This is a genomic window from Klebsiella sp. CSG-1, from assembly GCF_056521145.1.
The window spans coordinates 459499-517169 of record NZ_JBWNLD010000002.1 but is presented as its reverse complement, the minus strand read 5'-3'; the positions used below and the strand labels follow the sequence as shown (position 1 = coordinate 517169).

Below are 57671 nucleotides of genomic sequence, written 5' to 3'. Positions count from 1 at the left end.
GCGAACTGGAAAATACGTTACATAACGCGGTTCTGCTCAGCAAAGAGGAGGAGATTACGCCCGCGCAGCTGCGGCTGAGCACGTTGTACGATACGCCGACGACAACCACCGATAATGAACTGGATAGTTTTATCTATCAGCAGCTTAACCAGCCAGGCGAGGCACTGTGGGAGCGCATCACCGGGGCGCTGATCCGCGGAGCGATGGCCCACTGCGATGACAACCAAAGCCAGGCGGCGGCGCTGCTGGGCATCAGTCGCCATACCTTACGTACACAGCTGGCCAACATTGGACTGATTAAAAGCCGTCGGCGGGTAGAGACCACGCAGCGCCCGCTGTCGGCCGCCGTTTCCGCCGACCGCGAGTTACGTATCGGCTATCAGCGTTTTGGCAATCTGGGCATTTTAAAGGCCCGACAGAGCCTGGAAAGCGCCTTCGCCCATCTCGGGGTCAGCGTGCTGTGGAGCGAATTCCCTGCCGGGCCACAGCTGCTGCACGCCCTCGCCTGTCACGAAATTGATTTTGGCACCACCGGCGAAGCGCCACCGGTCTTTGCCCAGTCCGGCAACAGCGAGCTGGTGTACGTAGCGTGGGAACCGCCCGCGCCGCAGAGCGTGGCGATGGTTGTCCCGCAACATAGCGCGATCCGCACGATTGCCGACTTGCGCGGGAAGCGTATTGCGTTGAACAAAGGGTCAAACGTGCACTGGCTGCTGTTGCAGATTCTCGAGGAGGCGGGGCTGGGCTTAAATGACGTCAGGATTGTCTACACCCCGCCCAAATACCCGCTGACCGCCAGCGACTATCTGGCGGTGGATGCCTGGATGATGTGGGATCCGCTGTTAAGCGACGCCGAACACACCGGGGAGTTGCGGGTGGTAGCCAACGGCGAAGGTCGGGTGCACAACCATCAGTTCTACCTGTCGCGCCGCGACTACGTAACGCGTCATGGCGATATCATGCAGCGCCTGCTGCACGAGCTGACGCAAACCGGGCAGTTTATCGATCGTCGACGGGATGAAGCCGCCGGGCTGCTGGCGGCGGAGCTGGGGATTAACGTCGCCTCGCTGTCCCTGGCGTTGGCCCGCCGCAGCCATCGCCCGCGGATGATGGACCTCAAAGTGATCCGCGCGCAGCAAACTATTGCCGACCGTTTTTATGCGCTGGGCCTGATCGGCAAGCCGGTTGCGGTCCGCGAAGCGGTCTGGTACGGCGAGGCCACCCACAGCGAACCGGGCCTGCTGCTGCACGCCGATTAAGCCTCTTTGCGGCGCATCTTCCCGAATCTCCCCGTGCCGATAGCCTCTCCGCCACGGCAATGATACCCTTAAGGTTCTGTGAATAAGGGCCTGTTTCGCCAGGCTCGCCAGGAGGTATCTGTGGCCGTTCATCTGTTAATTGTCGACGCACTCAATCTGATCCGCCGCATTCATGCGGTGCAGGGGTCCCCCTGCGTTGACACCTGCCTGCACGCGCTGGAGCAGCTCATCGTTCATAGCCAGCCAACCCATGCCGTGGCGGTTTTTGATGACGAAGATCGCGCCCACGGCTGGCGACACCAGCGCCTGCCGGAATACAAAGCCGGGCGCGCGCCCATGCCGGAAACCCTCGAAGCCGAAATGCCCGCCCTGCGCGCGGCCTTTGAGCAGCGCGGGATCCGCTGCTGGGCTTTAGCGGGCAATGAAGCGGACGACCTCGCCGCTACGCTGGCAATCAAAGTCGCCCATGCCGGACATCAGGCGACGATCGTCTCTACCGATAAAGGCTATTGCCAGCTGCTGTCGCCGACGATTCTGATCCGCGACTACTTTCAGAAACGCTGGCTGGACGCCCCTTTCATCGCCAAAGAGTTCGGCGTCACGCCGGAGCAACTGCCTGATTACTGGGGGCTGGCGGGGATCAGCAGTTCAAAAGTCCCGGGCGTGGCGGGGATTGGCCCAAAGAGCGCGGCGCAGCTGTTAACGGAGTATCAGGATCTGGAGGGCATCTATGCTCAGCTGGCGAAGGTGCCTGAAAAATGGCGTAAAAAACTGGAAGAGCATAAAGAGATGGCATTTACCTGCCGCGAGATAGCCCGCCTGCAGACCGATTTACAGCTCGACGGCAATTTACAGCAGCTGCGGCTGGCCCCTCAGGCATAAACAAACCGACAGGGCGACGCTGGCATCGCCCTGTGCAGTGACCGCCTGAGGCACTACCACGCAGTATGATACAGGGTCATGATCTCCTCCAGGCTGGCCTCACGGGGGTTCCCCCCGGTACAGACATCAGCAAAAGCCGCCTGTGCCAGCGCCGGAATATCCTCTTTACGTACCCCAACGTCACGCAGATTTGGGGGAATACCGACATCGCGGTTAAGACGGAAGACGGCATCAACGGCGGACTGGCGCGCCTGCTCCAGACTCACGCCATCCACGTTCTCCCCCATTGCGCGAGCGATATCGCGGAACTTCTCGCCGCTGAAGTCGGCGTTGTAGCGCATCACGTGGGGTAACAAAATAGCATTCGCCACGCCGTGCGGGGTGTTGTAAAACGCCCCTAAAGGATGCGCCATACCGTGCACCAGCCCCAGCCCGACGTTGGAAAACCCCATGCCGGCAATGTACTGTCCCAGCGCCATCGCTTCGCCTGCCTGACTATCGCCGGCTACCGAATCTCGCAACGCGCCGGCAATCACCTCAATGGCTTTAATATGTAGCGCATCGGTCAGCGCCCATGCCGCCCGGGTGATGTAGCCTTCAATCGCATGGGTCAACGCATCCACGCCGGTCGCGGCTTTTAACGCCGGCGGCATGCCGTCCATCATATCGGCATCGATAAAGGCCACCTGAGGGATATCATGCGGGTCGACGCAGACGAATTTACGCCGCTGCGCTTCATCGGTTATCACATAGTTAATGGTCACTTCCGCCGCGGTTCCTGCGGTGGTCGGAATGGCCATGATCGGTACCCCCGGATTGCGGGTCGGCGATAGCCCTTCCAGGCTACGCACGTCGGCAAACTCCGGGTTAGCGTGGATAATGCCGATCGCCTTGCAGGTATCCTGCGGCGAACCGCCGCCAATCGCGATCAGGTAGTCGGCGCCGCTGCGTTGAAACGCTCCGAGCCCCTCCTGCACCACGGCAATCGTCGGATTAGGGATCGCGCCGGAAAATATCTCCCAGGCCAGGCCCGCGTCATCCATCCTGCGCGTCACCTTGTCGACCACGCCGCATTGCGCCAGATTCTTATCCGTCACTATCAGCGCCTTGCGATATCCCCGACGGGTCACTTCATCGGTTAATGCCGCCACCGCTCCCCGACCGAACCATGCCGTCTCGTTTAAAATCATTCTGTTCGCCATCGTCGCCTCCCGCTCGCTTTGCGAATCACTCTTCGATACGTAACCCATAGGTTTTGAATTTTTCCAGTACGATGGCAATGGCCTCGTCGTCCAGCACCGGTACAGGATCGACGATCGCCAGGGTACTGAGATAGAGTTGAGCCAGAACCTCGACTTCATGCGCCAGCCACAGCGCTTTTTCCAGATTCTCTTCACAGGCAATCAGGCCATGGTGCTGCAGCAGCGTCGCTTTGCGATGCTTTAACGCCACGGCGACAAACTCTGACAGTTCGCGAGTCCCAAAGGTGGCGTACGGCGCACAGGGAATGGAGTTCCCTCCGGCAGCGGCGATCATGTAGTGGATCGCCGGGATCGGGCGATTGAGGATCGACACCGCCGTGCAGTGCACCGCGTGATTATGCACCACGGCCTGCGCATCGGGCCGGGTCTGGTAGGCGGCCAGATGAAAACGCCACTCGCTCGACGGCAGTTTCCCCTGCTCGTGCTGGCCGTTGGCATCGATCCACACAATGTGAGATTCAGTGAGTTTTTCATAAGGAATACCCGTCGGCGTAATCAGCATCCCCCCGTCATAACGCACGCTCACGTTCCCGGCGGTGCCCTGATTCAGCCCCAGTCGGGTCATTTCCAGGCAGGTATCAATAATCTGCCGCGCCAGTCTGTTCCGTTCCATTTATTTACCTCTCTCAGCGATTCAACACCGGGCCAACAGAAACGCTTTCGCGTTGCATTCCGGCCCTGTTGAGTCAGTTTTATATTTACTGGCTATCATCATATTGAATAATCAGAAAGGAATTTACATTCACGTATTCTGTGACCGCCATCAATTAATTTCCCTGGTTTAATCAGGCCGCAATATTTTTCAGCCGTGAAAAATGACCGTTATTATTTTTCTCGTTCTAAACGGGCAATTTAGATTGTCATTTAACAACTGACCGTTTTCACCACAATAAATTAAATCGGGCAACCATCCTGTGGCTTTTAAATTAATTTCACTCAAACGGTCATTGTTTTACAGAAATTAAAGTGATAGCAATCACATAAAACCACCGTTATTGGGTGAAGTGTGACCGTTATCATATTAAAAGACCTTTTTTATTTGAAAATGACCTCATGAGTTCATTCACACCCCCTAATTATTCAAGAGACGCTCTCGCGGCGGGATGAGAATAACGAGGACGTCGGCACAGGAACTCACCCGGTTGCCGGTCTGGTGAGTCATACCAACCGCACGCCTGAGATGCTGAACACGCTTCTTAACTGATGAGGATGCTATGGGAAATACAACAATACAAACGCAGAGTTTTCGCGCGGTGGATGTCGGTCAACGTCAGCGCTACATTATTCCATTCGCCTTGCTGTGCTCATTATTTTTTCTTTGGGCTGTCGCCAATAATCTCAATGATATTTTACTGCCCCAGTTTCAACAGGCCTTTACATTAACCAACTTCCAGGCTGGTCTGATTCAGTCGGCATTTTATTTTGGCTACTTTGTCATTCCGATCCCCGCCGGAATACTGATGAAGAAACTCAGCTATAAAGCCGGGATCATTACCGGGTTATTTTTGTATGCTTTCGGCGCTGCGCTATTCTGGCCCGCTGCTGAAATTATGAATTATACGTTATTTCTCATCGGGCTTTTTATTATTGCCGCCGGTCTCGGGTGTCTTGAAACGGCAGCAAACCCTTTCGTCACGGTATTAGGCCCGGAAAGCGGTGGTCACTTCCGTCTAAATCTGGCGCAAACCTTTACCTCTTTCGGCGCCATTATTGCAGTTGTATTTGGGCAAAGTCTTATTTTGTCTCATGTGCCACATCAATCGCCGGAGGTGCTCGATAAAATGGCGCCTGACCAGCTCAGCGCCTATAAACACAGCCTGGTCCTGTCGGTCCAGACCCCGTACATGATTATCGTCGCCGTGGTGCTGCTGGTCGCTCTGCTGATTATGCTGACAAAATTTCCGGCTCTGCAAAGCGACGACCACAGTGAAAGCGAACCCAGCTCCTTCGTGGCCTCATTCAGCCGCCTCGCCCGCATTCGCCACTGGCGCTGGGCGGTACTGGCGCAGTTCTGCTACGTCGGCGCGCAAACCGCCTGCTGGAGCTATCTGATCCGCTACGCCATTGAAGAGATTCCCGGCATGACCCCAGGTTTCGCCGCCAACTACCTGACCGGCACGATGGTGTGCTTCTTTATTGGCCGCTTTAGCGGGACCTGGCTTATCAGCCGCTTTGCCCCGCATAAAGTCCTTGCCGCCTACGCCCTGCTGTCGATGGCGCTGTGCCTGATCTCCGCCCTGAGCGGCGGGCATATCGGCCTGCTGGCCCTGACGCTGTGCAGCGCGTTCATGTCCATTCAGTACCCGACCATTTTCTCTTTGGGGATCAAGAGCCTGGGACAGGACACCAAATACGGATCGTCGTTTATCGTCATGACCATTATTGGCGGCGGGATCGTCACGCCGGTGATGGGCTTTGTCAGCGATGCCGCCGGCAACATCCCCACCGCAGAACTGGTTCCGGCACTGTGCTTTGCCATCATCTTTATTTTTGCCCGTTTCCGCTCACAAGCGGTAACGAACTGAACATTTTCCGAATAACGTGAGGAGTCTGTAATGAAAAGAATCAGCTTACCCAAAATTGGTATTCGCCCGGTGATTGACGGACGTCGTATGGGAGTACGCGAGTCGCTGGAAGAGCAGACCATGAATATGGCAAAAGCTACCGCCGCGCTGATTAGCGAGAAACTCCGTCATGCCAGCGGCGCGCAGATTGAATGCGTGATTGCCGACACCTGCATCGCCGGCATGGCGGAATCCGCCGCCTGCGAGGAGAAGTTCAGCAGCCAGAACGTCGGCGTGACGATCACCGTGACCCCTTGCTGGTGCTACGGCAGCGAAACCATCGACATGGATCCGCTGCGCCCGAAGGCCATCTGGGGATTTAACGGCACGGAGCGCCCCGGCGCCGTCTATCTGGCCGCCGCGCTGGCCGCCCACAGTCAGAAAGGGATCCCGGCGTTCTCGATCTACGGCCATGATGTCCAGGATGCCGACGACACCACCATCCCGGCCGACGTTGAGGAAAAGCTGCTGCGTTTTGCCCGCGCCGGGCTCGCCGTTGCCAGCATGAAAGGGAAAAGCTATCTCTCCGTGGGTGGGGTTTCGATGGGCATCGCTGGCTCCATCGTCGACCATAACTTCTTTGAATCCTGGCTGGGGATGAAGGTCCAGGCGGTTGATATGACCGAACTGCGCCGCCGCATCGACCAGAAAATCTATGATGAAGTCGAGCTGGAAATGGCGCTGGCCTGGGCGGATAAAAACTTCCGCTACGGCGAGGACCAGAACGCGCAGCACTATAAGCGCGATGAAGAACAGAGCCGCGCGGTGCTAAAAGAGAGCCTGCTGATGGCGATGTGTATTCGCGACATGATGCAGGGCAACAAGAAACTGGCAGAAAAAGGGCTGGTCGAGGAGTCGCTGGGCTACAACGCCATCGCCGCCGGCTTCCAGGGTCAGCGCCACTGGACCGATCAATATCCGAACGGCGACACCGCCGAGGCGCTGCTCAACAGCTCCTTCGACTGGAACGGCGTACGTGAGCCTTTTGTCGTCGCTACCGAGAACGACAGCCTCAACGGGGTAGCGATGCTGATGGGCCACCAGTTGACCGGTACCGCGCAGGTATTTGCCGATGTGCGCACCTACTGGTCGCCGGACGCGGTTGAGCGCGTGACCGGCCAGCCGCTCACCGGGCTGGCGGAACATGGCATTATTCACCTGATTAACTCGGGCTCCGCCGCGCTGGACGGTTCCTGCAAACAGCGGGATGAAGAGGGCAAACCAACGATGAAACCGCACTGGGAGATTTCGCAGAAAGAGGCGGATGCCTGCCTGGCGGCAACCGAATGGTGTCCGGCGATTCATGAATACTTCCGCGGCGGCGGCTACTCCTCACGCTTCCTGACCGAAGGCGGAGTGCCGTTTACCATGACCCGGGTCAACATCATCAAAGGTCTGGGACCGGTGCTGCAAATAGCCGAAGGCTGGAGCGTCGAGCTGCCAAAAGCGATGCACGACCAGCTGGATGCCCGCACCAACTCCACATGGCCCACCACCTGGTTTGCCCCGCGCCTCACCGGCAAAGGCCCGTTTGCCGACGTCTATTCGGTGATGGCCAACTGGGGGGCTAACCATGGCGTGCTGACTATCGGTCACGTCGGCGCTGACTTTATTACCCTGGCGGCCATGCTGCGGATCCCGGTCTGCATGCATAACGTGGAAGAGGGCAAAATCTACCGTCCGTCCAGCTGGTCCGCCCACGGCATGGACACGGAAGGCCAGGACTACCGCGCCTGTCAGAACTACGGTCCGCTGTATAAACGTTAATGGCTTTGCCCGGTGGCGCAAGCTTACCGGGCCTACGGGCACGTCAGCCGTAGACCGGATAAGCGCAGCGCCATCCGGCGACGTTTATGGAGTTAATATGAAAAATGAAGTCATCCTCGTCCTCGACTGCGGCGCCACCAACGTGCGGGTTATCGCCGTCGATCGTCAGGGTAAAATTGTCGCCCGAGCCTCAACCGCCAACGCCAGTGAGCGCGCCGCGGAGAACCCCGCGTGGCACCAGTGGTCGCTGGAGGCTATTTTGCAACGCTTCGCCGACTGCTGTCAGCGCCTCTCGGCCGAACTGGCCGCGTGCCGGATTCGCGGCATCACGGTGACCACCTTTGGCGTTGACGGCGCGCTGGTCGATGAGCACGGTACGCTGCTCTACCCGACGATCAGCTGGAAATGCCCGCGCACGCTCGCAGTGATGGAGAACATCGGACAGCTGATCGCCCCGCAGCGCCTGCAGGAGATCTCCGGCGTCGGGGCATTCAGCTTCAATACCCTGTATAAACTGGTGTGGCTGAAAGAGCATCACCCGCAGCTGCTGGCAAAGGCCCACGCCTGGCTGTTTATCTCCTCGTTGATCAATCACCGTTTAACCGGCGCCTTCACGACCGATATCACCATGGCGGGCACCAGCCAGATGCTGGATATTCATCGGCGGGATTTCAGCCCCGAGATTCTGGAGGCTACCGGGATACCGCGTCGACTGTTCCCGACGCTGGTCGAAGCGGGCGACAGGATAGGTTCGCTGCGCCACGATGCCGCTGCGCAACTGGGGCTTCCCGCCGGCCTGCCGGTGTTCTCCGCCGGCCACGATACGCAGTTTGCGCTGTTTGGCGCCGGTGCTCAGCAGGATGAACCGGTGCTCTCCTCCGGTACCTGGGAAATCCTGATGGTACGTAGCGGCGAGGTCAACACCGCCTTGCTCAGTCAGTATCCCGGCTCAACCTGCGAGCTGGACAGTCTGGCCGGGCTGAGCAATCCCGGGATGCAGTGGCTGGCCTCCGGGGTGCTGGAGTGGGTTCGTCAGCTGCTCTGGACGCCCCAAACGCCCTGGCAAACGCTGATTGATGAGGCGCGGCTGATTCCCGCCGGCGCAGAAGGCGTGAAGATGCAGTGCGACCTGCTGGCCTGCCAGCATGCGGGCTGGCAAGGCGTCACGCTCAATACGACCCGCGGCCATTTTTATCGCGCGGCGCTGGAGGGGTTAACCAGCCAGCTGAAAAATAACCTGCGCACTCTGGAAAATATCGGCCATTTTAAGGCCAGAGAACTGCTGCTGGTCGGCGGCGGCAGTCGCAATGTGCTGTGGAATCAAATCAAAGCCAACATGCTCGATATACCGATTAAGGTGCTGGATGACGCCGAAACCACCGTGTCAGGGGCTGCGATGTACGCCTGGTCTGGCGCCGGCGAGTTTGCCAGCGCCGGGCAGGCCCGATCGCAGGTCCACTATCAGTACCGCTACTTCTACCCGCAAACCGAACCCGAACTGTCAGAGGGAGTATGAAATGTTAAAAACAATCTCTCCGCTCATTTCCCCTCAACTCCTCAAGGTCCTCGCCGAGATGGGTCACGGGGATGAGATTATTTTTTCTGATGCGCACTTCCCGGCCCACAGCATCGGGCCACAGGTGCTGCGCGCCGATGGCCTGCAGGTGAGCGATCTCTTACGCGCGGTAATTCCGCTGTTTGAGCTCGACAGCTATGCGCCGCCGCTGGTCATGATGGCGGCGGTCGAAGGCGATACGCTCGACCCGCAGGTGGAAATGCGCTATCGCGACGCCCTCTCACCACAGAGTCCATGTCCGGATATCGTCCGTATCGACCGCTTTGCCTTCTATGAGCGGGCGCAAAAAGCCTTTGCGATCGTTATCACAGGCGAACGCGCTAAGTACGGGAATATTCTTTTAAAAAAAGGGGTAACGCCGTAATCTCATGCCGGAGCGTCCGCCTGATGCGGACGCTCATCGAATGACAGGGTGAGAACATGAAAGCGGCACGCCAGCAAGCGATAATAGACCTGCTGATCAACCATAGCAGCCTGACGACGGAAGCCTTATCGCTACAGCTCAACGTCAGTAAAGAGACGATTCGTCGCGATCTGAGCGAGCTGCAGTCGCGGGGAAAAGTGCTGCGTAACCACGGTCGGGTCAAAATCATTCATCGGGAAAGCCAGGACAGCGGCGACCCTTTCCATATTCGCCTCAAAAGCCACTATGCCCATAAAGCGGATATCGCCCGCGGCGCCCTGGCCTGGATTGACGAAGGGATGGTGATTGCCCTCGACGCCAGCTCCACCTGCTGGTATCTGGCCCGCCAGCTGCCGGATATCAACCTGCACGTCTTTACCAACAGCCAGCCGATTTGCCAGGAGCTGAGCAAACGCGAAAACATTCAGCTCACCTGCTCCGGCGGCACGCTCCAGCGCAAATATGGCTGCTACGTCAGCCCTTCGCTGATCTCACAACTCAAATCGCTGGAGATCGATCTGTTTATTTTTTCCTGCGAAGGTATCGATAGCCACGGCGCGCTGTGGGATTCAAATACGGTGAACGCCGATTTTAAATCGCTGCTGCTCAAACGCGCGGCGCAATCGCTACTGCTGATCGACAAAAGTAAGTTTAATCGTTCGGGGGAGGCCAGGATTGGTCATCTGGATGATGTGACACACATTCTTTCTGACGCGCAGATAGCGGCAAAATAACCGGCGGGACAAGAGAACCCGGATAACGCTGCCGTTATCCGGGACACGACGCGAGCTTAGCGTTCGTCGCGACGACCGCCAACGGCCGCCCACAGGCGACGGACGTGAACGGTCACCTCTTCACGATCGTGATACAACTGACGCGCCTGGATCTGGGCATTAATCCCGTGTTCATCCAGCTGTTCCTGGATATAGGCAAGGTTGCGCGACAGCTCCTCATAGCGCTTTTTCATCGGCAGCTTAAGGTTAAAGATGGTTTCCCGGCACCAGCCGTTCACCAGCCACTGCGCCATCAGCGCCGCTACTTTCGCCGGTTTCTCCACCATATCGCACACCATCCACGAGATGTTGTTGCGCGTTGGCCGATACTTGAAGCCATCTTCACGCAGCCAGGTCACCTGCCCGGTATCCATCAGACTCTGCGCCATCGGGCCGTTATCCACGGAGGAGACCCACATATTGCGTTTCACCAGCTGATAGGTCCAGCCGCCGGGGCAGGCCCCCAGATCCACCGCATACATCCCGTTGCCCAGACGCTCATCCCACTCATCTGCCGGGATAAAGACGTGAAACGCCTCTTCCAGCTTCAGCGTAGAACGGCTCGGCGCATCAGACGGGAACTTCAGACGCGGGATCCCCATATAGAACGGCGAGTTGTTGGTGGTGTACGAGTAACCGGTATAGCAGCAGCCGGGGGCAATAAAGAACACATGCACCACCGGACGCTTCGGCGTTTCATAGTTGGTGAGCACGCCCGCTTCACGCAGCGCCGCGCGCAGCGGAACCGTCAGTTTACGGCAGAACTTCATCAGCTCTTTGCTTTCATTGGTATCGGCCACTTCCACCCGCAGATCGCCGCCCTTCTCGACCACGCCCTGCAGCATCCCGACAATCGGCGTGATGCGATCTTCCGGCGGCAGGTCGCGCAGCAGTTCGCCGGCCACAAACATCTGACGGGCGAAAACCAGCGAGCTGAACGGCAGTTCACGCACCAGTTTGTCGCCATCTTCCATCTGATAGCATTCAAAAATGACATAGCCAGAGTCTTCTTTCACTCGGGCAAAACCAAACACCTCAAGGCGGGAGGCCTTATCAGTAATTTCTGCTGCGCACTCCTTCTCAAACCCGGGGCGACAATAGAGGACAACCTTATTCATGAACAACGCCCTTACGTTTCAGACGAATTGCACCAATTAACATTAAAACCCAACCGGCGAGGAAGCTCACGCCTCCTACCGGCGTCACGAACGCCCACAGGCGTAAATGCGACAGCGCCAGGCAGTAGAGACTGCCGCTGAACAAAACGGTACCGAGCGCCATAAAGACGCTACTCCAGTAGAACCAGATACTGATACGGCGCTGCATCGCCACCGCCAGACCAAAAATAGCCAGCGTATGGAAGGCCTGGTACTCAAGCCCGGTATGAATCCAGGCCATTTCCGCCGCGCCTAACGACCGGCTTAATACATGCGCGCCAAAGGCGCCCAGAGCAACAAAGACGAAACCGCTTATCGCGGCAAATATCAGCATAAATCGGCTGGTCATGTTTTTACCCTACAATCATTTATTGTTCGTAACGAAAACGAAATTTTTCTTGTTCGCTCGCCGCTTTCGCCAGTATCCATTGCCGGAAGGCGGCTATTTTACCCAGTTCAGCCTGACTGTCATGACAAACGAGATAAAACGCATTCTTACTGACCAGAACATCATTAAACGGGCAGACCAACCGGCCGGCCTCGATCTCGGACTGGGACATCACATTATTGGCCAGGGCGACCCCTTGCCCGTGAATAGCCGCCTGCAGCACCATCGCGCTGTGGCTGAAAATAGGCCCCTGCTGCACATTAATATGGCTTAGACCAAGCTGACGGGTATAAGTTTGCCAGTCGCGGCGGGAAGCATCGTGCAACAGCGTATGTTGCGCCAGATCCGCAGGTGTTTTCAATGCCTTGTCACCGGTCAGCAGCGCCGGAGAACAGACGGGCAGCAGATATTCGGCGTACAATTTTTCGACGCGCAGACCTGGCCAGTTGCCGCGGCCATAGAAAATCGCCACGTCGACGTCATCCGCCAGTTTGTCCTCCTGACGGTCCACGGCCTGGATTCTGACATCAATCCCCGGATAAGCTGAGTTAAAGCTTGAGAGTCGCGGCACCAGCCACTGGATCGCAAAACTGGGCAGTAAACTTACCGTTAAGGCCCCTTTCGCGCTTCGGGCCTGTAGTTTACGCGTCGCCTCGGTCAGCTGCGAAAAAATCTCTTTAATATCCTGAAAATAGCTCTGGCCTTCTTCCGTCAGCAGCAGCGATCGATTGCGGCGGCGAAACAGCTTCAACCCTAGAAAATCCTCTAGTGACTTGATTTGGTGACTTACTGCGGCCTGCGTCACAAAAAGCTCATCTGCTGCGCGAGTGAAGCTTAAGTGACGTGCGGCTGCATCAAAAACACGTAATGCATTCAGGGGCGGTAATCGCTTTGACATGGTTATTCTGGCTTAGATGTTAAGGCGTTTTAACAAACAGGAAACAACAGTTAACCTATTAGTTTTTTTTATCTGAGCCATTATAATTTGTCCGTTGAGGTTCTACCAGCAAATACCTATAGTGGCGGCACTTCCTGAGCCGGAACGAAGAGCTTTTTTTGGAATGCGTGTTCCAACAAGCTTTTGGCTTACGGTTGTGATGTTGTGTTGTTGTGTTTGCAATTGGTCTGTGTTTGCAGACCATGGTAGTAAAGCTACCCTTTTCACTTCCTGTACATTTACCCTGTCTGTCCATAGTGATTTAATGTAGCACCGCAACATGCGGTGCTTTTTTTTGCCTGTCTGCCGCCGCGCTGACCTGAATCTCCTCCTCTCTTCCTTTCGCCAGCCTTGCCCTGATGACTAAATTGCGCGACGATCGTCGTATTGCAACGAGGAATTCCATGAACGCATTCAATCCTGCTCACTTTCGCGCCCAGTTTCCTGCGCTGGCCGATGCCGGCGTTTACCTTGATAGCGCCGCGACGGCGCTGAAGCCACTCGCCGTCATCGACGCCAGCGACCAGTTTTACCGCCTCAGCGCAGGCAACGTTCATCGTAGCCAGTTTGCCGCCGCCCAGCGCCTGACTGAACGCTATGAAAATGCCCGCGAACGCGTGGCGGCGCTGCTCAATGCCCCGTCCGCGAAAGATATCGTCTGGACGCGCGGCACCACCGAAGCCATCAATATGGTGGCGCAGAGCTATCTTCGCCCGCGCCTGCGGCCCGGCGATGAAATCATCGTCAGTGAAGCGGAGCACCATGCCAACCTGGTTCCCTGGCTGATGGTCGCAGAGCAAACCGGCGCCCGGATCGTGAAGCTGCCCGTCGCTGCCGATCGCCTGCCCGACGTCGCCCTTCTGCCTTCTCTTATTACGCCGCGCAGTCGGCTGCTGGCCATCGGCCAGATGTCCAACGTGACCGGCGGCTGCCCGGACCTGGCGACGGCAATCCGCCATGCGCATGACGCCGGTATGGTGGTGATGGTTGACGGTGCTCAGGGGGCGGTTCATTTTCCCGCCGACGTTCAGCGGCTGGACATCGATTTTTATGCGTTTTCCGGCCATAAGCTGTACGGACCAACGGGTATTGGCGCGCTGTACGGCAAAAGCGCGCTGCTGGATGCCATGTCGCCCTGGCTCGGCGGCGGCAAAATGATTACCGAGGTCACCTTCGCCGGGTTTGCCACTCAGCCGGTTCCCTATCGCCTGGAAGCCGGGACGCCAAATATTGCTGGCGTCATTGGCCTGAGCGCCGCGCTGGAGTGGCTGGAGGAGACCGATATCGCCCAGGCCGAAAGCTGGAGCCGTAGCCTGGCGACGCTGGCGGAAGATGAGCTGGCGAAGCGGCCTGGCTTTCGTTCCTTCCGCTGTCAGGAGTCCAGCCTGCTGGCGTTTGACTTCGCCGGAGTACATCACAGCGACATGGTAACCCTGTTGGCGGAGTCGGGTATTGCGCTGCGTGCCGGACAGCACTGCGCCCAACCGCTGCTGGCGGCACTGGGCGTTAGCGGTACCTTGCGCGCCTCGTTTGCCCCCTATAATACTCAGGATGATGTTTACGCGCTGGTGCATGCCGTTGACCGCGCCCTGGAAATACTGGTGGATTAATGACGACTTCTCATCCTTTTGGTACCAGCATCACCGAAGAGACCTTACGCCAGACGTTTATTCCGCTCAGCCAGTGGGAAGATAAATACCGCCAGCTGATTTTATTGGGTAAGCGACTGCCTGCGCTGTCGGATGACCTGAAAGAACGGGCCAAAGAGATTGCCGGATGTGAAAACCGCGTCTGGCTGGGCTATACCGTTGATGATGACGGTAAGCTGCACTTCTTCGGCGATAGCGAAGGTCGGATTGTGCGCGGTATGCTGGCGGTGCTGCTCACGGCGGTAGAAGGAAAAAGCGCCGCCGATCTGCTGGCTCAGGATCCGCTGACGCTGTTTGATGAGCTGGGGCTGCGCGGTCAGCTGAGCGCCTCGCGCAGTCAGGGACTGAGCGCGCTGAGCGAAGCGGTGCTCGCCGCCGCTCGCGAGGCTTAATTACTCTTTTAACCTCCCCCGGCGGCGCTGCGCTGACCGGGGCTACAGTCAGCGCCGTATCATAGCCCGGGCAAGGAGTTCGCCGCCCGGGTACACCTTCCCCCGGCGGCGCTGCGCTTACCGGGGATACAGTCAGCGCCGTATCGTAGCCGGGCAAGGAGTTCGCCGCCCGGGAGAATTACCCGGCAGAAGCCGCTTCACGCTCCGCCTTCGCCAGCATTTTCTTCAGCGCATGGGACACGGCGACAAAACCGAAGGTCGCGGTGACCATCGTCGCTGCGCCAAATCCGGAGGCGCAATCCATCCGTTTCGGGCCCTCGGCGGTGCTCTTCATGGCGCAAACGCTGCCGTCGGCCTGCGGATAGACCAGCGCTTCGGTGGAAAAAACGCAATCCACGCCAAGCTTACCTTTGCTGTTCTTCACCACCCCGAACTGACTCTTCAACCGCTCGCGCAGCTTTGCCGCCAGCGGATCCTGGATGGTTTTCGCCAGATCGGCTACCTGAATCTGCGTCGGGTCGATTTGCCCGCCCGCACCGCCGGTGGTTACCAGCGGCACCTTATAACGGCGACAATACGCGATTAACGCCGCCTTGGGACGTACGCTGTCAATCGCATCGATCACATAGCTGAAGCCGACGCCGAGATACTCAGCAACGTTTTCCGGCGTGACAAAATCGTCCACGACCGTTACCCGACACTCGGGGTTAATCAGGCGAATACGCTCGGCCATCACTTCGGCTTTCGCCAGCCCGACGTTGCCCCCCAGGGCATGAACCTGTCGGTTAGTGTTAGTGACGCAGACATCATCCATATCAATCAGGGTAATCGCGCCAATTCCGGTTCTTGCCAGCGCTTCCGCCGCCCAGGAGCCCACGCCGCCGATACCGACGACGCAAACATGCGCATCGGCAAAACATTGCAGCGCTTTTTCACCATATAAACGCGCCGTGCCGCCAAAGCGTTGACGCCAGGCATCGCTGATTACAACAGACATAAAACCTCAGAATGCATCGGGGCCTGCCAGCGCAAGCCCCATAGTGCGAATAAAAGATCAATGCGACCGCCAGGCGACCCCGGAGACGGCGCGTTGCGCCGCTCCGGGCGACAAACTACCAGACGGTAGCGCGTTAACCGCTAAAGACGTTGCCGGCGCCCGGCGCATTTTTCAACACCCAGACGCGACCATAGTGGTTATACCAACCGGCACGATGACCGGCGTCTGCTCCGATCCCCTGGTAGATATCAAAGTGCTGGCCTTTAATCGCCCCACCCACATCCAGCGCGACCATCAGACGCAGCTCGTACTGCCCGTTAAACTTGCCGCTATTATCCAGCAGAGGCACTTCCGCCAGCAAGGTCGTTCCCGGCGGAATAATACTGCGGTCGGAAGCCACCGAGGCACGACCAATCAGTGGCACCGCGCTGGCGCCTTTTACCGGGGCAAAAGACTGTGGTTTAAAGAAGACGAACGACGGGTTCTGTTCAAGCAGCTCGCGAACTTCGGCTTCACTGTGTTTCTCACCCCATTCACGGATCGCCTGCATCGACATATCTTCTTTCTTCACTTCACCGCGATCGATCAGGACTTTACCAATGCTGCGATATGACCAGCCATTTTTCCCGGCATAGCTAAAGAAGTTCAGCGGAGAGCCGTCGCCAAAATCAATATAGCCGCTGCCCTGCACGTCCATAATAAAGTTGTCCATCAGCGAGTTGCTGTAGGCCAGAATATAGTCGTCGCTCAGGGCGCCGGCATAAATGCTGGCGCGGGACGGCAGCTTACCGCGCTTCGGCGGCATGCGATAAATCGGGTACTGGAATTCGCCCTGGCGAGTATGGCGCGCCTGCACCACCGGAGTGTAGTAACCGGTGAACTGAACGTTGCCATAGCTATCGGCGCCCTGCATCTGCCAGGCATCAATGCCGAACTGGCTCAGAGTGCGGGTATCGCCACCGGCGCGCAGCCACTCCTGCAGCGCGTTATAGACGTTGCTCTGGCTATTATAAAGGCGCGGTGAGGCGCTGCGAATCTGACGGACCTGCTCGGAGAAGTCCCCGGCGTTAATTGGCGAACCAACCGCATCAGGCTGGTTAACCAAAGAGAACGGTTGGGTCAACTTCCCTTCATTATACTGCTGACCGCGATCGGTCGGTTTTGAGGAACAGGCGGCGAGCATCGCCAGCATTGCTCCTGTCGCTATATACTTTGCCCAACATCCTTTCATGGTATCTCTTCTTTATGCTGCTTAGTCGCGGTTCGTGATGAGGGAAGATAACAAACCCCCAGGGCTATTGAAATGCGCGAAAGCACCACAAATACAATCTTGCTCAAAAAACAAGCCGAAAATGGTTCTTTATACACCGTTTATTACAAATTTGATGATTTTACTGAAAAAGGGTTGCATCAAAACGCGAGCGGAGTATAGTGCGCTTCCACGGACGCGGGGTGGAGCAGCCTGGTAGCTCGTCGGGCTCATAACCCGAAGGTCGTCGGTTCAAATCCGGCCCCCGCAACCAATTAAAATCAGATAGCAGTAAGCTTTACTCGATGGAAGAGTAAAGACGGACGCGGGGTGGAGCAGCCTGGTAGCTCGTCGGGCTCATAACCCGAAGGTCGTCGGTTCAAATCCGGCCCCCGCAACCAATTTAAAATCTGATGCATAATTTACTCGATGAAGAGTAAAGACGGACGCGGGGTGGAGCAGCCTGGTAGCTCGTCGGGCTCATAACCCGAAGGTCGTCGGTTCAAATCCGGCCCCCGCAACCAACACAATGAACACCCTGACGGGTGTTTTTTTGTTTCTGCGCACCGCGTACGGTCGCGCCAGCGCAATGCCCCGCCCTCTCTGACAGACTGACCCGGCGCCAATCAGGCGCGATTTCTCCCTGTCCGCATCAATACGCGCCTTTTCTTGCCCGCATGATGCCAGACGCGCCATCGCCTCCCCTTGCGGAGCAGACATGGCGCGCGATGCCCCATCGCCCGCTACAACTTATCGCGTAGCCTGACTCATAGCAGAGCCAACAGGAAAACCAGCTCGCCCAGTTCAATCGCCGCCCCGAGCGTGTCACCGGTTTGCCCACCCAACGTACGTTTCAGCAGCTGTCCGAGGATAAAAATGGCCACCATGGTGATCCCCAACGCCGCCACGCCGTGCATGCCAGGCAGCAGCATGGCGGCGATAATTACCGCTAACCCTAGCGTCACGCAGGTTTGTCGGCCGCTCACTTTGCCGATAAATACGTTACCCAGTCCTTCTTCGCGGGCGTAGCGATGGCGGTACATCAGCAGCACGGCGACGCCACGCCCGGCGGCACAGGCGGCCGCCAGCGCGGCCAGCACCGACGTTCCACGCAGCGCCAGCTCGCTGACAACCAGCACTTTTGCCAGTAAAACAAAAATAAGCGCCAGCCCGCCATGGGTCCCCAGTCGGCTGTCACGCATAATCTCCAGCATCCGTTCCCGACGACGGGCGGAAAAGACGCCGTCGCAGGTATCGGCGAGGCCATCGAGGTGAAAACCACCGGTCAGCAGCGCCAGCGCTAAAATGCAAAACAGCGCCGCAAGCGGAAGACCGCACCAGGACTGAACGGCAAGAAATACCAGCCCGCTCAAACCTCCCAGCAGCGCCCCGACCAGCGGAAAAGTGACGATCCCCCGGACATACCGATCGATCTCAAGCCCCTGAGACCAACGATCCGGCACCGGTAAGCGGCTGAGAAAAGAGAGCGTTGCCCAGAATAATTTGATCATTTAATTTTGACTCCAATACCTGATACCACCAGCCAGACCTCATCTGCCGCCGCCGCCAGGCGCTGGTTAACCCGGCCGGCAATATCGCGAAAATGCCGCGCAAGGCGGTTTTCCGGGACAATCCCCATCCCCACTTCATTGGTAACCAGCACCACTTTTGCCGGGCAGCGCTGGCACGCCACAATCAGCGAATGAATCTCATCGTCTATCATCCGCTCCATTGCCGCATAATCCCAGTCGTCCGGAGAGATCTCGCCCCCCTGAGCAAACAGCATGTTGGTCACCATGGTCGTCATACACTCCAGCAGCACGGCTTCTTGCGGGTCGTTACGCGGCGTAATAACCTCATCGAGATGGTGCCAGCGTTCGACGGTGCGCCAGTGCGCCGGGCGGCCATCGCGGTGATGCTGGATCCGCTGCGCCATTTCGTCATCCACGATTTGCGAGGTCGCGAGATACAAAACCTGCGGTGAATCGGCGACGAGCGCCTCGGCGTGGCGGCTTTTCCCGCTGCGGGCACCGCCGGTAACCAGAATCAGCATGATGGCTCCTGATGCTGCTGCATGATGTGATAAATCTTTTCGATATCAATATGCTGGCGCATGGCGGCGGCCAGGATATCGAACTGTTGCGATTTGTATTGCGCATAGTGAAGGGCGGTATCCAGCGCATCCAGCCCTTTGCGCCGACGCAGGCCGTTGACCAGCGCGCGGGTGAAATCATCGCTGTCGAACAGGCCGTGCAGATAAGTCCCGAATACGAGTCCGTCATCCGTCATTGCGCCATCCGCCACCAGCTCGCCATCTTTCTCCAGCTGCATCAACGGACGGCAGCTCCCGTTAAGGATCGTTTCCCCCATATGAATTTCGTAACCTCGCACCCGCAGGGCAGACGCGCCCGCCAGCCAGTCCGGCAGCGCGCTCGCCATTGTCGCGTCGACCTGAGTGGTGGTTTTATGTCGGGCAAACTGCGTCACGGTATTGAGCAGACCGAGGCCGGGCTGCGTCCCCAGGCCGGATTCCACCTCATCGACAATCGTCTCACCCAGCATTTGATAGCCGCCGCAGATCCCCAACAGCGGAATCCCCTGCTGACGTGCCTGCAAGACGCCCGCCGCCATCCCAGAGTCGCGCAGCCACAGCAGATCGCCCAGCGTATTTTTACTGCCGGGCAGGATAACCAGATCGGCCTGCGCCAGCTCCTGCGGGTGCCGCACGTAGCGCACGCGGACATCCGGCTGCGCCGCCAGCGCGTTGAAATCGGTGAAGTTTGAGGTATGGGGAAGCTGAACGACCGCGATGTCGATCTCGCGCTTCGCGGTGCTCAGATACTTCCCTTTCTGCAGCGCCACGCTATCCTCATCCTCCAGATCGACCTCCAGCCACGGCAGTACTCCCAGTACGGGGACGCCGGTTAATGCTTCGATCTGTTCGATTCCGGAATAGAGCAGCGCAATGTCGCCGCGGAATTTATTGATAATTACCCCTTTCACCCGGGCGCGCTCCTGCTCCTCAAGCAGCGCCAGCGTCCCGTAGATCGCGGCAAAGACGCCCCCTCTGTCGATATCGGCAACCAGGATCACCGGGCACTGCGCCATCTCCGCCATCCCCATATTGACGATATCGCGATCGCGCAGGTTGATCTCCGCCGGGCTACCGGCCCCTTCCAGGACCAGCACATCATACTCCTGCGCCAGGCTGCGATAGACTGAGAGGATCTGTTCGCGCAGGCGCGGTTTATACTCGTGGTAACTCACCGCATCCATATTCGTCGCCACTTTGCCCATCAGCACCACCTGAGCTTTCAGGTCGCTGGTGGGTTTCAGCAAGACAGGGTTCATCCGCACGTCGGGTTCGATACCGGCGGCCTCGGCCTGAAAGATCTGCGCCCGGCCCATCTCTTTGCCGTCCGCCGTGATCCCCGAATTGAGCGCCATATTCTGCGATTTAAACGGCGCCGTACGCCGGCCATCCTGATAGAAAATGCGGCATAAACCGGCCACCAGCACGCTTTTACCGACATCGGACGCCGTCCCCTGCAACATAATTGCCTGCGTCATGAGGCCTCCTCGTTCGCGTTTTCTCGCATTATTTTCCCATCCTGCTCTGTTATGTTGCCACTGCCCCGCTGCCAGAAGGTGATGCGGATTTCTCCTCAGGCCATCCCTGTCCATAGATACCGTGCGGCCATAAACATCACCAGCGCCAGCGTCGAGGCGACCCACATCAGGCGCAGGGCACGGGGAATATCCTCGGGCGAAATATCGCGTACGGCGTCGCCAATCCAGGGTTTGTCCACCCGCTGGCCAAAATAGTCATTCGGGCCGCCGAGCCGGATGCCTAACGCGCCGGCGACGCTGGCTTCCGACCACGCGCAATTGGGGCTGCTGTGCTGATAGCGATCGCGCCAGCCGATACGCAGGGCGCCCGCGGCGTCGTAGCGACATAACCACGCCGCGAGGCTGAACAGCAGCCAGCTCAGACGCGCGGGAATACAGTTCGCCACATCATCAAGGCGGGCGCTGACCATACCAATGGCGCGGTATTTTTCATGTTTATACCCCACCATGGAGTCGAGGGTGTTGACCGCTTTATAGGCCATCGCCAGCGGCGCGCCGCCCAGCAGCAGGAAGAACAGCGGCGCAATAATGCCATCGACGGTGTTTTCTGCAACCGTCTCCACCACCGCGCGATTGATCTGTTCAGGTTGGAGCTGCGCGGTTTCGCGCCCGACAATCCAGGAGAGCTTTTCCCGGCTGAGCGCCACATCGCCCGCGCGCAGCGGACGTTCGACTTCCCGGGCGGAATCCGCAAGGCAGCGCCCGGCCAGGAGCGTAAAGATCATCCACACTTCAACTCCCCAGCCCAGCCAGGGATGGAGGCTTGCCGCCAGTTTCAGTAGGCTCCAGGAGAGGAGCCAGGTCAGGCCAACCACCGTCAGCCACATCAGCGCGCCGCCAACGCGCAGCGCACGGTCGCTATGGCAATACCGGCGTACGATACGTTGAGTCAAGGTGATGAGATTGCCGATCCAGCGTACCGGATGCGGCCAGCGCGGCGGGTCGCCGATGAAAAAATCGAGAATCCAGGCCACGCACCAGGCAAGTAACGTCATTGCCCGGGCCTCGTTGCCGCCCGCCAGCGGGCGGCAATGGATGAATGGAGTCGTACCGCCATACCCTGTTCCTGTTCAGGGTGGTCGGGGTGTAAAGGTGCGCCTGACGCCGTCTTGCGACGGCACGCATCTGAGCAACCCACTTCCCACCGAAGTTGTTGGTAATGACCGACAGGCAGGTTTTCTGGCTTAGCGTCATCCTCGCCCGCCCTTCCCGGATTCGCGGCCGGTGGTATTTACGGGGTCGTCAGCATCACAGCAGCGGGGGCTGCGGAGGCGTTTCACCCCCTTCCCTTGCACCTGTTGGTTATCCTGCGGCTGCATCCGGACGCTCGTCAGACCGGGTATCTGAAGCAACAGGCGGCCTATTATGCCATACGGAGAAGCCGGTCGCTTGCAGTCAGAGGGGAGCGGCAAGGATAGCGCAGAGCGCCGTAAGCAGCAGTTGATTCTCCTCAGGGCTGCGAATCGCTACGCGGTAATAACCGTTTCCCAGTCCCGGATAGTTAGCGCAGCTGCGAATCAAGATATGCTGCTGCAGCAACGCCTGCTGCAGATCGAGCTCCGGGAGATGGCAACGTAAAAAGAGATAGTTCGCCCGCCCCGGATAGACGCTCAGGCCGGGAAGCTGACGGAGGGCCTGATAGAACCGGCTTCCCTCCTGCGCCAGCCATCGCCAGGTGGCCTGCTGATAGGCGCGATCCTTAAGCGCTATTTCCCCCGCCAGAGCGGCAAACGCGTTGATCGACCACGGCATTTGTTTCTCGCGCAGTCGGGCCACCGCCCGTTCATCGCTGTTAACCAGGTAGCCCAGACGCAGGCCGGGAATGGCGTAAAATTTGGTCAGCGAGCGAAGCACCCAGATATGCGGATTGTTTTGCAGAAAGGGGATAAATCCCGGCTGGTCAGGAATGAAATCGATAAACGCTTCATCAAGAATCAGCGCGATACCGGCGTCCCGGCAGTGGGCGGCAATCGCCTCAAGCAGCGGGCGCTCCGGCAGCAGGCCGGTCGGATTATTGGGTGTACAGAGGAACAAACAGTCCAGCTCTGGCGTCAGCGCCTCGAGAATCGCGTCGGTCAACTGCCAGCCATCCTCTTCACGCAGCGCGAACTCGAGGATAGTGCAATCGACCGTCTGCAGCGCGCGGCGATATTCTGCAAAACCGGGTTTCACCACCATCGCCGTGCGCGGCTTTAGCCCGTGAACGAGCGTAAAAATGGATTCGGTTTCGCCATTGCCTGCCAGGATCCACGATGCGGAAATACGGTGGTGTTCCGCCAGCGCAAGGTGCAACTGCGGGTATTCAACGTCAGGGTAGCGCTCCGCCAGGGCCAGATTATCGATAAGCGCGCGTCTGACGCTTTCCGGCATGCCAAGAGGATTAATATTGGCGCTGAAATCCCGCAGCTGGTGCGCCTCAATGCCCAGCAGCGCAGCGGCTTCCCGGGTATTACCGCCGTGCGCGCTCTTCAGTAGCGCCATCTCCCGCTCCCGTATTATCCGCGCCTTGCCAGCGTGGCGCCATCGGCGAAGTAGGCTTTAATCCCCGCCAGAATCGACTCAGCCACCTGCTGCTGGAAGGTCGCCGTTTTCAGCTTACGCTCTTCTTCTACGTTACTGATAAACGCCGTCTCCACCAGGATCGACGGAATATCCGGCGCCTTCAGCACCGCAAAGCCCGCCTGCTCCACCTGATTTTTATGCAGATTATTGATTCTGCCCATTTTTTGCAGCACCGCTTTACCAAACTTCAGGCTGTCGGCGATGGTCAGCGACTGCACCATATCGAACATCGTATGGTCGACATAGCGATCGCCGCTCTTGCTGACGCCCCCGATCAGGTCAGAGGCGTTCTGGGTCTGCGCGAGGAATTTTGCGGCGGTACTGGTGGCGCCTTTGGTCGACAGGGCAAATACCGATGAGCCTCGCGGCTGTCGGCTGGTGAAGGCATCGGCGTGAATCGACACGAACAGATCGGCGCGCTGCTTTTGCGCTTTGGCCACGCGAACCTTCAGCGGAATGAAGACATCTTCATTGCGGGTCATGTAGGCCCGCATGTTGCCCTCTTTTTCGATGAGCGCCCGTAGCCGCCGGGCAATCTGCAGCACCACATCTTTCTCACGGGTATGGTATTTGCCGATCGCGCCGGAGTCTTCACCGCCGTGGCCCGGATCGAGCATGATCACAATAGGTCGGTCGCGCCCGGCTTTACCCGGCTTCGGCCCGCTTTCTGCAGGAGGGACCTGACGTTCGAGATCGCCCTTGTTGTAATCTTCCAGTAACGCCAGCAGCGGATCCTGAACATCGGTGGCGGTCGAAGGATAGAGATCCATCACCAGACGTTCCTTAAAGCCGGCCACCGGCGCCAGGGCAAAGAGCTGCGGTTTGATGTTCTGCTTGAGTTCAAAGACCATGCGCACGGTTTGCGGATCAAACTGGCCGACGCGCGCGGACTTAATATAAGGGTCATCATCGCGAATACTCGCCCCCATGCCTTTTAGCACGGAGTTAAGATTGACGCCTTCCAGATCGACCACCAGCCGTTCCGGATTGCTCAACGCAAACTGCCGATATTTCAGCACATGACTGGATTCTACCGTAACGCGCGTATAGGTTGACGACGGCCAGACGCGTACGGCGACGACCTGCGCGGCGGCCGCTAAACCCAGCGGGCTGACGCTCATTAACCACATTGCGCCCGCCCCCTGTAAAAAACGACGACGGCTTAATCCTGACTTGTATCCCGGCATGCCACTCCCAAGCAATAAAACGTATTGGTACTCAAAACAGACAGATTGACCGGAAACTTTAACGAAAGCTGCATAACCTGTCATCAATAAAAGGGTAAACAATCTTAGGCAACACGCATTTGATCACAGATTTTTATCAGTTTCGTCGCAAATTTAGACTTGCGTTTAACCACGAAACAGAATAAAAATACACTAATTACGAATAATCATGCATTGAGGGTTGAGTCATGGTGAAGGAGCGTCGCACCGAACTGGTAGAAGGATTCCGCCATTCTGTCCCCTATATTAACGCTCATCGGGGAAAAACGTTTGTCATCATGCTCGGCGGCGAAGCAATTGAGCATGAGAATTTCTCCAGTATTGTCAATGACATTGGCCTTTTACATAGCCTGGGCATCCGCCTGGTGGTGGTCTATGGCGCGCGTCCGCAGATTGATGCCAATCTGGCAGAGCATCACCACGAACCGGTTTACCATAAACAGACCCGCGTCACCGACGCCAAAACCCTCGAGCTGGTGAAACAGGCTGCGGGCATGCTGCAGCTGGAAATTACCGCGCGTCTGTCAATGAGCCTGAATAACACCCCGCTGCAGGGCGCCCATATCAACGTGGTGAGCGGCAACTTTATTATCGCTCAGCCGCTGGGCGTCGACGACGGCGTGGATTATTGCCATAGCGGACGCATCCGCCGTATTGATGAAGAGGCGATCCATCGCCAGCTGGATAACGGCGCTATCGTGCTGATGGGTCCGGTTGCCGTTTCCGTCACCGGCGAAAGCTTCAATCTGACCTCGGAAGAGATTGCCACCCAGCTGGCCGTGAAGCTGAAGGCGGAAAAGATGATCGGCTTCTGCTCTTCGCAAGGGGTTTACAACCAGGATGGGGTGATTGTTTCCGAACTGTTCCCCAACGAAGCTCAGGCGCGTGTGGAAGAGCTGGAGGCGGAAGAGGATTACAACTCCGGCACAGTGCGTTTTCTGCGCGGTGCCGTCAAGGCCTGCCGCAGCGGCGTGCGTCGTTGCCACCTGATCAGCTATCAGGAAGACGGGGCGCTGCTGCAGGAGCTGTTCTCTCGCGACGGTATCGGCACCCAGATCGTCATGGAAAGCGCCGAGCAGATTCGCCGCGCCACCATTAACGATATCGGCGGTATTCTTGAGCTGATTAGCCCACTGGAGCAACAGGGCATTCTGGTGCGCCGCTCCCGCGAACAGCTGGAGATGGAAATCGATAAATTCACAATTATTCAGCGCGATAACACCACGATTGCCTGCGCCGCGCTCTATCCGTTCCCGGAAGAGAAAATCGGCGAAATGGCCTGCGTCGCGGTGCATCCGGACTATCGCAGCTCATCGCGCGGTGAAGTGCTGCTGAACCGCATCGCCACCCAGGCGAAGCAGATGGGATTGAGCAAATTGTTTGTCCTGACCACCCGCAGTATTCACTGGTTCCAGGAGCGCGGCTTTACGCCGGTCGATATCGATCTGCTGCCGGAAAGTAAGAAAGAGATGTACAACTACCAGCGTCGTTCCAAAGTGATGATGGCCGACCTCGGCTGATGTCACCGCCCCGGATAACGGCGTAAACGCCTTATCCGGGCGCCCCTCCTCTGCCCCCCTGAGTCAGCGCATCCCACATGTAGCCCGGCTAAGCACAGCGCCAGCCGGGGAAAACGCTGACGCTTGAGTCGGCAATCCCCGGCGGGCAGAGGAAGGTTGAGATTACGCGCCGCTGGCGAAGATGTCCGCCAGCCCGCTGCGCCGCTCGGTACGGGCGACAATGGACTGGGTTAGCACCTGTTCATCGGCATAAATCGATAGCCGCTGTTTTGCCCGCGTGATCGCGGTATAGACCAGCTCGCGGGTGACCAGCGGTACGATTTTGGCGGGCAGAATCAACGCCGCATGGTCAAACTCTGACCCCTGCGATTTATGCACCGTCATCGCCCAGGCGGTGTCGTGCTCCGGCAAACGACTTGGCTGCACCGATTTAATGCTGCCATCCGGCATCGGGAACCAGACGCGCAGCCCCTCTCCTCGCTCCAGTGCAATACCGATATCGCCGTTAAACAGCCCCAGCGCGCTGTCGTTGCGCGAAATCATCACCGGACGCCCTTCATACCAGCGGGAATGCCTCGGCAGCGTTATCGCCCGCCGACGGTTAAGCATCTGCTCCAGCTGTTCATTCACCCCGCTGACGCCGTATGGGCCGTCGCGCAGGGCGCACAGTAGCTGAAATTCACCAAAGGCGGCGATCAGGGCCTCCGGCTCGGCCCGCTCGCGCAGTAGCTGCAAATAGCGACCGTACCCCGCCTGCGACTGCTCTAGCATGGCTTCATATTCTTCAGTCGTACTCAGCGGATGCAGCACAATATCCTCGAAGGCCTGGCGCAACGTCGCTCTGACGCCGTGGCGATCGCCGTTGTTCACGGCGCGAGCCAGGCTACCGATGCCGGAATGACTGCCAAAACGATAGCTTTTTTGCAGCAGGCACAGGCTGTCGCGCAGCGCGCCGGCAACATCACTTTCGCCCGCCGGTACCGGGTGGCCGGTCAACCTCTCCAGCTGCGCCGCTCGTCCGGCGGTATAGCCGGCATTGACCCAGGCACAAATATCCCCGAGTACCGCTCCGGCCTCCACCGACGCCAGCTGATCGCGGTCGCCGAGGAAAATAACCCGCCCGTGTTCCGGCAGGGCATCAATCAGCCGCGCCATCATCGGCAGGTCAATCATTGAAGCTTCATCCACCACCAGCACATCGAGATGCAGCGGATTGCCGGCGTGGTAGCGCATCCGTTGGCTACCGGGCTGAGCGCCCAGCAGACGATGCAGCGTGCTGGCTTCGGTAGGTAACAGCGCCTTCTGCTCATCGGTTAGCGGCAGGCGACGCAGCGCCTCGCCCAACGATTCCGTCAATCGTGCCGCCGCTTTCCCGGTCGGCGCCGCCAGTCGGATGCGGCAGCGCGGTTGCCGGGTTGTCTGAATCAACGCCGCCAGCAGCCTGGCGACGGTGGTGGTTTTCCCGGTGCCGGGACCGCCGGAAATCACCGAAATACGACGGGTCAACGCCACTGCGGCGGCAACCTTTTGCCAGTCGATCTCATCGCTGGCGGGGAAAAGAGCGTCCAGCGTTTGCGCCAGCAGGGCCTCATCAACGTCCACAACCTGGTTAGCTTCGTTGAAGAAGCGGGCAACGGTCAGTTCATTACGCCACATCCGGTTGAGATAGAGTCGGTCGCCGCACAGGACGATCGGCGTCGGACGTTCGCCGTCGCTGACGGCTTCCGAAGCAAGCAAAAGCGCAGACCAGTCATCGGGTACGCCCGCCTGGGCCAGCAGCTGTTCACGCAGTTCATTGGTTTTACCGCTCAGAAACTCGTCCGTCCGCAGACGCGATATCGGCAGACAAACGTGCCCCTCGCCAGCATCACGGCTGAGCACCGCCGCCGCCAGCTTCACCGCCGGATGCGCCTCTTGCGCCACCATCAGGGCAAACTGGACATCTAACGGGCGCAGCAGGCGCTGACTGGCCGCTTCCAGCAGCAGTTCATCCATCGTCATGACAGAACCTCCAGGACGTCTCCGGCAAACAGCGCATCGAGACCGTCAATCAGCGGCTGCACGGGACGGGTAGTGAAAATGCCCTGCTCGCCGCTCTGCCCGTCCATGCCGCGTAAAAAGAGATAAATCACGCCGCCAAAATGGCGTTCGTAGTCGTAGTCCGCAATGCGGTGACGCAGGTAGCGGTGCAGCGCCAGACTATAGAGCTGGTACTGCAGATCGTAGCGGTGCGCCCGCATCGCCTGTTCCATCGCCTGTCGGGTATAGGCCTCGCGGTCCGCTCCCAGCCAGTTCGATTTATAATCCAGCAGGTAATATCGGCCGTTATGGCGGAAAACGAGGTCAATAAAGCCTTTTAACATCCCGCGAACCTGGCGGAAGTCGAGGGGCGGGCAATCCACGGAGAGCGGATCGTAGCGGCGAATCAGCGCATCCAGACGCAGCGGTTCCAGCGGGCGTTCGATAGGCAAATAGAAGGCCATTTCGACCTGCTTATCATTCGTGGAAAGTTGGTTCAGCGCGATCCCGGCCCCCGGCAACGGAGTACGTAGCACATCATCCAGCCACTGCGTCAGCACCGGCGTCCACTGCTCGCCGAAGCCGCCGGACTGCAGTTTTTCCGCCATCCAGTCAGCCGGGACCGGTTGGGTAAAATCGAGATCTTCAAACAGGCTATGCAGGAATGTCCCCGGCGATGCGCCGCGCGGAAACTGATGCGGCGTAAGCTGCGGCTCCGCGGCGACGTCACCGACGCCGGCGGCATCAACGTCAAGGCGCGGCAACAGGTCCTGAGCCGCGCTCTGACCATGCTGCTGTAATCCGGAATAGCTGGTCACCCGCCAGTCATCGCTAACCTGACGCACAAGGCTCCTGGCGGACAGCGGCGGCAGCGTTTCCTGCGGCGCCTGCCAGGGCGTTGCATCCGGAGCGGTAGGCATTTGCAGCGCGATATCCTCGCCGCAGAAGGCCTGCAAACGCGCGGCCAGCCCAGCGGCATCCATGGCTTCGCCGCCCTGTAGCAGACGCCCGAGCGCGCTGTGATGAAAATCGCTGGCGCCGGGTTTGTCGCTGCGTCGGGTACTCAACGGGGCCACGCCGAGGCTACAGTGCCAGACCGCGCGGGTCAGCGCGACGTACAGCAGGCGCAAATCTTCCGCCAGGCGCTCCGCTTCCGCCAGCTCCAGACTGCCCTCATCCTGACCAAGATCGAGCACCGCGGCAAACGAGTCGCGATCGTGATAAAACGCCTGATCCTGTTTGCGGAAACGAGCAATAAACGGCAGCCAGACCAGCGGGTATTCCAGCCCCTTCGATTTGTGGACGGTGACGATTTGCACCAGGTGCTTATCGCTTTCCAGGCGCATCTGCTGACTGGACGCATTGCTGTCCGGTTCGGCGATATGCTGCGTCAGCCAGCGCACCAGCGCATGTTCGCTTTCCAGCTGGCTGGCTGCCTCCTGCAGCAGTTCGCTGATATGCAGGATGTCGGTTAAACGGCGTTCACCGCCGACCGTCACCAGCAGATTTTCCGCAATCTGCCGCGCGCTCATCAGCGCACGCAGCATCGGCATCACCCCGCGCTGGCGCCAGATTTGCCGGTAGATGCTGAACTCTTCAACCAGCGCGTCCCACGCTCGTTCATCCTGATTGAGGCGTTCAATATCCAGCGCATTCAAGCCGAATATCGATGTTGCCAGCGCACTGCGTAGCGTATTTTCTCGTTCGGGAGCCAGTACCGCCTGCAGTAGCCATAAAATCTCCTGCGCTTCCGGCGTGTCGAAAACGCTATCGCGATTAGAGAGATACACCGACGGGATCGCCAGCGCCCGTAAGGCATCCCGGATCAACGAGGCTTCCTGACGGTTACGTACCAGAACCGTGATATCGGAGGCCTGAACCGGCCGGGCTGCTTTGTCATTACGCCAGAGCAACGCGCGCCCCTGTTGACCGGCGCTTAGCCAGTCGCGAATTTGCGCCGCGCACAGCTGCGCCATATACGTCTGATAGTCACCGGATCCCACGGCCTCGCCCGGCATCAGCCAGATGTTCATTGCCGGAACCGCGTCGTTATCCACGGTAAAGCGCAGCCCGTGGTTTTTCCCGGCCGGTTTGACCGGCAAGAAAGGGATCTCCCGGAACATAAAGGGGTTATCGCTCAGGCTGAACAGGCGGTTAACGCTTTCAACCACCCCGGGAGCAGAGCGCCAGTTGGTATCCAGCGTATAATGAGCCGCCACATCGCCACGCGCTTTCATATAGGTGAAAATATCCGCGCCGCGGAAGGCATAGATGGCCTGCTTGGGGTCGCCGATAAGCAGCAGCGCCGTCTCCGGCTGCTGCCGCCAGATACGGCGAAAAATTCGGTACTGCTGCGGGTCGGTGTCCTGAAATTCATCAATCATCGCCACCGGGAAACGCTGACGAATGGCGCTGGCCAGCGCTTCTCCGCTCTCGCCGCGCAGCGCATCATCCAGCCGACTGAGCATGTCATCAAAACCGAGCTCGCCGCGCCGACGCTTTTCCCGGGCGACCGCTTCGCGGATCTCCACCATCGCCCTGGCGATAACCAGATCCGTCAGCGTCAGCGGAGAAGAGAGCAGCTCTTCAACCGCACTGAACAGCGGATGCACCGGCGGCTCACCGCCGGCTTTAGTTCGTTCATGTAAGAAGGCCTGCGAGAATTTCTCCAGCGCGTCAGGAAGCTGATAACCGAGCGTCTCTTCCTGCGCCCAGGCGTTGATTTTCTCTATCCACTTTCCCTGGTTGCCGCGATTGAACTTACGGCGGTCGAGACCGGAGTTCTCCAGCACCCCCTCAATCTCAGCAACCTGTTCCCGCCACTGTGTTTTCATGGCGTTAATGCGCGCAATAATGTGCTGATGGCGTTCGGCCAGCGTCTCTTCCGCTGCCGGCGGGGATTTGAGCTGCGGAGCTTCGCCCTGCAACCAGCGATCGAGGGATTTCAACAGATCGCGCGGACCTTTCCACGCCTCATGAATGACGGCGGCGATCTCCCGCGGCAACGGATAGCAATGTCGACGCCAGAAGTCTGCGCAGGCCTGGTAACGCAGCCGGGATTCATCTTCGATCAGCTGCTGCTCAAAGAGCATGCCGGACTCAAAGGCATTGAGACTCAGCATCCGCTGACAAAAGCCGTGAATGGTAAATACCGCCGCTTCGTCCATCTGTCGTTCCGCCAGCAGCAGCGTATTCGCCGCCTGGTTCTTATCCGCAATTTCAGCCAGCAAAGCGCTATAGAGGGGATCGGTCGCGCTGTCGCGCAGGCAGGCAATGCGCAGCTCGTGGATATTGCTGCGAATACGGCCGCGCAGTTCTTCGGTGGCCGCTTCGGTGAAGGTCACCACCAGCAGCTCTTCCACGCTGACCGCACGAGGAAAGGCGGATTCCCCGCCAAGCCCCAGCAGTAGCCGCAGGTACAGTGCGGCGATGGTAAAGGTTTTTCCGGTGCCCGCAGAGGCTTCTATCAAGCGCTCACCCGTCAAGGGCAAGCGCAGGGGATCCAGAGACTCGGCGGTTTCGGTCATTCGTTCTCTCGCATCAGGGGTAAGGATTTCTGCAATGCGCTGACGTTTTCCCAGACTTTGCCACCTTCAGGATGGACGTAATCGGTCTTGCCATTCTGGCTGCCGGAAATCTGGGACAATATCGCCATGCCTTGCGGAACCACCACCGTCTGATGGAAGAAGTCGGCAAGTTTTTGCGGCGTCAGCAGTTTTATCTGAGCCACTACTTTATCACGTGAATCGAAGCGCATATTACCGCGATCGAAATCTTTGCTCAGCTGCGAGGCTTCGCCGCCCAGGGTTTGCGGCGCCTGAGTCATCTGGCTTATCACCGCCTGCTGGATTTGCGCAAACTCTGCCGGGCTCATCGCCCGCAGTTTAGCTTCCGCGGTCGGGAAGAACGCCTGGAAGCGCTGCCAGAGGAAAGCAGGCTGTTTATCGCTGCTTTGCAGCAGGAAGCCCATCCCCCACTGGCGCCCGACGTTCATCGGGAAAGCAAAGACCGCGTAGCCAAGCTGCTCTTCGGTACGCAGCTGGTTATAGAACCACGGCTGAATAATCTGCCCGAGCAGGGAGCTGGCGGCGGAGCTGCTGTATTCATCCACGTTCGGCGGGGCGAAGACGGCGGCCAGCGCCGAATCGGTGCTGTTACCGGTTTTTTCAAAAATCGCCAGCTGCTGACTGTTGATCAGGACGTCTTTGTTGCGACACCACTCATTGCCATCAGATCCCAGCTGCTGCTGGATCTGACGCGCCATGGCGGTGGACTGTTCAGCGGTGAGGTTGCCGATCACCAGCAGCTCCGGGCGCCCTTTCGCTTTCAGGTTGTCGCGATAGGCCAGTACCTCTTGCAGGCTAATTGACGGCAGCAGCGCCCGGCGCTCCTCGCGCTGGAAATAGGGCACCTGGGACAACATCTGAACCGGCATGATCGCCTGGTCGTAGGCTTTACCTTTGTCCGCCGAGTCCATCATCTGCGCATACCAGGATTTGGCCTGCTCCAGCTGCTCTTCGGTCGGCGTATAGCTGAAATAGCCGTCCAGCAACGCGGTAAACAGCTGCGGCAGCCGCTGGGTATAGCCATTGGCATTGACCATTAATCCGTTATTGGCGCCGGTTGAGAAGGAGATGCCGCCCACCGCTGCCTGGTTGCTGAGCTGATCGAGAGCGATGCCTGCCAGATAGTCATTCAGCGCGAACATGACCTGGCTACGAGCGCTGTCCATGGCCTGCGGATTACGCAGCACCAGAGAAACGTCAGCCTTTGGCTCGCTGGCGAAGAACTGACTGGGCGCATAGACCACCCGCAGCGTCGGCTCATCAACGATCAGCTGCGGATGCGGGTAGGCTTTATCGCTTTTAATCAGCGTAAAATCGTCAGGAATATAAGGGTTCAACACCGGCAGCTTCAGGTCGATAGCGCTCGCCTTCTGCTGCCAGTCGCTAAAGGTTTGCGCGCTGATCTTGTCGACCTGATACGGCGCATTCACAAAGTAAGCGGTTTTGTTATGCGGCTCTTGCGGGCTGATATACCAGACGCGTGCATTTTGCGGCGTCATCATGGCCAGCCGGTCTTTAATCGCCTGCGGATCGTAGCGATCGGCGATGTTGACCACGTCCAGCGCATGTTCCACCGGTACGCGAATCATGGTGTCCGCCAGCCATTCCACGTAATCCATATCGCGGCTGATCGACGGATAGCGGAAATCAAGCGCCAGAACATGGGACAGCTCATCGAAATAGCGTTTGTCGATGCCCTGGCTACGCAATAGGTTGAGGTAGCTGAAGATCGCCGCCGCCACTTCATCACGGTGCGCCAGACCTTTGTCGGTCAGGGTCGCCGAAATCGCCAGCACGCCGCTGTTGCCGTTGACCGCCGGATCGGAGTCCGCGCGAATCCCCTCGACCAGGCCTTGCTGCTGCAGCCAGTCAGATAAGGTTCCCGGGCTGCGGTTGCCGATCATGTAGGTCACCAGCTCGTCGGTTTTGCTGCGGAATTGCTCGCTGTTGTTATCAATACGGAATTCAACGCGCAGCACTTTGCGCGGCATTGCCGGGACGTAGTGAATGATGATGCCCTTTTGCGCATCGGTCACGACCGGGACGGTGATTTCCGGTTTGTTGATATTGTGGTTTGGCACCCGGCCATAGGTTTTCGCCGCGATGCTCGCCAGTTCTGGCAGCGGTTTGTTGCTGTAAATGACCGCCTTCATCAGGTTCGCCGAGTACCAGCTGTCGCGGAAAGTATGCAGGGCGTCGAGCACCGGTTTACCGGGCTTGTCGCTAAGCGTCTCAAGGTTACCGCCGGAAAAATGCGAAGCCGGGTGCGCCGGGTTAATGGTTTCGGCACTCACCTGGGCCATGCGCATCCCGTCACGGGTGCGCGCCATGGTCAGCTCGGCGTTGACCGCATTGCGCTCGCGATCGGCATATTTCTTATCCAGCAGCGGAGCGGCAATGGCATCCGCCAGACGATCGACCGCGCCGTCAAGGGCATCGTTTTCGACTTCAAGATAGAAGGCGGTGCGATAAGGCGCGGTACTGGCATTATGGCTGCCGCCGTGCATTTTCAGAAATTCGGCGAGGCTGTCCGGCTGCGGATAATTTTGCGAGCCCATCAGCGTCATGTGCTCCAGAAAATGCGCCAGCCCCTGATGATCGACGGGATCCTGCAGCGACCCCACGGGCACCACCAGCGCAGACAGGGATTTCACCGCCTGCGGATCGGAAACCAGCAGGACCACCATGCCATTATCCAGGCGAATGGCCTGATACTGTCGGGGATCTTTTTCGCTTTTACGAATGGTTTCCTGAATCGGTTGCCATCCGGTATCTGCCTGACTTAACGGCGCCCAAAGGGCAGCCAGTACTAAAATAACCTTGAACCATACACTGCGGGGCATTCACGAACCTCATCATTAACAAACTTTGCGCTGACTGCGTCAGCGTTATGCACATCAGTCCGTGATTGGTTGCGCATGATAATTGAACACCTTATTCTGCGCAATTTTTATACTATTACAAATTTATTCGGACTGATGGAAACGAAATATCGGCAACAGGTAGCGCTGTGTTTGTGTGATAATTTCTTCATAGTAAGCCGGTTCAAGCGTGCGCCAGAGGCGTTGATACCACACATCCGTCCCTTCGCCGCTGACCACCATATTACCTTCATAGACCTGAAGAAATTTGCTACGCGCTTTTTGTTGCGTCTCTTCGTCCGTTAACATGACATCCTTTTCAGCGTCATAACAGACTTTTAGCCATGCACCGCCGCTTTCCGGCAGTAACAGCAGCGGTCTGGACATGCCTTGCAGGTAGCCTTCTACCAGCTGATCAAGGTACGCTTTGGCCTGTTCCTGCGCCAGAGGCGGGAAACGCCACTCGCCCTCTTTGCGCACCAGCAGCCGGCTTTCACCGGTTCCGCCGCTAGCACAGTAGACAAGGTGTTCCAGCCAAAGTTGCATCCCCTGCGCGACGCTCAGCAGCGACGGCCGCCAACGCAGCAGACCGTCAGATTGTACCTGCTGTAGCCACCCCGTAATGTTGACTCCGTGACATTGCAGATCGATTTCCATGCTCTGCCCCGGCTGACGGCTGGCAATGACCCGCTCCGCAAGGTTCTGCATCTCCTGACGCTGCGTCTCCCAGGCCAGCTCACCAAAAGCGCCAAACGGCAGTTCTCCCGCGGCGCGGAAGCGACGATACATCGTCGACGCATCCTGTTGTTCAATCAGCGTATTCAGCAACTGCTGGTTCAGCTGATAACGGCTAAGTCCTTCGAGGGTGAACGGCTCGTCATCGGGAATTTCACTCTCTTCAGAACGGAAGTTAACCCGCAGGCGCTGCTGGAAAAAGGCGCGTACCGGGTGTTGCCAGAATCGCAGCAGCTGTTCAAATGGCAGCGTTTCGATAACCGGCGCCGGCAACGGCTGGATAAAGTCGCCATGCGCCTCTCCCTGCTGGCTGGCAGCCGCCAGCCACTCCCGGGCGTAGCTCTGATATTCATCATCACGGAAATTGGCCGCATCAAAGGGCATGCGCGTATGCAGATGGGTGATATGTGCTTTGACGCGTCGCTCGCTGGCGTCACAATCCAGCGCTTCATCCCCGGCCAGGCAGTGGCTCTGGCCAATATAGTCCGCCAGTTCTTGCACCAGCACCGAAGGATAGCGTTCGCTATTGTCCTGAATTGAGCGGCCGATGTAGCTGATATACAATGTCTGTTCGGCGGACATCAGCGCCTCCAGGAACAAATAGCGGTCATCATCACGACGGCTGCGGTCGCCGCGCTGCGGTTTCTGACTCATTAAATCGAAGCCCAGCGGCGCCAGCGTCCGCGGATAAACGCCGTCGTTCATCCCGAGCAGGCACACCACTTTGAACGGTATAGAGCGCATCGGCATCAGAGTACAGATGTTTATCGGCCCGGCGAGGAAGCGCTGGCTGATACGCTGCTGGTCCAGCCGCTGCGCCAGCTCATCGCGCAATAAAGACAGAGGAACGGACTGCTCATATTGTGCCTGGGCACCTTCGCCAATCACCGTCTGCCATTGCTGTTCAATCAGCGCCAGCGCCGCTTCGGTGTCGCCGTCGGGCAAGAAAAAGTCATTGAGCAGTTCGCGACAAAGCGGCAGCCATTCCGCCAGCGGACGTTCCTGCGCCAGCTTCCGGCGCCAGAGGTTGAGCTGCATCAGCAACGAAGCCAGATTACCCACCAGTTCAGCGATCAGCCCGCTGGATTCATCATAGGGCAGGACCGACTGCCATTCGCCCTGGCTGCTGTCCATCGCATAGCCCAGCAGCATCCGCGTCAGGCCAAAGCGCCAGGTGTGTTGCCCGGTGGCAGGCAGATCCAGTTCGCGCACATTATCGTCATCCATTCCCCAGCGCACGCCGGATTCATTAACCCACTGACGCAGATAGCGCAGCCCCTCTTCGTCAATGTTAAAGCGCGCGGCGAGCACCGGAACATCCAGCAGAGCCAGGACATCTTCGCTGGCAAAGCGGCTGTCGGGCAGAGCAAGCAGCGTAATAAATGCCTGCAGAGCCGGATGCGATTCTGTGGCGCGCCGGTCGGAAATCGCCCACGGTAGCCAGCGTTCGCCGCTGGCGCTGCCGAATACCGCCTGAATGTAAGGGCTGTAGCTGTCGATATCCGCCACCATCACGATAATATCGCGCGGCGTCAGTTCAGGATTCGCCTCCAGCATCGCCAGCAGCCGGTCATGCAGCACCTCGACCTCACGCTGCGGACTATGGCAGACGTGGAGGGTCAGGCTACGATCGTCGAGTGCCAGCGGGCGTTTGCCGTGACTGTGGGCAAACTCTTCGGCGCTTCTTCCGGCCACTGCGGTATTGCGCAGTTCGAGGATATCCGCCTGCAAATTGTGCAGCAGATTATCCGGCGTAATATCGACAAAGGCATCCAGCTCTTCATAACGATCCAGCCCGGCCAGCAGATAGATGTAGTCGCGACCCAGCTTCCCCCAGGAAGCGAGCAGCGGATTACCGACGTCCTGTTCCCCCGCATCGTTAAACAATGCTGGCGCCTGCCCGGTATCGCGAAACAGCGGGAGTTCGCGCGGTTCACGATGATGACGGCGCTGGCGTGACAGCAGTTTCGCCAGAAAGGCCGGGTCTTTAATATCGCCCCAGTAGTAACGACAGGGGTTGGTGAACAACACATACACATCGACGTGCTTGCCCAGCGCCTGAAGCGCCTGCAGGTAAACCGGCGGCAGCGCCGAAATTCCGCAAATAAAAACCCGCGAAGGTAGCCCGGCCGGAGGTTCATCCGCCGCTTCCAGCGTGCTGATAAAGCGCTGGTACAGATTGGCACGATGCCAGAGCGGCTGCCCCAGCGCAGCGGTATGGTCGACCAGCGCCTTCCATAACGGCGCCTGCCACTGCTGGGCGTCGCCGAGGCCATCGACGCGCTCATTGGCCTCCCAGCGCATCAGCCATTCCGGGCGATAGACCAGATACTGGTCATAGAGGTCGGCGACCCGGGCTGCCAGCTGAAACAGTTTGCGCTTGTCGCTATCGTCGCTGAGATAGTGGCGTAACAGCGTAAAAGCCTCATCGTCAAGATGTTGCGGCAGGAGGGTCATCAGTTTCCAGCTCATGCTCTGCTTACTGAAGGCGCTTTCCCCGGGTATATCCGACAGTACGCGGACAAACATGTCCCAGATAAAGCTCGCCGGCAGCGGGAAGTCGATATTGGCGGCAATGCCAAACCGTTTTGCCAGCGTCATCTGTAGCCACTGCGCCATCCCGGTACTTTGCACCAGCACCATTTCCGGCATGAAAGGGTCATCCAGCCGCTGGCGCTCGACGATAAATTCCATCAACGCTTCAAGAACATCCAGACGGTTTGAGTGGTACACCCTTAACATATTCGCTCCTGACTACTGACTGACCGGGCAATGCAACCGGGTCATCTGCACCCGTTTATCCACGGGCATGGTGATCGTTACCGTGATGCTGACACATCTGGCCGCCGATGTCTGCAAGCGGGTAACGGACCCGCCGGGTGGGATCTCCGGAGGGTTCATCTGACCATAGCGCCACGCGTCGCGCCACAGCTGGCGATATTGATTTAACTGGATAAAACCATTGGCCAGCCCACGCTGGTAGCCGCCAAGGGCGGTCACCACCATAACCAGTAACGTCATCGCCAGCAGCGTTTCCGGCAGGCTAAACCCTTGCTCATGGTTCACGGCATCCGACACAGATTCGCCTCCGTTAGTGGACAAAAGTCGCTCCAGCCGTGGGGAGAAAAGCGCACCACGCCCTCTTCAACCCGACCAGATTGCCACAGCAAAATGCGACCGCCGCTGGCGATTAACAGGGCGGATGCATCGTCAAAAATGCGCAGGCAGGCGCGCCAGCCCCCGGCAGCAGAATCACGGCAGGCGTTGGCATCGTGTACCGTCCACGCCAGAGTTTTTCCCCACTGCAGCGCGGAGTGCGCACCGGCCGTTTCGCGGATCGCCTGAGTTTCACCCGCGGTTTGCGCCAGCAAGGAGCGCTGCTGCTGGTTCAGCCCTTGCAATAACATACTGCCAAGCGCCAGCAGCAAAAGCACCATCAGCAACGAGGAGGCTCCCCGCTGGCGGTTCATAAGTTATACCCGGTCACGCGGTATTCCGCCTGAGCCGAAATATGGGGATCCGCAACCGCATGCGCCGCCAGCATGACGGTAAGCTCCGGAGCAAATCCGGCGATATCCTGGCGGGTAACCTGAAAATGAGTCACGTTGAGTGCTCCGGGATTCGTCATTTTTTCCCATCCCCCGTCGCTGCAGCTGGTCACACCGCGCCGCGTTTCCAGCGCCCCGTTGTTCAAACGAAATCCTGTCGCATCAGACATTGCTTCCGGCGTGGCATCCCACGCGCCGTTGCTATTACTATCCCAGCGGACGATCGCACAGCGACCATCGCTGGCGATAAGCAACGGTTGTCCCACGCACTCCCCGGCGCAATAGCCCGCACGCTGCAGATGTTTTGCTACCGTATACACGCGCTGCCAGAGTTCGTTATCCAGAGACTGCTGCTGCGTCTGCCGCAGTGTCTGCCGTTGCAGAGCAGGCAGAAAACGCGATGCGCCCATCAGTAAAATCGCGCTGATGGCCATTGAGATAAGCGTCTCGGCCAGCGAAAAACCTCGGGGAATCAGAGGCACGATGCGTTCTCCTCGTTGCGGCACAGGCGAATTCGCCCCCAGCCAGATACGATAATATTCCAGCTCCCCCCCGCGCTTTGCAGCCGGATATGTCCGGCCCAGGCGCTGTTACGCAACCCGTAAAAACCTAATCCCGGCGTGATGTGGCTGAGCGCCACTTCCGGCCAACGCGGCAGCAGCGTAAACGGCGTTACTGCCGCACACTCCGCCAGCGTATCCTCGGCGCTCAGACACCAGACGCCGCCGCTTTGCCCCACGCTCACCAGCCGATTGCGGTTATGCCAGTTCGCGTCGTCGCGTAGCAGCACCAGGTAGTCGCGCACCTGGCTGGCGGTTTGCCATAAGCGCTGTTGTTGCTGCCAGCTCTGCCAGCCGTACAGCCCTCCTGCGCTGAGAATAAGCACCAGCGTCAGCGTTATCAGGGTTTCAATCAGGGTGTAGCCACGTTGTCTGTTCATGGCGCGAGTATGGGGAAAAAACGGCGCGGAGACGACGGGCAAAATAGCCTTTCGCGAGGCGTGCCGAAGCCAGGCATCAGGTTTGCAGACGATTACAGAAAATCAGGAAGCGAGTTTGCGCAGGCAAAAAAAACCGGCGCCTCAGGCACCGGTTTTTATCTCTTTACGACATCCTGTGCCGGGCGAATTAAATCGCCACCGGCGCTTTAATTCCCGGATGCGGGTCATAGCCTTCGATGTCGAAGTCTTCAAAACGGTAGTCGAAAATCGACGCTGGTTTCCGTTTGATGATCAGCTTCGGCAATGGACGAGGTTCGCGGCTCAGCTGCAGATCCGTCTGTTCAAGGTGGTTGCTGTAGAGGTGAGTATCCCCACCGGTCCAGACAAAATCACCGACTTGCAGATCGCACTGCTGGGCGACCATGTGCACCAGCAGCGCATAGCTGGCGATGTTAAACGGCAGGCCGAGGAACACATCGCAGGAACGCTGATACAGCTGGCAAGAGAGTTTGCCGTCCGCGACGTAGAACTGGAAAAACGCGTGGCACGGCGCCAGCGCCATTTTATCCAGCTCGCCGACGTTCCACGCAGAAACGATGATGCGACGTGAATCCGGATCGTTTTTCAGCTGTTCCATCACCGTGCTGATCTGGTCGATATGGCGGCCGTCCGGCGCAGGCCAGGAACGCCACTGTTTGCCGTAAACCGGCCCCAGATCGCCATTTTCATCCGCCCACTCGTCCCAGATAGTGACGTTGTTTTCATGCAGATACGCGATGTTGGTGTCACCCTGGAGGAACCACAGCAGTTCATGGATGATGGAGCGTAAATGACAGCGCTTGGTCGTCACCAGCGGGAAGCCTTCCTGCAGGTTAAAACGCATCTGATGGCCGAAGATGGAGAGAGTGCCGGTACCGGTGCGGTCATTTTTTTGCGTGCCCTCGGCGAGCACTTTCTGCATCAAATCAAGATACTGTTTCATGGTTCCTCAAGAAGTTTGTTGCTGCGGACGACGACGGTACGCCCAGACCATCATAATGATACCCGCAAGCACCATTGGGATCGAAAGAATCTGCCCCATGCTGATGTACTGTACCCATTCACCGGTGAACTGCTGGTCTGGCTGGCGGAAGAACTCCACGATAATGCGGAACAGGCCGTAGCCAATCAGGAACAGACCGGATACCGACCCGGTCGGACGCGGTTTACGGATAAACAGGTTCAGAATCAGGAACAGGACGACCCCTTCCAGCGCCAGCTCGTACAGCTGCGAAGCGTGACGCGGCAGCGCGCCGTAGGTATCAAACAGCGATTGCCATTCCGGATGAGACGGCAGCAGCGCCAGATCTTCCGCGCGCGAGCCGGGGAAAATCATCGAATAATGGAAGCTCGGATCGACGCGGCCCCACAGTTCACCGTTGATAAAGTTGCCCAGACGCCCCGCCCCGAGGCCAAAGGGGATCAGCGGCGCGATAAAATCGGCGACCTGGAAGAAAGTGCGTTTAGTGCGTCTGGCAAAAATGATCATCACGAGGATGACACCAATCAGGCCGCCGTGGAACGACATGCCGCCGTCCCAGACGCGGAACAGATACAGCGGGTCCTGCAGGAAAACCGGCAGATTATAGAACAGGACATAGCCGATACGGCCACCGAGGAAAACGCCAAGGAACCCGGCATACAGCAGGTTTTCGACTTCGTTTTTGGTCCAGCCGCTGCCCGGACGGTTGGCCCGACGGGTGGCTAGCCACATCGCAAAAACAAAGCCGACCAGATACATCATCCCGTACCAGTGGAGGGAGACCGGCCCAAGGGAAAATATGACCGGATCAAAATCCGGAAAATGCAGGTAGCCACTATTCATCTGTCACCATAAAGACTTGTTATTCCGCCGAAAGTGGACAGCGGTGATCATACACGCCCGACCTATACGGGTGCTCCAAGGGGGCGAATAATAGCATAAGGTTAATTCGCTGGCCGTGCCGTTGTTGTAAAAGATATGTATACGGATGCTAACGGCACACGGGAGTTTTCCCGGAGGCGGTGCCGATCACCTGTCCGGGTTACCTGACTGAGCCGTTATTTTGCCGGGTGGCGCTACGCTTACCCGGCCTACCGCTCTCTAACGGCTAACGGCCGCCGCGGATCAAGCCGCCCAGACCGCGTCGCTCCATGAAGGCCGCCACCTGATGGCGAACCTCGGTGGCCATCTGCGCTTCAAGGCTCCGACGCGACAGTTCCTGAGCTTCGGCAATATCGATACGTCGCAGCAGGTATTTGACCCTCGCCACCGAACGACCGTTCATGGACAGGTGGCGATAGCCAAGACCAATCAGGATCGTCACGCACATCGGATCGCCCGCCATTTCACCGCACAGCCGCAGGTCAATGCCGAAGCGTTCGGCATCATGCGCAATCATCGCCAGCGCCCGCAGCACCGCGGGATGCAGGCTGTCATACATGCTGGCAACCCGGGTGTTGTTGCGATCGACGGCGAGGATATACTGAGTCAGGTCATTGGTCCCTACCGAGATAAAATCCACGCGGCTGGCAAGATTCGGCAGCATAAAGACCATCGAAGGCACTTCCAGCATTACGCCAAGACGCGGGCGAGGAATAGCGTAGCCAATCATCTCTTCGACTTCACGGCTGGCGCGATCGATCAGACGGCGCGCCTCATCCACCTCATCAAGACTGGTCACCATCGGCAGCAAAATACTCAGGTTGCCGGTGGCGGCATTGGCACGCAGCATGGCGCGCACCTGGATGAGAAATATTTCCGGCTGATCGAGAGTAATGCGGATGCCGCGCCAGCCGAGGCACGGGTTCTCTTCGCTAATCGGCATATACGGCAGCTGTTTATCGGCGCCGATATCCAGCGTACGCAGGGTCACGGGCTTTTCATTAAACATCTGCAGCATGCCCTGATACTGGGCGACCTGCTCCTCTTCCGACGGGAAACCGCTTTGCAGCATAAACGGGATTTCGGTCCGGTACAGGCCGATGCCGTCGATAAAGTTGCCAAGCTTTTCTTCATGTTCCAGGCTCAGGCCAGCGTTCAGCATGACCTTCACCCGCTCGCCGCTTTTCAGCTCGGAAGTGTGTTCCAGATCGTCTTCCGCCAGCCGGCTGAGTTCGTTCTCTTCGCTGACCAGACGCTGATATTCTTGCAGCAGCGCCGGTTCCGGGTCGACCAGCAGTTCGCCGCGGTAGCCATCCACCACCAGCATGTGGCCGTGGAGCAGCGAAGGCTGGATATCAGCCCCCATAACCGTCGGGATCCCCAGCGCCCGCACCATAATGGCGGCGTGGGAGTTGGCTGCGCCATCGCGGACGACGACGCCCGCCAGCCGGTCCTGCGGAACTTCCGCCAGCGTCGTCGCTGACAGCTCGTCGGCCACCAGCACAATACGCGCCGGCCAGGTATTAGGCCCCTGAATCGTATCATCGAGATGGAAAAGCAGGCGCTGACCCAGCGTACGCAAATCGCCGGCCCGCTCTTTCAGATACCCGTCGCTCAGCGCGGCAAACTGTTCGGCGAACTTCTCGATGATCTTCTTCACCGCCCATTCTGCCACCGCGCCTTTATCGACTTCCGCAAACAGCTCGCGACGCAGACGCGCGTCGGACAGGAGGTGTGAATAGAGATCGAAGATCGCCGAAGTCTCTTTTTGCGCCCCGGCGGCATAACGCTTGCTGTAGCGACGAAACTCGTTCGCCGCCTCTTCCAGCGCACCGGTCAATCGTTCGCGTTCGGAAGCGGTATCAAGCGTCGATGCCTCATACACCTGTTCCATGAGCGGCAGACTGATGTCCATCCAGCCTTCGGCAATGGCCACCCCGGAGGAGGCGGGCAGCGCGCGAATACGCGTCTGTCGATACTGGCCAAACAGCGCGGTCAGCTGAGACTGGGAAAGAATGGCGGCCATTTGCGTCGCCAGGGTGACGAGAAACGACTCTTCGCTTTCATCAAACTGACGCAGCTCACGCTGCTGCACCACCAGCACACCCAGCAGCTGACGCCGCTGGATAATCGGGACGCCAAGAAAAGCGCGGAAGCGATCCTCTTTGACGGCAGGAATATATTTAAAGCTGGGATGTTTTTGCGCATCGGCAAGGTTGATAGGCTCCGCAAGGCGCCCGACCAGGCCAACGAGGCCTTCGTCAAACGCGAGCGCAACGGTACGCCCGCGAGGTTTTTTCAGCCCGCGAGTGGCCATAAGGTAATAACATCGTCGGTCGTGATCGGCCAGGTAAACCGAACAAACTTCCGTTTCCATCGCTTTGCAGATATCGGTGACCAGGATATCCAGCGCCTCGTTTAAACGCGGCGCACTCGCGACCTTCTCGACGATTTCTCGTAACCGAGTGAGCATAATATGCGTGGCTTAACCTCTTTTACGTCGATAAGCAGGCGCGCTTTGCGGTTTAGGTGCACTTTCCGCCAGCGACATGGTCACGCTGGCAAACTCTTTCATCACCCGGCGGTACACGTCGCGCTTAAACGACACCACCTGACGAACCGGGTACCAGTAACTTACCCAGCGCCAACCATCAAACTCAGGTGTACTACTGGTTTGCATATTGATTTCTGCATCGCTGCCGATCAACTGCAGGAGAAACCACTTCTGTTTCTGGCCGATACAAACCGGCTTTGTGTCCCAACGCACCAAACGTTTAGGCAACTTGTAACGCAGCCAGTTACGGGTTGAGGCCAGGATTCGCACATCTTTACGACTTAACCCAACCTCTTCGAACAATTCCCGATACATTGCCTGCTCGGCTGATTCCCCTGGATTAATGCCCCCTTGCGGGAACTGCCACGAGTGCTGACCATAGCGCCTGGCCCACATAACCTGGCCCTGGCGATTACAGATTACAATACCGACATTTGGGCGGTAGCCATCGTCATCAATCACCGGACTACCTCAAAATAATCTTCAATGTGAATGATTGTTTCACACTCGCTGTAAACGGTAAACCACTCTGTTGTCACTGTGCGATCGAATAACATTTGAATAACTCACAGTAATCAGCAGAGTTATAAACAACGAAAGCGATCGAGAGCCCATTTTATTCACTTTTTCTGTGGATAGAGTTGTGAAGAAGTATGGAATTACCCAGGGAAAACCCAGAGTAGTCCGAAGTGCTTACGAATAGCATAATTTAATAATGGCATTATATTCATGATGTTATCACATATATCTTTCAGTAATTACAGTTAAACGTGATGATCATCACACATGCGATCCTGGAACTGATGAAAGATCGAACAATGTCGATTTTATCCACAGATTATCCGAGTCCACTGGGCACATTTTGTCTAAAAATTCGATTTTCGTCGCACGTCAAGGCTGTAAATGGAAACAGTAGTGCCGCTTTTCCCCAGTTATCCCACTTTTCTGTGGATAACATGGTGTAAGATCCTGTTCATTGCCAGTGACCAGTTCTGGAAAACCCGCGACCACTCTTTTCACAACGACAAAAAAATGAAAAAAAAACCATACGAATCATCAAATTGTCATAGTTACCCAGGAAAAGGTAAACTCTATCCACAACGCACTGAAATACCGTTCATTTTTTAACCAGAGGTTTTGCCGTATGCCCGCCATCGCGCCGTTAACGTCCCCACCGCAAACCCAGCAGCAGCTCCTGGCCCAGGCGCAGGGGCTGGCAGGCTACTCGCTGGGCGAACTGGCGGCGCTGGCAGGGATTCCCATTCCACGCGATTTAAAGCGCGATAAAGGCTGGATCGGTATTCTGCTGGAGATTTGGCTGGGCGCCAGCGCCGGGAGTAAACCCGAGCAGGATTTCGCCGCGCTGGGCGTCGAACTGAAGACCATTCCTGTCGATAGCCAGGGCCGTCCGCTGGAAACCACCTTCGTTTGCGTCGCCCCGCTCACTGGTAACAGCGGCGTGACCTGGGAGAGCAGTCACGTGCGCCATAAGCTCAAACGCGTTCTGTGGGTGCCGGTGGAAGGGGATCGCGCCATTCCGCTGGCGGAACGCCGCGTCGGCGCTCCGCTGCTGTGGAGCCCCAGTGAAGAAGAGGATCGCCAGCTGCGAATGGACTGGGAGGAGCTGATGGATCTGATTGTGCTCGGCCAGGTGGAGCGCATCACCGCCCGTCATGGCGAGGTACTGCAGTTGCGCCCGAAAGCCGCCAACAGCAAAGCGTTAACCGAGGCGATTGGCGCCCGCGGAGAGCCGATTCTCACGCTGCCGCGCGGCTTCTACCTGAAGAAAAATTTCACCGCCGCCCTGCTGGCCCGTCATTTTCTCCTCGGCCACGATTAATTTTTTGTTCTGCCTGCCAGGTTGCATATAATTGCGACTTTCTTTTTTGCAGGACTTTGAACTATGTTATTTGCATGGATAACCGATCCCAACGCCTGGCTGGCGCTCGGTACACTGACGCTGCTGGAGATCGTGCTGGGGATCGATAATATTATTTTTCTCTCTCTGGTTGTTGCCAAACTGCCCACCGCCCAGCGTGCTCACGCAAGACGTATCGGGTTGATGGGCGCGATGCTGATGCGTCTGGGGCTGCTGGCCTCTATCGCCTGGGTCGTGAAGCTGACCAATCCGCTGTTTACCGTTTTCGACCAGGCGATCTCGTTTCGCGATTTGATCTTACTGCTCGGCGGTCTGTTCCTGATCTGGAAGGCGAGTAAAGAGATCCACGAGTCGATCGAGGGCGAAGAGGAAGGGCTGAAAACCAACGTCCATTCATTTATGGGCGCCATCGTGCAGATCATGATACTGGATATCATTTTCAGCCTCGACTCGGTCATTACCGCCGTTGGGCTGTCGGATCATCTGTTCATCATGATGGCTGCGGTGGTGATTGCCGTCGGCGTAATGATGTTCGCCGCCCGACCGATTGGCGACTTTGTTGACCGTCATCCGTCGGTGAAAATGCTGGCCCTGTCGTTTCTGATTCTTGTCGGCTTCACCCTGATGCTGGAAAGCTTCGAGATCCATATTCCGAAAGGCTACATCTACTTCGCGATGTTCTTCTCGATTGCCGTCGAAAGCCTTAACCTGCTGCGTAATAAAAAAAATCCGCTGTAAGCCACAAAAATGCAGCCCAAACCTGGGCTGCAAACTTTTTTAAGACTTTACTGCTTTTTATGTCTCACAAATCAGGCTATTAATACACTGGTGTGAGGTGCGACCATTCAAGAGGTAATGACGATGAAAAAATGGGCAGTATTGATTTCCGCCGTGGGACTGGCGTTCTCGGTTTCCGGTTGCAGCAGCGATTACGTGATGGCGACAAAAGACGGACGCATGATCCTGACCGATGGTAAGCCAGCCGTTGATGATGATACCGGCCTCATCAGTTACGAAGATCAGCAGGGCAATAAAATGCAGATCAACCGCGACGATGTTTCGCAGATTATTAAACGTTAAGACTTTTCGTCGGCCAGCCGCCTGCCAGCACTCGCCTGGCGAGGCCGCCTTCCCCGACAGCGGACCCTCTTAATAAAGAGTCGGGATCCTCTGAAACCTCCGCAGCATCGCGTCTTCGGATTCTGAACCCCCGGCTTTTTTGATTTTTTTACTTCCTCTTTTTCTCCCCCTCTGCCATTTTGATACTCCTTTGTCGGGGAACTCCTGACCTTGTTAATAAAAAAGGAAGCCGGCTATGCAGTATCACCGTATCCCACACAGTTCTCTTGAAATCAGCACGCTCGGGCTGGGCACTATGACTTTTGGTGAGCAGAATAGCGAGGCCGACGCGCACCAACAGCTCGACTACGCTGTCAGCCAGGGCATTAACCTGATTGATGTCGCTGAAATGTATCCCGTACCGCCGCGCCCGGAGACCCAGGGGCTGACGGAAACCTACGTCGGCAACTGGCTGGCGAAACGCGGCAATCGCGAAAAGCTGATTATCGCCTCCAAAGTCAGCGGCCCTGCGCGTAATAACGACAGCAGCATTCGTCCGAACCATGCGCTGGATCGTAAAAATATCCGTGACGCGCTGCACGACAGCCTGAAGCGCCTGCAAACCGATTATCTCGATCTCTACCAGGTTCACTGGCCACAGCGCCCGACCAACTGCTTTGGCAAACTGGGCTATAGCTGGACCGACACCACGCCGGTCGTCACCCTGCTGGATACACTTGAAGCGCTCACCGAATTCCAGCGTGCCGGTAAAATCCGCTATATCGGCGTCTCCAACGAAACGGCCTTTGGCGTCATGCGTTATCTGCACCTGGCGGATAAACACGACCTGCCGCGCATCGTCACCATCCAGAATCCCTACAGCCTGCTGAACCGCAGCTACGAAGTGGGTCTGGCGGAAGTCAGCCAGTATGAAGGCGTTGAGCTGCTGGCCTACTCCTGTCTGGCATTTGGCACCCTGACCGGCAAGTATCTTAACGGTGCAAAACCGGCCGGCGCGCGTAATACGCTTTTCAGCCGCTTCACGCGCTATAGCAGTGAGCAGTCGCAGAAAGCGGTAGCGGCCTACGTCGATATCGCCAGACGGCATAACCTCGACCCGGCGCAGATGGCGCTGGCCTTTGTCCGTCGTCAGCCGTTCGTCGCCAGCACCCTGCTGGGCGCCACCACGCTGGAGCAGCTTAAAACCAACGTTGAGAGCCTGCATCTTGAGCTGAGTGAAGCGGTATTAGCGGAAATTGAAGCGGTGCATCAGGTCTATACCTACCCGGCACCGTAAGCGTCAACCCCTCCCGGATAGCGGCTGACGTCTTATCCGGGCTACCGCAAAGACTAAACAGTAGCCCGGCTAGCCTACTGCGAGCCGGGGATTCCCGGGTGATGCCGTAAACGGCTTACCCGGGCTACGACTGACGTCGGCCCCACAGCCACAGCGCGGCGATAGCCAGCGCAAACACCGCGCCAAAGCCAATCCCGACGCCCACCACCGGAATACCGATTCTCACCGCCAGCGAATAGAGCCCCAGCATCAGCAGCATGGCCACGTTTTCGCCGAGATTTTGTACCGCAATCGCGTTACCTGCACCAACGGTATGCTTACCGCGTTCCTGCAGCAGCGCATTGAGCGGCACAATAAAGAAGCCGCCGAAGATACCGAGCAGCAGCAGCAGAGCAAATGCCGGTAAAAGCGCCTGCTGTAAGGTGAAAAGGATCACCGCGACGCCGATTAAAACCCCGGCAGGCATGCAGCGCGAGACGGTTTGTAGGGTGACCAGCTTCGCCGCCGCGCCGGCGCCCAACACGATCCCGACGGCCACCATCGCATTGAGATAGGTCGGCATGGCGTTACTGGTGATGCCAAGCGCCGCCGGTACCCACAGCACCAGCAGGAAACGCAGCGTCACGCCGGCGCCCCAGAACAGGCTGGTTCCCATCAGGGAGAAACGCGTTTCGCCATTACGCCATAGTGTCTTACAGGCGCTAAAGAAGCTGTGAGTCATCGGGGTAAAACGCCACGACTGGCCGGGACGCGCCGCCGGCAGCTTCGGGATCCACAGGTTGGCGATCACCGCCCCGCCATACACCAGCGCACAGATGGCCAGCGCGGCCAGCACATGCCAGTCGGCCAGAATGCCGCCGGCCATCGAGCCCAGTAAAATCGCCGCAATGGTAGACGACTCCATCAAACCGTTAGCTTTCACTAACTTATCCCCGGTGGTCAGCTCGCCAAGAATGCCGTATTTGGCCGGCGAATAGGCCGCCGCGCCCACCCCCACCAGGGTATAGCCGATAAACGGGTTCAGACCAAAACAGATGCAGCCAGCGCCAACCAGCTTCATGCCGTTGGCGACCATCATCACTCGCCCTTTGGCAAAGCTGTCGGCAAACTGGCCGACAAACGGCGCAAACAGTATGTAAGCACCTACAAACAGCATCTGCATCACCGGCTGGCTCCAGTCCGGGTAAAACTGCTGCTTCATCAGCGCCAGCGTGGCAAACAGCAGCGCATTATCGCCAAATGCCGAGAGGAACTGGGCGCAGATGACCGCCATCATCCCTTTTGAGTACAGCGAAGTGTTAGTGTGTACTGACTCACTCATCAGAATCTTCCGTCTGCTCAACCATACCTTTCAGGGTGACAAAGTCCGGCTTGCCGCTGCCGAGAACCGGCAGCTGCTTCAACCAGCGAATGTCGCGCGGTACCGCCAGCTCCGGCACCCCATGTTCACGGGCGTAGCGCAGCAGTTTTTCACGGTTCAGTTCATTATCGGTGGTAAAGAGCACCAGCGCCTCGCCTTTACCGGCATCTTGTTTAATCGCCGTGGCATGCATCTTGTCAGGTGAGACGCCCAGAGCCACCTGCTCAACCATTTCCAGTGACACCATTTCGCCGGCGATTTTCGCGAAGCGCTTAGCACGCCCCTGAATGCGCACATAGCCCTGCTCGTCAAAGGTGACGATATCCCCGGTGTCATACCAGCCGCTCTCCATTTCGCCATGCTGATTTTCCGCCGTCGGTGTTTCCAGCACGCCCGGGTTCTCCACCCGCAGATAGCCGTTCATGATGTTCGGCCCTTTTAACTGCAGGCGGCCGCCCTCTTCAATACCCGGCATCGCCAGCAGGCGCGCATCCATCCCCGGCAAAATACGCCCGACGGTTCCCACCTTCGCCGCCATCGGGACGTTAATCGATACCACCGGCGCACATTCGGTGACGCCATAGCCTTCGAGAATGCGCAGGCCAAATTTGTCCTGCCACAGTTGCTTCGTGCTCTCCTGCAGCTTTTCCGCCCCGGCGACCACGTAGCGAAGACGATAGAAATCGTACGGGTTAGCAAAGCGCGCGTAGTTCGCGAGGAAGGTCGACGTCCCGAATAGCACCGTACAGTTGCGGTCGTAAACCAGTTCCGGCACCACGCGGTAATGCAGCGGGCTGGGATAGAGGAACACTTCTGCGCCGGTAAACAGCGGGGTAAACAGACCGACCGTCAGCCCAAAGGAGTGGAACAGCGGCAGCGCCGACATAAAGCGATCGTTGGCAGTAAAGTCGGCAATGGTTTTAATCTGCTCGACGTTGGCCAGAATACTTTTATGACTATGCACCACCCCTTTCGGGTTGCCTTCGGAACCGGAGGTGAAGAGGATAATCGCCGCATCTTCCGGCTGCTGTTTGACCTGCGCCAGTTTCGGCGCCAGCAGATGGCCGAAGATCCACAGCTTATCGCCGGTCGTAACGTCGCCTTTCAGGTCTTCAAGGAAGACCCAACGTACCTGAGTAAGCTGCTCCGGCAGATGCCAGAGTTTGCCTTTATCAAGGAAGGTACGGGAGGTAAAGATCGTCTTGATTTCTGCGGCGGTAATCGCGCTACTCAGCCCTTTAACCCCGGCGGTGTAGTTCATCATCGCCGGAATACGCCCGCGGGCAATAGCGCCAAAAATGACCGCCGCGTTGATGCCGGCGTTGGGTAACATCAGGCCGATTCTTTCACCCTGAGCGCTGTATTTTTCCAGGATGCGCGCCACAAAGAGGGTTTTGGTCAGCAGCTTGCGATAGGTATCGGGTTGAAAGTTAATGTCTTCCACGCAGTTTTTGCGCGCGCCGAACCGATCCTGCGCCGCCAGCAGCGATTCATACAGCGTTTCCCGTGGACGCACCGCCATACGCGCCTCCATCATAATCTGGTGCAGCATTTCCCCGGCAATTTTGCGGCGATCGCGGGCGCGGGGAGCCTGAGGCATTTCAATGCGGGTTGGCGGCAACAAATGCAGCTGGATCCGAGGGAACAGGCGACGTTTGACCAGCCCCTTGAGACGACTAAACGGGGTCAGCTCCGCGCCTTCGATACGCAGTGGGATAATAGTGGCCTGCGACTTTGCGGCCACAAACGCCGCCCCGTCATAGATTTTCATCAGCGAACCGCTAACCGAGATACGCCCTTCCGGGAAGATAACCACCGGACGCCCCTGCTCAATCAACCGCACCAGGTGTTTTATCGACATCGGTTTCGTCGGGTCGAGCGGGACAAAGTCGATCAGTGGCGTCAGCACGCGCATAAACCAGCGCTGGCTGATAGAACTGTACACCGCAAAGACCGGTCGGACGGGCAGGAATAAGGCTAGCAGGATCCCATCGAGGAAAGAGACGTGATTCGGGGTGATCAAGACCTTTTGTTGTTGCAAGGGCTGCGTGTCGCCGGTCAGTCTGACCCGATACAACCCTTTGAACAACAGCCTGAAAAATGCCAACAGCATAACAACTCCATTTGACCGGTTATTAAGTCATTGCAGGTTACACGAGAAGGCGTTTGAAAGCAGTGCGGGGAAGAATGTTTGGCGTAAAAAAAACCTGCGCATCTGCGCAGGCCGGTGCAAGATAATCAGTACGAAACGCGTACTTAAAAACTCACCTATCAATACCTCTGGGACCCTGATTGTCAGGTTTTTTGCCCCTGCCGCACCAGCGATAAAACGCAAGGGAATAAGCCTAAGTGCAACCAGTTATTGCCATTTTCGCTATCTGTAACAGCGGCGAGCGGTGAACAGGAAGAGGCTTATCCGATGCGGGTAGCGAGGGCATTTCGCGGGAGCGGGTCGCGGCATGTTCCGCCTGCGGGCAAAAAAAAACCTGCGCATCTGCGCAGGCTGGTGTAATTAGAGTGGCCAACGTAACGTTAGCTCCACCTATCAATACCTCTGGGATAGCCAGAATATCAATGCAATGAATGGATAAACCAGCGAACATTCGCAACAGCTAATCGCAAAGTGTAAGCAAAGGTGTGAATGTTCCCACCGCCGTTTCATTCGTCTCCGCCCCTGCGCTTGTCGTTGTGTAACTTTTTCACCATGAAGGCTAATCTGCATCACATTTGCGCGAAGCCAGGCGCCTCCAGCCTTGAATCTGCCACACTTTCCCGTAACATAACGGTATGTAAACGCTTACCCTATAAAAGGTCTGGTATGGCGACAATTAAGGATGTAGCCCGACTCGCTGGAGTGTCCGTCGCTACCGTATCCCGCGTGATCAACAACTCCCCCAAAGCCAGTGAAACCTCGCGCCAGTCGGTGACTGCGGCGATGGAAACGCTCAATTATCATCCCAATGCTAACGCGCGCGCGCTGGCGCAGCAGTCGACGGAGACCGTCGGTCTGGTGGTGGGTGACGTGTCCGATCCTTTCTTCGGCGCAATGGTCAAAGCCGTCGAGCAGGTGGCCTACAACACCGGTAACTTTTTGCTGATCGGCAATGGGTATCACAGCATTAAAAAAGAGCGCCAGGCCATTGAGCAGCTTATCCGCCATCGCTGCGCTGCGCTGGTCGTACACGCGAAAATGATCCCTGACGACGAGCTCGCCGGGCTGATGAGACAGATCCCTGGCATGGTGCTGATCAACCGTATTCTGGCGGGTTTTGAGCAGCGTTGCGTCGCCCTGGATGACCGCTACGGCGCCTGGCTGGCGACCCGTCACCTGATCCAACAGGGGCATACCCGTATCGGCTACCTCTGTTCCAACCACGCGATTTCTGATGCTGAAGATCGTCTGCAAGGCTATTACGCGGCGTTAACGGAGAGCGGTCTGCCCTGTAACGATCGGCTGGTGACATTTGCCGAACCTGATGAAAGCGGCGGCGAACAGGCCATCACCGAACTCCTGGGACGCGGCAGGAATTTTACCGCTGTCGCCTGCTATAACGACTCGATGGCCGCCGGCGCGATGGGGGTGCTGAATGATAATGGTATTGACGTTCCGCGCGAGATTTCGCTGATTGGCTTCGATGATGTGCTGATCTCTCGCTATGTTCGCCCGCGCCTGACGACGGTGCGTTACCCCATCGTGACCATGGCAACGCAGGCCGCCGAACTGGCGCTGGCGCTGGCGGATCAGCGCCCGGCGCCTGAAATCACCCATTTATTCAGCCCGACGCTGGTTCGCCGTCACTCGGTAATGGCGCCGTCGGAAAGCGATAAGTCGTAACGATACAGGCTGACGGCGGTGGCCGGGTAATCCAGCCCTTCACCAATATACTGCCAGCCAAAACGCTCATAAAAATCGCGGCAGGCGGAGTAAAGATACAGCTGCGGGTGCCCAAGCCGGCGGGCATAGTCGATCACATGTTGCTGCAGCTGTCCCGCGATGCCCCGTCCGCGCGCGTCCGGGGAGACGTACAGCGCCGCCATCCACGGGAACAGATCCTGACGGCTGATTAAGTCGCAGCGCCACAGCCCCACCGTCCCGATAAGCGTCTCGCCCTCGACGGCGATAAAGGTGAGCGGCAGCGCCTCCGGCGTCTGGCTGTGGGCAATGAGAGTGGCAAAAAAAGGCAGCGGCAGCGTTTCGCCGCCAAAGGCCTGCCAGAGCCACGTCGCCACCTGTTCGGCGTGCTGCGGCGCGGCGTATAATGGCTGAATATGCATAACCGATCCCCTGCTGAAAATCCTCTGGCTGCCAGTATACCGCGCCCGCAGTGGCCGGTGGCGAGAACGTCAAGGCGTAGAAGAGCCATTTTGCGGACACTTCCTGCAAAAAGCGTGATCGCGATAGTTCTTTGCGTCCGGTTGAGCGCATATCCCTCTGAATGTCTGTGATAAACTGCGGCTTATCACGTGAAATCAGGAATCGATGAATGGCTACAATGCTGGATGTCTCAATTCGCGCAGGCGTCTCTAAAGCGACGGTTTCCCGCGTGTTGAACGGCACAGGTCAGGTAAAAGAGAGCACCCGCCAACAGGTATTCAAAGCGATGGAAGAGCTGGGATACCGGCCAAACTTTCTCGCCCGTTCGCTGGCGAACCGTACCAGCAACAGTATCGGACTGGTGGTTTCTACCTTTGATGGTTTCTATTTTGGCCGCCTGCTACAACAGGCTTCGCGCCAGACGGAAGCCTGGGGAAAACAGCTGATCGTCACCGACGGCCACGATGCCCCGGAACGCGAAGAAGAAGCGGTGCAGATGCTCGCTGACCGCCAGTGCGACGCAATCATCCTCTATACCCGCCACATGAGCGAAAAGAAGATCATGTCGCTGATCGAATCCATCGATATGCCGCTGGTCGTGATTAACCGCGACGTCAGCCTGGCGCGGGAACGCTGCGTGTTCTTCGAGCAGGAAGATGCGGCCTTTCAGGCGGTCAATTATCTGATTACGCAAGGGCACCGGGATATCGCCTGCATGACCGTACCGATGCATACCCCTACGGGCAAAGCCCGTCTGCAGGGATACCGCAAGGCCCTGAAAAAGCATGGTATCGCGTGGGATGCGGCGAAAGTGAAATACGGCGATTCGACGATGACCCGCGGCTATGAACTGTGCCGTGAGCTGCTTGATGAGAAAACAACGTTCAGCGCGCTGTTTTCCTGTAACGATGATATGGCGCTGGGCGCCTCAAAAGCGCTGCATCAGGCGGGGCTGCGGATCCCGCAGGACGTTTCGCTGTTCGGCTTCGACGATGCCCCGAGCGCAAAATGGCTGGAACCCGGCCTGTCGACGGTCTATCTGCCGATCGATAACATGATCACCACCGCGATCGATCAGGCGATCAAGCTCGCCAACGACCAGCCGATCGAAACGATCCCGCCGTTTACCGGCACGCTGGTCTTGCGCGAGTCGGTTACGACGGGGCCCTATTTTTAGAACAGCTCTAAGGCCAGCAGCTCCTGAATCGTCTGCCGACGACGGATCAGCCGTGCGCTGCCGTTGTCGAACAGCACTTCCGGCAGCAGCGGACGACTGTTGTAGTTTGAGGACATCGACGCGCCATAAGCCCCCGTATCATGCAGCACCAGATAATCTCCCGGCGCGACTTCAGGCAGCAAACGCGTCTCCACCTTGCCCCCTTCCTGCTGAGTGAAGACGTCGCCCGATTCACACAGCGGCCCGGCCACGACGGTGTCGATAAGCGGCGCGGCGCTCAGGTTGCGGCCATCCGCCGCCAGGGCGGTAATATGGTGATAGCTGCCGTACATTGACGGGCGCATCAGATCGTTAAAACCGGCATCAATCAGGACAAAGTGGCGGCTTCCCATCTCTTTAACGCTACGTACCTGAGAGACCAGCACCCCGGATTCGGCCACCAGGAAGCGACCCGGCTCGATTTCCAGTTTCACCGGATGGCCGAGATGTCGGGCGATCTGCTCGCGCGCGGCGTTCCACAAGCCGTAGTAGTGATCGGTATCGATCGCCTCTTCACCTTCGCGATACGGGATCGACAGCCCGCCGCCGGCAGAGATCGCCTGCAGATCCTGCCCAAACTCCACCACCTGACGCACCATCGCGCCGCAAACCTGTTCCAGGTGGCCATAATCAACTCCGGAGCCAATGTGCATGTGGATCCCCACCAGCTGGAGCTGATAGCGACGCATCACTTCCAGCGCCGCCGGCAGATGGCTGTACCAGATCCCGTGTTTGCTGTTTTCGCCACCGGTGTTGGTTTTTTGGCTGTGGCCGTGACCAAAGCCCGGGTTGACGCGCAGCCAGACGCGATGGCCTGGAGAGACTTCCCCCAGCTGGCTCAGCATATCGACTGAACCGGCATTCACCGGAATCTGCAGGGCCTTGACGCGCTCCAGCGTCGCCTCGTCAATCAGATCGGCGGTAAAAACGATATCTTCCGGATGCTGCTGCGGGTCATAACCTGCCGCCAGCGCACGTTCAATCTCCCCGAGGGAGACGGAGTCCACCTTAACGCCCTGTTCACGCATCAGGCGCAAAATATGGATATTGGAGCAGGCCTTCTGGGCAAAACGCACCACGTCGAACTGGCTGAGCTGGGCTATCTGGCGGCGGATAATCTGCGCGTCATAGACCCACACCGGGCAGCCAAATTCGGCAGGCAGGCGAAGCAGGTTCTCGGCAGTCAGGTCAGTATCGGTGGCGTAAAGCGAGCGTGGCATAATGAACTCCGGCGTTATCTGTGTTGTGCGCGTTTTTTTATGATTACGCCATAGCCTGAAGAGAATAAAAAATATCGTTTTATCGTGACTCTATGCAAAAATGATATGGATACTGCCAATCCGTCGAGAGCCGCCATGCCTGCCGTCAATTTACGCCATATTGAAATCTTCCATGCGGTGATGACCACCGGCAATCTCACCGAGGCGGCTCGTCTGCTGAATACCTCTCAGCCGACCGTCAGCCGCGAGCTGGCACGCTTTGAAAAGGTGATTGGGCTGAAGCTGTTTGAACGCACCCGCGGACGTTTGCAGCCGACGGTGCAAGGGTTGCGGCTGTTTGAAGAGGTTCAGCGCTCCTGGTACGGACTGGACCGCATCGTCAGCGCCGCCGAGAGTCTGCGCGAGTTCCGCCAGGGCGAACTGTCCGTCGCCTGTCTGCCGGTATTTTCTCAGTCGTTTTTGCCGCTGCTGCTGCAGCCCTTTCTGGCGCGCTATCCCGAGGTCAGCCTGCAGATTGTGCCGCAGGAGTCTCCCCTGCTGGAGGAGTGGCTCTCCGCCCAACGTCACGATCTCGGCCTGACGGAAACCCTGCACACGCCCGCCGGGACGGAACGAACGCCGCTGTTAACGCTTAACGAGGTTTGCGTGCTGCCGCAGAGCCACCCGCTTGCCAGTAAGCAGGAGCTTACTCCGGCCGATTTCCACGGTGAAAACTATATCAGCCTGTCGCGCACTGACAGCTATCGTCAGCTGCTTGATGCCCTGTTTGCGGATCATCAGGTGAAGCGCCGGATGGTGGTGGAGACCCACAGCGCGTCCTCGGTTTGCGCGATGGTACGGGCGGGCGTCGGGATCTCAGTCGTCAACCCGCTGACCGCCCTCGACTATGGCGAAAGCGGCGTGGCGGTGCGCCGCTTTAGCGTCGAGGTGCCGTTTACCGTCAGCCTGATCCGCCCGCTACACCGCCCGGGATCGGCGCTGGTCGAGACCTTCATTCAGCACCTGC

Annotated in this window: 46 protein-coding genes, 3 tRNA genes, 1 pseudogene and 1 riboswitch (2 of these 51 only partly in view); of the genes and pseudogenes, 21 read left to right on the top strand and 29 right to left on the bottom strand. The window is 57.9% G+C overall.

Annotated features, from left to right (window positions below; translation table 11 throughout):
- Positions 1-1259: the 3' portion of a sigma-54-dependent Fis family transcriptional regulator gene (locus AC007G_RS07025; protein WP_032690928.1), read on the top strand. Its footprint begins 685 nt before the window's first position; the window shows 1259 of its 1944 coding nt (coding positions 686-1944); its start codon lies off the left edge, out of view; the stop codon is at positions 1257-1259.
- A 120-nt stretch (positions 1260-1379) separates the two neighbouring features.
- On the top strand, positions 1380-2141 hold the full coding sequence (xni, locus tag AC007G_RS07020) for a flap endonuclease Xni (RefSeq protein ID WP_032690927.1): 762 nt from the start codon (positions 1380-1382) through the stop codon (positions 2139-2141).
- A gap of 53 nt (positions 2142-2194) precedes the next feature.
- Here xni and fucO read toward each other — a convergent pair whose 3' ends face one another.
- Positions 2195-3343 (bottom strand): lactaldehyde reductase, encoded by a 1149-nt coding sequence (gene fucO, locus AC007G_RS07015; protein ID WP_049266558.1) that lies wholly within the window; start codon positions 3341-3343, stop codon positions 2195-2197.
- A gap of 25 nt (positions 3344-3368) precedes the next feature.
- Positions 3369-4016 (bottom strand): L-fuculose-phosphate aldolase, encoded by a 648-nt coding sequence (gene fucA, locus AC007G_RS07010; RefSeq protein WP_032690925.1) that lies wholly within the window; start codon positions 4014-4016, stop codon positions 3369-3371.
- Positions 4017-4617: 601 nt separating this feature from the next.
- On the opposite strand from fucA, the gene fucP reads away from it, so the two are divergent.
- From fucP to fucR, 5 genes are all read left to right on the top strand, one after another.
- Positions 4618-5928 (top strand): L-fucose:H+ symporter permease, encoded by a 1311-nt coding sequence (gene fucP / locus AC007G_RS07005; protein WP_479466575.1) that lies wholly within the window; start codon positions 4618-4620, stop codon positions 5926-5928.
- A gap of 30 nt (positions 5929-5958) precedes the next feature.
- A complete protein-coding gene (gene fucI / locus AC007G_RS07000) occupies positions 5959-7734 on the top strand; it encodes an L-fucose isomerase (protein WP_032698873.1) in 1776 nt (591 codons plus the stop codon).
- 97 nt (positions 7735-7831) lie between these two features.
- Positions 7832-9250 carry an L-fuculokinase gene (fucK, locus tag AC007G_RS06995; protein WP_032690922.1) on the top strand — a complete coding sequence of 473 codons (1419 nt, stop codon included), beginning with the start codon at positions 7832-7834 and terminating at the stop codon, positions 9248-9250.
- A 1-nt stretch (position 9251) separates the two neighbouring features.
- Positions 9252-9674, top strand: a complete 423-nt coding sequence (gene fucU, locus AC007G_RS06990; RefSeq protein ID WP_032690921.1) for an L-fucose mutarotase — start codon at positions 9252-9254, stop codon at positions 9672-9674.
- 56 nt (positions 9675-9730) lie between these two features.
- Positions 9731-10447 (top strand): L-fucose operon activator, encoded by a 717-nt coding sequence (fucR, locus tag AC007G_RS06985; protein WP_032690920.1) that lies wholly within the window; start codon positions 9731-9733, stop codon positions 10445-10447.
- Positions 10448-10503: 56 nt separating this feature from the next.
- Here fucR and rlmM read toward each other — a convergent pair whose 3' ends face one another.
- From rlmM to gcvA, 3 genes are read right to left on the bottom strand one after another with little or no spacing between them, the layout of a single operon-like run.
- Positions 10504-11604 carry a 23S rRNA (cytidine(2498)-2'-O)-methyltransferase RlmM gene (rlmM, locus tag AC007G_RS06980; protein WP_004867036.1) on the bottom strand — a complete coding sequence of 367 codons (1101 nt, stop codon included), beginning with the start codon at positions 11602-11604 and terminating at the stop codon, positions 10504-10506.
- Positions 11597-11992, bottom strand: a complete 396-nt coding sequence (locus tag AC007G_RS06975; protein ID WP_032690919.1) for a DUF423 domain-containing protein — start codon at positions 11990-11992, stop codon at positions 11597-11599. Before AC007G_RS06975 ends, rlmM begins: the two co-directional genes overlap by 8 nt.
- A 19-nt stretch (positions 11993-12011) precedes the next feature.
- Complete coding sequence (gcvA, locus tag AC007G_RS06970) at positions 12012-12929, bottom strand: glycine cleavage system transcriptional regulator GcvA (protein ID WP_015585849.1); 918 nt, start codon at positions 12927-12929, stop codon at positions 12012-12014.
- A 443-nt stretch (positions 12930-13372) separates the two neighbouring features.
- On the opposite strand from gcvA, the gene csdA reads away from it, so the two are divergent.
- On the top strand, positions 13373-14578 hold the full coding sequence (gene csdA / locus AC007G_RS06965) for a cysteine desulfurase CsdA (RefSeq protein ID WP_047663432.1): 1206 nt from the start codon (positions 13373-13375) through the stop codon (positions 14576-14578).
- Positions 14578-15009, top strand: a complete 432-nt coding sequence (csdE, locus tag AC007G_RS06960) for a cysteine desulfurase sulfur acceptor subunit CsdE (protein ID WP_064384415.1) — start codon at positions 14578-14580, stop codon at positions 15007-15009. The genes csdA and csdE overlap by 1 nt, the downstream gene beginning before the upstream one ends.
- A 178-nt stretch (positions 15010-15187) precedes the next feature.
- Here the strand turns inward: csdE and tcdA are convergent, their stop codons facing one another.
- Both tcdA and mltA read right to left on the bottom strand, forming a co-directional pair.
- Positions 15188-16006, bottom strand: coding sequence for a tRNA cyclic N6-threonylcarbamoyladenosine(37) synthase TcdA (gene tcdA, locus AC007G_RS06955; protein ID WP_032690916.1), 819 nt, complete (start codon positions 16004-16006; stop codon positions 15188-15190).
- A 133-nt stretch (positions 16007-16139) separates the two neighbouring features.
- Positions 16140-17237, bottom strand: coding sequence for a murein transglycosylase A (mltA, locus tag AC007G_RS06950; protein ID WP_032690915.1), 1098 nt, complete (start codon positions 17235-17237; stop codon positions 16140-16142).
- A 215-nt stretch (positions 17238-17452) separates the two neighbouring features.
- Here mltA and AC007G_RS06945 point away from each other — a divergent pair.
- From AC007G_RS06945 to AC007G_RS06935, 3 genes are all read left to right on the top strand, one after another.
- Positions 17453-17529 (top strand) — tRNA-Met (locus AC007G_RS06945).
- A gap of 50 nt (positions 17530-17579) precedes the next feature.
- Positions 17580-17656: transfer RNA gene (locus AC007G_RS06940), tRNA-Met, on the top strand.
- Between the two features lie 46 nt (positions 17657-17702).
- Positions 17703-17779: transfer RNA gene (locus AC007G_RS06935), tRNA-Met, on the top strand.
- Between the two features lie 243 nt (positions 17780-18022).
- On the opposite strand, the gene cobS is transcribed toward AC007G_RS06935, so the two are convergent.
- The 6 genes from cobS to amiC form a co-directional block, all read right to left on the bottom strand.
- Entirely contained in the window at positions 18023-18766 is a 744-nt protein-coding gene (cobS, locus tag AC007G_RS06930) for an adenosylcobinamide-GDP ribazoletransferase (RefSeq protein WP_032696739.1), read from the bottom strand.
- Positions 18763-19308: a bifunctional adenosylcobinamide kinase/adenosylcobinamide-phosphate guanylyltransferase gene (gene cobU, locus AC007G_RS06925; protein WP_032690907.1), complete on the bottom strand. Its 546-nt coding sequence runs from the start codon at positions 19306-19308 to the stop codon at positions 18763-18765. Before cobU ends, cobS begins: the two co-directional genes overlap by 4 nt.
- Positions 19302-20825: a cobyric acid synthase gene (locus tag AC007G_RS06920; protein WP_047663435.1), complete on the bottom strand. Its 1524-nt coding sequence runs from the start codon at positions 20823-20825 to the stop codon at positions 19302-19304. The genes cobU and AC007G_RS06920 overlap by 7 nt, the downstream gene beginning before the upstream one ends.
- Positions 20826-20920: 95 nt before the next feature.
- On the bottom strand, positions 20921-21880 hold the full coding sequence (gene cbiB / locus AC007G_RS06915; protein WP_032698867.1) for an adenosylcobinamide-phosphate synthase CbiB: 960 nt from the start codon (positions 21878-21880) through the stop codon (positions 20921-20923).
- 157 nt (positions 21881-22037) lie between these two features.
- Positions 22038-22199, bottom strand: a riboswitch (cobalamin riboswitch).
- A gap of 81 nt (positions 22200-22280) precedes the next feature.
- Positions 22281-23366 carry a threonine-phosphate decarboxylase CobD gene (gene cobD, locus AC007G_RS06910; RefSeq protein ID WP_142629836.1) on the bottom strand — a complete coding sequence of 362 codons (1086 nt, stop codon included), beginning with the start codon at positions 23364-23366 and terminating at the stop codon, positions 22281-22283.
- A gap of 14 nt (positions 23367-23380) precedes the next feature.
- The gene (amiC, locus tag AC007G_RS06905; RefSeq protein ID WP_032690903.1) at positions 23381-24634 is read right to left on the bottom strand and encodes an N-acetylmuramoyl-L-alanine amidase AmiC; all 1254 of its coding nucleotides are present in this window, start codon (positions 24632-24634) and stop codon (positions 23381-23383) included.
- A 227-nt stretch (positions 24635-24861) separates the two neighbouring features.
- On the opposite strand from amiC, the gene argA reads away from it, so the two are divergent.
- Complete coding sequence (argA, locus tag AC007G_RS06900) at positions 24862-26193, top strand: amino-acid N-acetyltransferase (protein WP_004867060.1); 1332 nt, start codon at positions 24862-24864, stop codon at positions 26191-26193.
- A 162-nt stretch (positions 26194-26355) separates the two neighbouring features.
- On the opposite strand, the gene recD is transcribed toward argA, so the two are convergent.
- The 12 genes from recD to rppH all read right to left on the bottom strand — a co-directional run bounded on the left by recD (position 26356) and on the right by rppH (position 44781).
- Complete coding sequence (gene recD, locus AC007G_RS06895; RefSeq protein ID WP_032690902.1) at positions 26356-28194, bottom strand: exodeoxyribonuclease V subunit alpha; 1839 nt, start codon at positions 28192-28194, stop codon at positions 26356-26358.
- Positions 28191-31739: an exodeoxyribonuclease V subunit beta gene (gene recB / locus AC007G_RS06890; protein ID WP_032698864.1), complete on the bottom strand. Its 3549-nt coding sequence runs from the start codon at positions 31737-31739 to the stop codon at positions 28191-28193. The genes recD and recB overlap by 4 nt, the downstream gene beginning before the upstream one ends.
- Positions 31736-34621 (bottom strand): pitrilysin, encoded by a 2886-nt coding sequence (gene ptrA, locus AC007G_RS06885; RefSeq protein WP_032696733.1) that lies wholly within the window; start codon positions 34619-34621, stop codon positions 31736-31738. Before ptrA ends, recB begins: the two co-directional genes overlap by 4 nt.
- Positions 34622-34744: 123 nt before the next feature.
- Positions 34745-38116 carry an exodeoxyribonuclease V subunit gamma gene (gene recC / locus AC007G_RS06880; RefSeq protein WP_032690899.1) on the bottom strand — a complete coding sequence of 1124 codons (3372 nt, stop codon included), beginning with the start codon at positions 38114-38116 and terminating at the stop codon, positions 34745-34747.
- Positions 38117-38128: 12 nt separating this feature from the next.
- Complete coding sequence (locus AC007G_RS06875) at positions 38129-38395, bottom strand: prepilin-type N-terminal cleavage/methylation domain-containing protein (RefSeq protein ID WP_249807876.1); 267 nt, start codon at positions 38393-38395, stop codon at positions 38129-38131.
- A 41-nt stretch (positions 38396-38436) separates the two neighbouring features.
- The gene (locus AC007G_RS06870; RefSeq protein ID WP_032690897.1) at positions 38437-38844 is read right to left on the bottom strand and encodes a DUF2509 family protein; all 408 of its coding nucleotides are present in this window, start codon (positions 38842-38844) and stop codon (positions 38437-38439) included.
- Complete coding sequence (locus tag AC007G_RS06865) at positions 38841-39398, bottom strand: prepilin peptidase-dependent protein (RefSeq protein ID WP_228304925.1); 558 nt, start codon at positions 39396-39398, stop codon at positions 38841-38843. Before AC007G_RS06865 ends, AC007G_RS06870 begins: the two co-directional genes overlap by 4 nt.
- Positions 39395-39862: a prepilin peptidase-dependent protein gene (locus AC007G_RS06860; protein WP_032690895.1), complete on the bottom strand. Its 468-nt coding sequence runs from the start codon at positions 39860-39862 to the stop codon at positions 39395-39397. The genes AC007G_RS06865 and AC007G_RS06860 overlap by 4 nt, the downstream gene beginning before the upstream one ends.
- Before the next feature lie 187 nt (positions 39863-40049).
- Entirely contained in the window at positions 40050-40844 is a 795-nt protein-coding gene (thyA, locus tag AC007G_RS06855; RefSeq protein WP_032690892.1) for a thymidylate synthase, read from the bottom strand.
- Between the two features lie 6 nt (positions 40845-40850).
- A complete protein-coding gene (gene lgt, locus AC007G_RS06850; protein WP_032696727.1) occupies positions 40851-41726 on the bottom strand; it encodes a prolipoprotein diacylglyceryl transferase in 876 nt (291 codons plus the stop codon).
- A 265-nt stretch (positions 41727-41991) separates the two neighbouring features.
- Positions 41992-44238 carry a phosphoenolpyruvate--protein phosphotransferase gene (gene ptsP, locus AC007G_RS06845; protein ID WP_004867094.1) on the bottom strand — a complete coding sequence of 749 codons (2247 nt, stop codon included), beginning with the start codon at positions 44236-44238 and terminating at the stop codon, positions 41992-41994.
- A 12-nt stretch (positions 44239-44250) separates the two neighbouring features.
- Positions 44251-44781: an RNA pyrophosphohydrolase gene (gene rppH, locus AC007G_RS06840; protein ID WP_004867097.1), complete on the bottom strand. Its 531-nt coding sequence runs from the start codon at positions 44779-44781 to the stop codon at positions 44251-44253.
- A 453-nt stretch (positions 44782-45234) separates the two neighbouring features.
- Here rppH and AC007G_RS06835 point away from each other — a divergent pair.
- The 5 genes and pseudogenes from AC007G_RS06835 to AC007G_RS06815 form a co-directional block, all read left to right on the top strand.
- Positions 45235-45375: pseudogene (locus AC007G_RS06835) on the top strand (hypothetical protein); the annotation flags it as partial.
- 88 nt (positions 45376-45463) lie between these two features.
- A complete protein-coding gene (gene mutH / locus AC007G_RS06830) occupies positions 45464-46159 on the top strand; it encodes a DNA mismatch repair endonuclease MutH (protein ID WP_032698877.1) in 696 nt (231 codons plus the stop codon).
- Between the two features lie 63 nt (positions 46160-46222).
- Entirely contained in the window at positions 46223-46936 is a 714-nt protein-coding gene (locus tag AC007G_RS06825; RefSeq protein ID WP_032690888.1) for a TerC family protein, read from the top strand.
- Positions 46937-47059: 123 nt separating this feature from the next.
- Positions 47060-47278 (top strand): YgdI/YgdR family lipoprotein, encoded by a 219-nt coding sequence (locus AC007G_RS06820; RefSeq protein WP_004867116.1) that lies wholly within the window; start codon positions 47060-47062, stop codon positions 47276-47278.
- 235 nt (positions 47279-47513) lie between these two features.
- Positions 47514-48554, top strand: a complete 1041-nt coding sequence (locus AC007G_RS06815) for an NADP(H)-dependent aldo-keto reductase (protein ID WP_032690887.1) — start codon at positions 47514-47516, stop codon at positions 48552-48554.
- Positions 48555-48678: 124 nt separating this feature from the next.
- Here the strand turns inward: AC007G_RS06815 and lplT are convergent, their stop codons facing one another.
- Together lplT and aas are read right to left on the bottom strand one after the other, a co-directional pair.
- Positions 48679-49875, bottom strand: coding sequence for a lysophospholipid transporter LplT (gene lplT / locus AC007G_RS06810; RefSeq protein WP_032696725.1), 1197 nt, complete (start codon positions 49873-49875; stop codon positions 48679-48681).
- Positions 49868-52027, bottom strand: coding sequence for a bifunctional acyl-ACP--phospholipid O-acyltransferase/long-chain-fatty-acid--ACP ligase (gene aas, locus AC007G_RS06805; RefSeq protein ID WP_142629845.1), 2160 nt, complete (start codon positions 52025-52027; stop codon positions 49868-49870). Before aas ends, lplT begins: the two co-directional genes overlap by 8 nt.
- A 705-nt stretch (positions 52028-52732) precedes the next feature.
- Between aas and galR the strand changes: the two genes are divergently transcribed.
- Positions 52733-53749 carry an HTH-type transcriptional regulator GalR gene (gene galR / locus AC007G_RS06800; RefSeq protein WP_049267016.1) on the top strand — a complete coding sequence of 339 codons (1017 nt, stop codon included), beginning with the start codon at positions 52733-52735 and terminating at the stop codon, positions 53747-53749.
- On the opposite strand, the gene AC007G_RS06795 is transcribed toward galR, so the two are convergent.
- On the bottom strand, positions 53710-54189 hold the full coding sequence (locus AC007G_RS06795; protein ID WP_047663441.1) for a GNAT family N-acetyltransferase: 480 nt from the start codon (positions 54187-54189) through the stop codon (positions 53710-53712). The two genes, galR and AC007G_RS06795, sit on opposite strands and share 40 nt — an antisense overlap.
- A 218-nt stretch (positions 54190-54407) precedes the next feature.
- Here AC007G_RS06795 and AC007G_RS06790 point away from each other — a divergent pair, with 218 nt between their 5' ends.
- Entirely contained in the window at positions 54408-55406 is a 999-nt protein-coding gene (locus AC007G_RS06790; protein ID WP_162180069.1) for a LacI family DNA-binding transcriptional regulator, read from the top strand.
- Here AC007G_RS06790 and lysA read toward each other — a convergent pair.
- Entirely contained in the window at positions 55403-56665 is a 1263-nt protein-coding gene (lysA, locus tag AC007G_RS06785) for a diaminopimelate decarboxylase (RefSeq protein WP_032690882.1), read from the bottom strand. The genes AC007G_RS06790 and lysA overlap by 4 nt on opposite strands.
- Before the next feature lie 135 nt (positions 56666-56800).
- Here lysA and AC007G_RS06780 point away from each other — a divergent pair, with 135 nt between their 5' ends.
- Positions 56801-57671 carry the 5' portion of a LysR family transcriptional regulator gene (locus AC007G_RS06780; protein ID WP_032690881.1) on the top strand. Its footprint extends 56 nt past the window's final position, so only the first 871 of its 927 coding nucleotides appear in the window; the start codon lies at positions 56801-56803; its stop codon lies off the right edge, out of view.

Bases quoted from the DNA above. Each gene is read 5' to 3' on its own strand.
- fucO (WP_049266558.1), bottom strand. From the start codon at position 3,343: ATGGCGAACAGAATGATTTTAAACGAGACGGCATGGTTCGGTCGGGGA.
- fucA (WP_032690925.1), bottom strand. From the start codon at position 4,016: ATGGAACGGAACAGACTGGCGCGGCAGATTATTGATACCTGCCTGGAA.
- fucP (WP_479466575.1), top strand. From the start codon at position 4,618: ATGGGAAATACAACAATACAAACGCAGAGTTTTCGCGCGGTGGATGTC.
- fucI (WP_032698873.1), top strand. From the start codon at position 5,959: ATGAAAAGAATCAGCTTACCCAAAATTGGTATTCGCCCGGTGATTGAC.
- fucK (WP_032690922.1), top strand. From the start codon at position 7,832: ATGAAAAATGAAGTCATCCTCGTCCTCGACTGCGGCGCCACCAACGTG.
- fucU (WP_032690921.1), top strand. From the start codon at position 9,252: ATGTTAAAAACAATCTCTCCGCTCATTTCCCCTCAACTCCTCAAGGTC.
- fucR (WP_032690920.1), top strand. From the start codon at position 9,731: ATGAAAGCGGCACGCCAGCAAGCGATAATAGACCTGCTGATCAACCAT.
- rlmM (WP_004867036.1), bottom strand. From the start codon at position 11,604: ATGAATAAGGTTGTCCTCTATTGTCGCCCCGGGTTTGAGAAGGAGTGC.
- AC007G_RS06975 (WP_032690919.1), bottom strand. From the start codon at position 11,992: ATGACCAGCCGATTTATGCTGATATTTGCCGCGATAAGCGGTTTCGTC.
- gcvA (WP_015585849.1), bottom strand. From the start codon at position 12,929: ATGTCAAAGCGATTACCGCCCCTGAATGCATTACGTGTTTTTGATGCA.
- csdA (WP_047663432.1), top strand. From the start codon at position 13,373: ATGAACGCATTCAATCCTGCTCACTTTCGCGCCCAGTTTCCTGCGCTG.
- csdE (WP_064384415.1), top strand. From the start codon at position 14,578: ATGACGACTTCTCATCCTTTTGGTACCAGCATCACCGAAGAGACCTTA.
- tcdA (WP_032690916.1), bottom strand. From the start codon at position 16,006: ATGTCTGTTGTAATCAGCGATGCCTGGCGTCAACGCTTTGGCGGCACG.
- mltA (WP_032690915.1), bottom strand. From the start codon at position 17,237: ATGAAAGGATGTTGGGCAAAGTATATAGCGACAGGAGCAATGCTGGCG.
- cobS (WP_032696739.1), bottom strand. From the start codon at position 18,766: ATGATCAAATTATTCTGGGCAACGCTCTCTTTTCTCAGCCGCTTACCG.
- cobU (WP_032690907.1), bottom strand. From the start codon at position 19,308: ATGCTGATTCTGGTTACCGGCGGTGCCCGCAGCGGGAAAAGCCGCCAC.
- AC007G_RS06920 (WP_047663435.1), bottom strand. From the start codon at position 20,825: ATGACGCAGGCAATTATGTTGCAGGGGACGGCGTCCGATGTCGGTAAA.
- cbiB (WP_032698867.1), bottom strand. From the start codon at position 21,880: ATGACGTTACTTGCCTGGTGCGTGGCCTGGATTCTCGATTTTTTCATC.
- cobD (WP_142629836.1), bottom strand. From the start codon at position 23,366: ATGGCGCTACTGAAGAGCGCGCACGGCGGTAATACCCGGGAAGCCGCT.
- amiC (WP_032690903.1), bottom strand. From the start codon at position 24,634: ATGCCGGGATACAAGTCAGGATTAAGCCGTCGTCGTTTTTTACAGGGG.
- argA (WP_004867060.1), top strand. From the start codon at position 24,862: ATGGTGAAGGAGCGTCGCACCGAACTGGTAGAAGGATTCCGCCATTCT.
- recD (WP_032690902.1), bottom strand. From the start codon at position 28,194: ATGACGATGGATGAACTGCTGCTGGAAGCGGCCAGTCAGCGCCTGCTG.
- recB (WP_032698864.1), bottom strand. From the start codon at position 31,739: ATGACCGAAACCGCCGAGTCTCTGGATCCCCTGCGCTTGCCCTTGACG.
- ptrA (WP_032696733.1), bottom strand. From the start codon at position 34,621: ATGCCCCGCAGTGTATGGTTCAAGGTTATTTTAGTACTGGCTGCCCTT.
- recC (WP_032690899.1), bottom strand. From the start codon at position 38,116: ATGTTAAGGGTGTACCACTCAAACCGTCTGGATGTTCTTGAAGCGTTG.
- AC007G_RS06875 (WP_249807876.1), bottom strand. From the start codon at position 38,395: ATGACGTTACTGGTTATGGTGGTGACCGCCCTTGGCGGCTACCAGCGT.
- AC007G_RS06870 (WP_032690897.1), bottom strand. From the start codon at position 38,844: ATGAACCGCCAGCGGGGAGCCTCCTCGTTGCTGATGGTGCTTTTGCTG.
- AC007G_RS06860 (WP_032690895.1), bottom strand. From the start codon at position 39,862: ATGAACAGACAACGTGGCTACACCCTGATTGAAACCCTGATAACGCTG.
- thyA (WP_032690892.1), bottom strand. From the start codon at position 40,844: ATGAAACAGTATCTTGATTTGATGCAGAAAGTGCTCGCCGAGGGCACG.
- lgt (WP_032696727.1), bottom strand. From the start codon at position 41,726: ATGAATAGTGGCTACCTGCATTTTCCGGATTTTGATCCGGTCATATTT.
- ptsP (WP_004867094.1), bottom strand. From the start codon at position 44,238: ATGCTCACTCGGTTACGAGAAATCGTCGAGAAGGTCGCGAGTGCGCCG.
- mutH (WP_032698877.1), top strand. From the start codon at position 45,464: ATGCCCGCCATCGCGCCGTTAACGTCCCCACCGCAAACCCAGCAGCAG.
- AC007G_RS06825 (WP_032690888.1), top strand. From the start codon at position 46,223: ATGTTATTTGCATGGATAACCGATCCCAACGCCTGGCTGGCGCTCGGT.
- AC007G_RS06820 (WP_004867116.1), top strand. From the start codon at position 47,060: ATGAAAAAATGGGCAGTATTGATTTCCGCCGTGGGACTGGCGTTCTCG.
- AC007G_RS06815 (WP_032690887.1), top strand. From the start codon at position 47,514: ATGCAGTATCACCGTATCCCACACAGTTCTCTTGAAATCAGCACGCTC.
- lplT (WP_032696725.1), bottom strand. From the start codon at position 49,875: ATGAGTGAGTCAGTACACACTAACACTTCGCTGTACTCAAAAGGGATG.
- aas (WP_142629845.1), bottom strand. From the start codon at position 52,027: ATGCTGTTGGCATTTTTCAGGCTGTTGTTCAAAGGGTTGTATCGGGTC.
- galR (WP_049267016.1), top strand. From the start codon at position 52,733: ATGGCGACAATTAAGGATGTAGCCCGACTCGCTGGAGTGTCCGTCGCT.
- AC007G_RS06795 (WP_047663441.1), bottom strand. From the start codon at position 54,189: ATGCATATTCAGCCATTATACGCCGCGCCGCAGCACGCCGAACAGGTG.
- AC007G_RS06790 (WP_162180069.1), top strand. From the start codon at position 54,408: ATGCTGGATGTCTCAATTCGCGCAGGCGTCTCTAAAGCGACGGTTTCC.
- lysA (WP_032690882.1), bottom strand. From the start codon at position 56,665: ATGCCACGCTCGCTTTACGCCACCGATACTGACCTGACTGCCGAGAAC.